47 protein-coding genes (2 of these 47 running past the window's edge) are annotated in these 57,671 nt (G+C 30.5%); 39 read left to right on the forward strand and 8 right to left on the reverse strand.

Annotated elements, in window-relative coordinates; all coding sequences use genetic code 11:
- A protein-coding gene (locus IM744_RS07480; protein WP_194507507.1) for a hypothetical protein crosses the window boundary here: on the reverse strand, window positions 1-240 show its 5' portion. It extends 753 nt beyond the left edge of the window; the window shows 240 of its 993 coding nt (coding positions 1-240); it begins with the start codon at window positions 238-240; the stop codon falls past the left edge of the window.
- Between the two features lie 244 nt (window positions 241-484).
- Between IM744_RS07480 and IM744_RS07485 the strand changes: the two genes are divergently transcribed.
- Together IM744_RS07485 and IM744_RS07490 are read left to right on the forward strand one after the other, a co-directional pair.
- Window positions 485-844 carry a lipocalin-like domain-containing protein gene (locus IM744_RS07485; protein WP_194507508.1) on the forward strand — a complete coding sequence of 120 codons (360 nt, stop codon included), beginning with the start codon at window positions 485-487 and terminating at the stop codon, window positions 842-844.
- 113 nt (window positions 845-957) lie between these two features.
- Window positions 958-1,257, forward strand: coding sequence for an HPF/RaiA family ribosome-associated protein (locus tag IM744_RS07490; RefSeq protein WP_194507509.1), 300 nt, complete (start codon window positions 958-960; stop codon window positions 1,255-1,257).
- Window positions 1,258-1,282: 25 nt separating this feature from the next.
- On the opposite strand, the gene rlmH is transcribed toward IM744_RS07490, so the two are convergent.
- The gene (rlmH, locus tag IM744_RS07495) at window positions 1,283-1,756 is read right to left on the reverse strand and encodes a 23S rRNA (pseudouridine(1915)-N(3))-methyltransferase RlmH (protein WP_194507510.1); all 474 of its coding nucleotides are present in this window, start codon (window positions 1,754-1,756) and stop codon (window positions 1,283-1,285) included.
- 90 nt (window positions 1,757-1,846) lie between these two features.
- Between rlmH and nadC the strand changes: the two genes are divergently transcribed.
- The 4 genes from nadC to IM744_RS07515 all read left to right on the forward strand — a co-directional run bounded on the left by nadC (window position 1,847) and on the right by IM744_RS07515 (window position 4,884).
- On the forward strand, window positions 1,847-2,704 hold the full coding sequence (gene nadC, locus IM744_RS07500; RefSeq protein WP_194507511.1) for a carboxylating nicotinate-nucleotide diphosphorylase: 858 nt from the start codon (window positions 1,847-1,849) through the stop codon (window positions 2,702-2,704).
- Window positions 2,704-3,654, forward strand: a complete 951-nt coding sequence (locus tag IM744_RS07505) for a YihY/virulence factor BrkB family protein (protein ID WP_194507512.1) — start codon at window positions 2,704-2,706, stop codon at window positions 3,652-3,654. Before nadC ends, IM744_RS07505 begins: the two co-directional genes overlap by 1 nt.
- A complete protein-coding gene (locus IM744_RS07510; protein ID WP_194507513.1) occupies window positions 3,647-4,069 on the forward strand; it encodes a DUF2147 domain-containing protein in 423 nt (140 codons plus the stop codon). Before IM744_RS07505 ends, IM744_RS07510 begins: the two co-directional genes overlap by 8 nt.
- Window positions 4,070-4,188: 119 nt before the next feature.
- A complete protein-coding gene (locus IM744_RS07515; protein WP_194507514.1) occupies window positions 4,189-4,884 on the forward strand; it encodes a hypothetical protein in 696 nt (231 codons plus the stop codon).
- On the opposite strand, the gene IM744_RS07520 is transcribed toward IM744_RS07515, so the two are convergent.
- A complete protein-coding gene (locus IM744_RS07520) occupies window positions 4,881-5,615 on the reverse strand; it encodes a LytR/AlgR family response regulator transcription factor (RefSeq protein ID WP_194507515.1) in 735 nt (244 codons plus the stop codon). The two genes, IM744_RS07515 and IM744_RS07520, sit on opposite strands and share 4 nt — an antisense overlap.
- A complete protein-coding gene (locus IM744_RS07525; protein WP_194507516.1) occupies window positions 5,616-7,367 on the reverse strand; it encodes a tetratricopeptide repeat-containing sensor histidine kinase in 1,752 nt (583 codons plus the stop codon).
- Between the two features lie 193 nt (window positions 7,368-7,560).
- Between IM744_RS07525 and IM744_RS07530 the strand changes: the two genes are divergently transcribed.
- The 6 genes from IM744_RS07530 to IM744_RS07555 all read left to right on the forward strand — a co-directional run bounded on the left by IM744_RS07530 (window position 7,561) and on the right by IM744_RS07555 (window position 13,607).
- Complete coding sequence (locus IM744_RS07530) at window positions 7,561-8,700, forward strand: T9SS type A sorting domain-containing protein (RefSeq protein WP_194507517.1); 1,140 nt, start codon at window positions 7,561-7,563, stop codon at window positions 8,698-8,700.
- An 88-nt stretch (window positions 8,701-8,788) separates the two neighbouring features.
- Window positions 8,789-9,235 carry a hypothetical protein gene (locus IM744_RS07535; protein ID WP_194507518.1) on the forward strand — a complete coding sequence of 149 codons (447 nt, stop codon included), beginning with the start codon at window positions 8,789-8,791 and terminating at the stop codon, window positions 9,233-9,235.
- A 12-nt stretch (window positions 9,236-9,247) separates the two neighbouring features.
- Window positions 9,248-10,129, forward strand: a complete 882-nt coding sequence (locus IM744_RS07540) for a tetratricopeptide repeat protein (RefSeq protein ID WP_194507519.1) — start codon at window positions 9,248-9,250, stop codon at window positions 10,127-10,129.
- 18 nt (window positions 10,130-10,147) lie between these two features.
- The gene (locus tag IM744_RS07545) at window positions 10,148-10,681 is read left to right on the forward strand and encodes a DUF6252 family protein (RefSeq protein ID WP_194507520.1); all 534 of its coding nucleotides are present in this window, start codon (window positions 10,148-10,150) and stop codon (window positions 10,679-10,681) included.
- Window positions 10,682-10,760: 79 nt separating this feature from the next.
- Entirely contained in the window at window positions 10,761-13,214 is a 2,454-nt protein-coding gene (gene priA, locus IM744_RS07550) for a replication restart helicase PriA (protein ID WP_194507521.1), read from the forward strand.
- An 84-nt stretch (window positions 13,215-13,298) separates the two neighbouring features.
- Window positions 13,299-13,607 carry a hypothetical protein gene (locus tag IM744_RS07555; RefSeq protein ID WP_194507522.1) on the forward strand — a complete coding sequence of 103 codons (309 nt, stop codon included), beginning with the start codon at window positions 13,299-13,301 and terminating at the stop codon, window positions 13,605-13,607.
- A 176-nt stretch (window positions 13,608-13,783) separates the two neighbouring features.
- On the opposite strand, the gene IM744_RS07560 is transcribed toward IM744_RS07555, so the two are convergent.
- Window positions 13,784-14,479, reverse strand: a complete 696-nt coding sequence (locus IM744_RS07560) for a LytR/AlgR family response regulator transcription factor (protein ID WP_091424288.1) — start codon at window positions 14,477-14,479, stop codon at window positions 13,784-13,786.
- 198 nt (window positions 14,480-14,677) lie between these two features.
- On the opposite strand from IM744_RS07560, the gene rpsF reads away from it, so the two are divergent.
- From rpsF to IM744_RS07585, 5 genes are all read left to right on the forward strand, one after another.
- Window positions 14,678-15,016: a 30S ribosomal protein S6 gene (rpsF, locus tag IM744_RS07565; RefSeq protein ID WP_194507523.1), complete on the forward strand. Its 339-nt coding sequence runs from the start codon at window positions 14,678-14,680 to the stop codon at window positions 15,014-15,016.
- 2 nt (window positions 15,017-15,018) lie between these two features.
- A complete protein-coding gene (gene rpsR, locus IM744_RS07570; RefSeq protein ID WP_028873640.1) occupies window positions 15,019-15,315 on the forward strand; it encodes a 30S ribosomal protein S18 in 297 nt (98 codons plus the stop codon).
- A gap of 13 nt (window positions 15,316-15,328) precedes the next feature.
- On the forward strand, window positions 15,329-15,778 hold the full coding sequence (gene rplI / locus IM744_RS07575; RefSeq protein WP_194507524.1) for a 50S ribosomal protein L9: 450 nt from the start codon (window positions 15,329-15,331) through the stop codon (window positions 15,776-15,778).
- A gap of 142 nt (window positions 15,779-15,920) precedes the next feature.
- The gene (locus IM744_RS07580; protein WP_194507525.1) at window positions 15,921-16,394 is read left to right on the forward strand and encodes a DUF6495 family protein; all 474 of its coding nucleotides are present in this window, start codon (window positions 15,921-15,923) and stop codon (window positions 16,392-16,394) included.
- Window positions 16,395-16,405: 11 nt separating this feature from the next.
- Complete coding sequence (locus IM744_RS07585; protein ID WP_194507526.1) at window positions 16,406-16,564, forward strand: hypothetical protein; 159 nt, start codon at window positions 16,406-16,408, stop codon at window positions 16,562-16,564.
- A gap of 47 nt (window positions 16,565-16,611) precedes the next feature.
- Here the strand turns inward: IM744_RS07585 and IM744_RS07590 are convergent, their stop codons facing one another.
- Both IM744_RS07590 and IM744_RS07595 read right to left on the reverse strand, forming a co-directional pair.
- Window positions 16,612-17,526 carry an AraC family transcriptional regulator gene (locus IM744_RS07590; protein ID WP_194507527.1) on the reverse strand — a complete coding sequence of 305 codons (915 nt, stop codon included), beginning with the start codon at window positions 17,524-17,526 and terminating at the stop codon, window positions 16,612-16,614.
- Window positions 17,519-18,757, reverse strand: coding sequence for an ABC transporter permease (locus tag IM744_RS07595; protein ID WP_194507528.1), 1,239 nt, complete (start codon window positions 18,755-18,757; stop codon window positions 17,519-17,521). Before IM744_RS07595 ends, IM744_RS07590 begins: the two co-directional genes overlap by 8 nt.
- 204 nt (window positions 18,758-18,961) lie before the next feature.
- On the opposite strand from IM744_RS07595, the gene hisS reads away from it, so the two are divergent.
- Window positions 18,962-20,599 (forward strand): histidine--tRNA ligase, encoded by a 1,638-nt coding sequence (gene hisS / locus IM744_RS07600; protein ID WP_194507529.1) that lies wholly within the window; start codon window positions 18,962-18,964, stop codon window positions 20,597-20,599.
- Window positions 20,600-20,703: 104 nt separating this feature from the next.
- On the opposite strand, the gene IM744_RS07605 is transcribed toward hisS, so the two are convergent.
- A complete protein-coding gene (locus tag IM744_RS07605; RefSeq protein ID WP_194507530.1) occupies window positions 20,704-24,030 on the reverse strand; it encodes a LamG-like jellyroll fold domain-containing protein in 3,327 nt (1,108 codons plus the stop codon).
- A gap of 547 nt (window positions 24,031-24,577) precedes the next feature.
- On the opposite strand from IM744_RS07605, the gene IM744_RS07610 reads away from it, so the two are divergent.
- The 21 genes from IM744_RS07610 to IM744_RS07710 form a co-directional block, all read left to right on the forward strand.
- Window positions 24,578-24,724, forward strand: a complete 147-nt coding sequence (locus IM744_RS07610) for a hypothetical protein (RefSeq protein ID WP_194507531.1) — start codon at window positions 24,578-24,580, stop codon at window positions 24,722-24,724.
- A gap of 1,076 nt (window positions 24,725-25,800) precedes the next feature.
- Window positions 25,801-27,378 carry a T9SS type A sorting domain-containing protein gene (locus IM744_RS07615; protein ID WP_194507532.1) on the forward strand — a complete coding sequence of 526 codons (1,578 nt, stop codon included), beginning with the start codon at window positions 25,801-25,803 and terminating at the stop codon, window positions 27,376-27,378.
- A gap of 448 nt (window positions 27,379-27,826) precedes the next feature.
- Complete coding sequence (locus IM744_RS07620; RefSeq protein WP_194507533.1) at window positions 27,827-29,173, forward strand: T9SS type A sorting domain-containing protein; 1,347 nt, start codon at window positions 27,827-27,829, stop codon at window positions 29,171-29,173.
- Window positions 29,174-29,594: 421 nt separating this feature from the next.
- Window positions 29,595-30,359 carry an NYN domain-containing protein gene (locus IM744_RS07625; protein ID WP_194507534.1) on the forward strand — a complete coding sequence of 255 codons (765 nt, stop codon included), beginning with the start codon at window positions 29,595-29,597 and terminating at the stop codon, window positions 30,357-30,359.
- A gap of 257 nt (window positions 30,360-30,616) precedes the next feature.
- A complete protein-coding gene (locus IM744_RS07630; protein ID WP_194507535.1) occupies window positions 30,617-31,336 on the forward strand; it encodes a LytR/AlgR family response regulator transcription factor in 720 nt (239 codons plus the stop codon).
- Window positions 31,337-31,549: 213 nt separating this feature from the next.
- Window positions 31,550-31,711, forward strand: coding sequence for a hypothetical protein (locus IM744_RS07635; protein WP_194507536.1), 162 nt, complete (start codon window positions 31,550-31,552; stop codon window positions 31,709-31,711).
- An 82-nt stretch (window positions 31,712-31,793) separates the two neighbouring features.
- Entirely contained in the window at window positions 31,794-33,830 is a 2,037-nt protein-coding gene (locus IM744_RS07640; RefSeq protein WP_194507537.1) for an ATP-binding protein, read from the forward strand.
- A gap of 6 nt (window positions 33,831-33,836) precedes the next feature.
- A complete protein-coding gene (locus IM744_RS07645; protein WP_194507538.1) occupies window positions 33,837-34,520 on the forward strand; it encodes a response regulator in 684 nt (227 codons plus the stop codon).
- A 685-nt stretch (window positions 34,521-35,205) separates the two neighbouring features.
- The gene (locus tag IM744_RS07650) at window positions 35,206-35,715 is read left to right on the forward strand and encodes a hypothetical protein (RefSeq protein WP_194507539.1); all 510 of its coding nucleotides are present in this window, start codon (window positions 35,206-35,208) and stop codon (window positions 35,713-35,715) included.
- Between the two features lie 456 nt (window positions 35,716-36,171).
- Window positions 36,172-39,240 (forward strand): type I restriction endonuclease subunit R, encoded by a 3,069-nt coding sequence (locus IM744_RS07655; RefSeq protein WP_194507540.1) that lies wholly within the window; start codon window positions 36,172-36,174, stop codon window positions 39,238-39,240.
- A gap of 8 nt (window positions 39,241-39,248) precedes the next feature.
- Entirely contained in the window at window positions 39,249-40,874 is a 1,626-nt protein-coding gene (locus IM744_RS07660) for an HsdM family class I SAM-dependent methyltransferase (RefSeq protein ID WP_194507541.1), read from the forward strand.
- On the forward strand, window positions 40,867-42,117 hold the full coding sequence (locus tag IM744_RS07665) for a restriction endonuclease subunit S (RefSeq protein ID WP_194507542.1): 1,251 nt from the start codon (window positions 40,867-40,869) through the stop codon (window positions 42,115-42,117). Before IM744_RS07660 ends, IM744_RS07665 begins: the two co-directional genes overlap by 8 nt.
- Before the next feature lie 2 nt (window positions 42,118-42,119).
- Entirely contained in the window at window positions 42,120-44,039 is a 1,920-nt protein-coding gene (locus IM744_RS07670; protein WP_194507543.1) for an AAA family ATPase, read from the forward strand.
- Window positions 44,040-45,044: a hypothetical protein gene (locus IM744_RS07675; RefSeq protein ID WP_194507544.1), complete on the forward strand. Its 1,005-nt coding sequence runs from the start codon at window positions 44,040-44,042 to the stop codon at window positions 45,042-45,044. It abuts the gene before it with no gap.
- A gap of 3 nt (window positions 45,045-45,047) precedes the next feature.
- Window positions 45,048-45,782, forward strand: coding sequence for an AbiV family abortive infection protein (locus IM744_RS07680; RefSeq protein WP_194507545.1), 735 nt, complete (start codon window positions 45,048-45,050; stop codon window positions 45,780-45,782).
- Between the two features lie 53 nt (window positions 45,783-45,835).
- Window positions 45,836-47,062, forward strand: a complete 1,227-nt coding sequence (locus tag IM744_RS07685; protein WP_194507546.1) for a PDDEXK-like family protein — start codon at window positions 45,836-45,838, stop codon at window positions 47,060-47,062.
- Between the two features lie 391 nt (window positions 47,063-47,453).
- A complete protein-coding gene (gene maoP, locus IM744_RS07690) occupies window positions 47,454-48,413 on the forward strand; it encodes a DUF413 domain-containing protein (RefSeq protein ID WP_194507547.1) in 960 nt (319 codons plus the stop codon).
- Window positions 48,413-49,267 carry an SPL family radical SAM protein gene (locus tag IM744_RS07695; RefSeq protein WP_206694474.1) on the forward strand — a complete coding sequence of 285 codons (855 nt, stop codon included), beginning with the start codon at window positions 48,413-48,415 and terminating at the stop codon, window positions 49,265-49,267. Before maoP ends, IM744_RS07695 begins: the two co-directional genes overlap by 1 nt.
- An 8-nt stretch (window positions 49,268-49,275) precedes the next feature.
- A complete protein-coding gene (locus tag IM744_RS07700; RefSeq protein WP_194507548.1) occupies window positions 49,276-51,726 on the forward strand; it encodes a UvrD-helicase domain-containing protein in 2,451 nt (816 codons plus the stop codon).
- Window positions 51,727-51,756: 30 nt separating this feature from the next.
- Window positions 51,757-55,005, forward strand: coding sequence for a hypothetical protein (locus IM744_RS07705; RefSeq protein ID WP_194507549.1), 3,249 nt, complete (start codon window positions 51,757-51,759; stop codon window positions 55,003-55,005).
- Between the two features lie 2 nt (window positions 55,006-55,007).
- On the forward strand, window positions 55,008-57,671 hold the 5' end (the start) of the coding sequence (locus IM744_RS07710; RefSeq protein ID WP_194507550.1) for a DEAD/DEAH box helicase. The gene runs 3,204 nt beyond the window's last position; 2,664 of the gene's 5,868 nt are visible here — the first part of the coding sequence; the start codon lies at window positions 55,008-55,010; its stop codon lies beyond the right edge, outside the window.

Consider the following 57,671-nt stretch of genomic DNA (forward strand, 5'->3'; position numbering starts at 1 on the left):
AACAATTTTTACGACTCTAGAAAGACTCCAGTCATCATAATTTTGATAATCGCTCTGTTTGTTTCCAAAAAAGCGAGCAAAATCCCAACCATTACCTTCATATTGGTTTTTTGCTGTTACTTTTAGTTCTTCTAAAATTCTAGTTTCTTCTTTTTTAGACTCTGTGTCTAAGATGGCCATAAATTCTCTGAACTTTTGATCATCCTTAATTTTTTGTTCAATACTTTTTGATTGTCCCATGATATTATTTGTTTTAAAATTATTATATTCAAAGGTCAATTTATTATGATATATAGGTTAACGTTTTATTACTGATTTTAATAGTAGAGTATTATTACCTAGCGGATTACGTGAAATTGACTAAAAAAATAAGATTGTATTATCTTCGAAAAAAAATAATTGTCAACACATAATTTTTATATAGAAAAAATATGGTCGATCTTACCATAATTAATACATAGAAACCATTTTAATAATTAAAATTATGAAAAAACTAAGTTTTACTATAATATTCGTTCTGCTAATAATGTCATGTAATGATGCAAAATATGCTGAAGACATCGTTGGTGAATGGGAATGTGTGAGTTGGATAGATGTGGCTTCCTCAAACGATAAATGTGCGAATAATGCCTATTTCAGTTTTAATAAAGATAAAACCTATACATCAAAAGTAAGCGCTCAAGAAACGAAAGGAACTTACAAGATTGCTGATGGTATTTTGTATTCTAAACCAGACGGTAAATTAGAAATTGCAGTAGAGATTAATAAGCTTACAACAGATACGTTATCATTTACAATGAGTCGCTCTGGTAATGCGGAAATTCTAACACTAGTGAAAAAGTGATGGTTATAAATTCCGAAGAAAAAATTACCAATACTTTATGAGTTTTGTGTAAATAATATGCTCTAATTTTTGTAACTTAGAGTATCGAAATTAACCTAAAAAACAGAACAATTATGACTGTAAATTTTCAATACGTAGATGTTGATAAAAGTGATTCTCTAAACACTTTTACTGAAGAAAAATTAGACAAACTTTTTAATAGATACGAATTTTTAATTAGTGCTACAGTAAGATTTAAACATGACACTAATAGCCATACAAAAGGAAAAATTTGTGATATAGAATTGAGTCTTCCTGGACCTCGAATTTTTGCAACCTCTGATGAAGCGCAATACGAAGTCGCTGTAAGAGAAACTATAAACGATTTAGAACGACAACTTAAAAAGCGAAAAGAAGTTTATAAAACACATTAAAATTTGTTTTTGAGTGAAAGCAGCTTCATCTATGATGGTAAGGTTCATTCCTTAAAATCGTATAGCCTCTGTACAGTTGCTCAATTACAAATAAGCGAATCATTTGATGGGAAAATGTCATTTTAGATAATGATATTTTCCCATTTGCTTTTTGGTAGACGTCTGGCGAGAATCCGTAAGGTCCACCAATCACAAAAACAAGGCGTTTAATTCCAGAATTCATATGCTTTTGAAGATAATTTGAAAATCCAACAGAATCAAATTGTTTTCCGTTTTCATCTAATAGAATTAATACATCTGTATTATTAAGCTTATTTAAAATGAGTTCACCTTCTTTTTGTTTTTGTTGATCTTCACTTAGGTTTTTGACTTTTTTTAAATCGGGAATAATCTCAAATTCAAATTTGATATAAAAGCCTAGTCGTTTTTGATAATCATCAATTAACGCTTGTAAATCTTTGTTGTCTGTTTTGCCTATGGCTAGGAGTTTGATTGTCATGTTTCAAAGTTATACTTTTTTAGAATTTGAGATTTAGAATTTGTATTTTTTTAAGATGCAATTGTTATTTTTACATTAAATATTTTAAATATGATCTCACAAGAACAATTCGATAAAGAAATAGAACTCATTATATCAAATGCAATTAGAGAAGACGTAGGTGATGGAGATCACAGTTCTCTAGCATGTATTCCTGCAACTGCACAAGGTAAAGGAAAGCTTCTCGTAAAAGATGAAGGCATTATTGCTGGTGTAGAGTTTGCAAAGCAAGTATTTGCTTATGTAGATAAAGACATGAAAGTAGAAACGCTTATCCAAGATGGGAGTCCTGTAAAATATGGCGATATTGTGTTTTATGTAGAAGGTGCATCACAGTCTATTTTAAAAGCAGAACGCTTGGTCTTAAATGCAATGCAACGTATGAGTGCTATTGCCACAAAGACAAAGCAGTTTGTTGATTTGCTTGAGGGTACAGGAACTAAAATTTTAGATACACGTAAAACAACTCCAGGAATTAGAGCTTTAGAAAAATGGGCAGTGAAAATTGGAGGAGGAGAGAACCATAGATTTGCATTGTATGATATGATTATGTTAAAAGATAATCATATTGATTTTGCAGGCGGAATCACAAAAGCCATCAACAAAACAAAACAATATTTAAAAGATACTAATCGTGATTTAAAGATTATTGTAGAAGCCAGAAACTTAGATGAAATCAAAGAAATTTTAAAAACAGAAGGTGTGTATCGTATTCTAATTGATAATTTTAATTATGAAGATACTAGAACTGCTGTTAAATTAATTGGAGATCAATGCTTGACAGAATCATCTGGAGGTATCAATGAGAAAACGATTAGAAAATATGCAGAGTGTGGTGTAGATTATATTTCATCTGGAGCTTTGACGCATTCAGTTTATAATATGGATTTGAGCCTTAAAGCTGTGTAATGTCAAAATCCTTAAAAGAGATATTAAGTAAAATACCTATCGTTAATAGCCTTGTTAGTTTACTCAGGAAAATTAAACTCCCAGGACTCGTAGGATTATCATTATATGATTTATTAGAGTTGTATGCTATTGGAATTTTTAAAGGTGCATTAACATCACGAGCAAGTGCAATAGCCTTTAGTTTTTTTACTGCAATATTTCCTTTTTTACTGTTTGTATTAATATTGATGCCTTATATTCATATAGACGGTTTTCAAGAACAGTTTCAAGAATTTTTAACTTCGGCTTTGCCACCACAAACCTCAGATTTTTTCTTTGCCAATATTTTTGAAAATATTGAAAATACAGAGCGTGGCGGATTATTATCCTCTGTGTTCATAATCTCTATTTTGTTAATGGCAAATGGTGTAAGTTCAGTGTTTTCAGGGTTTGAGAATTCATACCATCAAGAGCTTACTAGAAACATATTTAAACAATATTTATATGCTTTAGGTGTCGCTTTGATTCTCGCGATATTAGTGATTTTAACGGTTGCGTTTTTTGGATATTTTCAATTATATATCATTCAGCCTTTATATGAGCAATTCGAAACCTTAAATTATGCTGCTCAAGAAAATGATTTATTTTGGGTCGTATTTATAAAATACCTCTTTTTTGTACTTATGGTTTATCTGGCTACAGCTATTTTGTATTACTTCGGAACAAAAGAAGGAAAAGCTTCAAGTTTTTTCTCCATTGGAGCATTGTTTACAACCTTACTTATAGTTCTAACTTCTTATTTCTTCGGAATTTATATCGAAAACTTCTCTCAATACAATAAACTCTACGGTTCTATTGGAGCCTTATTAATTTTACTATTATACTTATGGCTTAATTCTAATATTTTATTGTTGGGTTATGAACTAAATGCCACAATTAGACGTTTAAAAAGAAATGATGACGATGAATAAATACCTTATAATTATAACACTTTTAATCTCTCAGAGTATAGTGTCTCAGACGATCTTCGGAAAATGGAAAACCGTAGATGATGAGACTGGAGAAGAAAAATCGATAGTAGAAATCTACCAAGAGGAAGGGAAAGTCTACGGAAAAATTATTGAAATCTTTGATCCTGTGAAGCGAGATTTGCCATGTGAATTCTGTGAAGGTGAAGATTACAATAAACCTGTTTTAGGTTTAAATATCATTAAAGACATGGAGAAATCTGGGGATGTCTATAAAAAAGGTACTGTTGTAAATCCCGAAGATGGTAAAGTCTATGATTGCAGAATAAAACTCGATGATGATAATCCTAACAGACTTCAATTACGTGGTTATATCGCTTTTTTCTATCGTACACAATATTGGATAAGAGCTAATTAAGTGTGTTTACAATGACCTATGACAATCTCATAATTATTACACTCATCATTGCCGGTTGTTGGTTTTTATACTTGCTATTGTCTTATACGCCTAAATCAGAAAAGGAACAAGAAGAGCGAATGAAACAAAGTCTCGCTGATGAATTTATTATAGATCCAGAGACTGGAGTAAAACTTACATTAGAACAGGCAGAATCTGGGATTTGGTTATCCCACGACAATCAATTTAGAGAAATTACAGAGGAAGAGATTAATAAATTACCATATGAAGACGAACAAATTGTTGTAAGAGCATTAAATCATTTAAGATCAAATACGAATTATTTAAAACTTGATTACTTTGAGAATGAAGATTTTGATATTTTAGAAAGTGCCATTACCTTATCTCATTATGATGATTGGACATTCTCTAATTTATATAGTTTTGAATACGGTTTTATCTTTTCTCCAGCTCCAGAAACTAATGTGTCGCATATACTCACGCAGCCACAATTGATGTTATGGCTAAAAATCGATACGATCAAAGGACACTACTATTTTAGAGAGAAAACTAAGGCAGAAGCCTTTTTTGATAAGTTTAGAAATGATGACGAATTAAAGTTTGATAATTATGAATGTTTTACTTTTAAAAAGTCCTATCAAATACTCCAAGTTAAAAGAATAATCGATATTCTCGTAACATTTAAAGGTCTCGAAATTGAGTTGAAAGATGATAATCTATTCATAAAATCGCTTAGACTTATTAATAAAGATGATGTTATTAAATTTGAAACCATATTGTCGAGATTAAATAGTATAATCAAACCATTCCACTAATCAAATCGCCTCAAAAACTCATCTTTTTTCCTAACGGAAATAGGAACTTGTGCATTATTTGTCATCACCACATAACTCTGTTTTCCTTTATAATATTTTTTAACGTGCTTGAGGTTAATTAAATGTGATTTATGCGTTTTAAAAAAGATAGTGTCGTCCAGTAAATCTTCATAGAATTTAATAGGTTTAGAAACTACCGTTTTTTTGTCTTTTGTAAATATATGAGTGATACTCGTATCTGCTTCTAAATGAATAATGTCTTCTACTTTAAGCGTTTCAAAACCTGTTAATGACGGAATTGTAATTATTTTATTCTGCTCAGGTTTTAAATTATTAAATAAATTCTGAATTTGATTTTTAATAGAACCTTGAGATAATTCGCTTTTTAATCGCGTAATAGAATCACTAAAATCATCGCTGTCAATTGGTTTTAACAAGTAATCAAAAGCACTAAACTTAAAAGCTTTAATCGCAAAATTATCAAATGCAGTAGTAAAAATAACTTTGAAATTGACATCATTAATTTCTCTTAAAAAATCAAAGCCTGTTTTTTTATGAATTTTAATATCTAAAAACACCAAATCTGGTTGCAGTTTTGGGACAACATCAAGTGCTTCTTCAACAGTATTACAAGTCGCAACGACATGAAATGTGTTTGGATGTCTCGCAATTAAATCTAGTAATCGTGTGATGCAATGTTGCTCATCATCTACAAGTATTGTTTTTATCATCTAGTATGCGAGTTGGATTGGAAGAGAAACTTCAATACGAGTACCTTGTGATTTATCAATAATTTTCACGTCGCCTTTGGTGTTTTTTCTTTTATTAATAATATCAATTCTACTTTTTGTAATAGTCATTCCCATGGGTTTTCTGTTTTCCGAAGATATAACAGCATCTGTTTTTTCTCGTCCAACACCATTATCGTCAACACTACAAATAATCATATCATTAAGCTCTTTAAAAGCGATTACAATCTGTCCTTTGTGATTAGATTGTGATAATCCATGAATAATACTATTCTCAAGAAAAGGTTGAAGAATCATTGGCGGAATCATGATATTCTCTGGGTCTAAAGCGTCATCAATTTCAATGGTATAGTCAAATTTGTTTTCAAATCGTTTACGCTCAATATCTAAATAGGTTTTTAAGAGAGAAATGTCTTCAGATAAAAGAATATCGCTTTTTTCAGAATTTTCTAAAGTCAAACGCATCAATTTTGCAAACTTTCCTAAATAATCGCTTGCAGATTGTGTGTCGTTTTTCAGAATATAATCACCAATAGAATTCAAGGAGTTAAATATAAAATGCGGATTCATTTGCGAGCGTAAAGCTTTAAGTTCAGTGTCAGACACCTTGGCGTTAAACTCTGCTTCTTTAGTTTTTGCAACTGCATCTTGCTTTCTTCGGTATAACACAAAACCAATTAATGACGCTAATATAAGTCCGCTGCCTCCAAGAATAGAGGTGTTTTTAATAGATTTTTGACGTTCAATTTCTACTTGAGCAATGGCACGATCTTTATCTGCTTCGTATTGAATTTCTTTTCTTGAGATTTCTAGTTTTCGATCTGCATTAATGACACTGTCTTTTAATACTACATGTTCTTTAAACGCTTTTAGGGCTTTTTCATAGTTGCCTTTTCGCTCATAGACATTAGCTAAAGTGGCAAGTGCTGTGTTTTTTGTTGCCATATTGTTAAGCGCTTCGTTGAGTTGTAAAGCGTTAGTTGCGTAATGTTCTGCTTTATCAATAGCGTTGTTAGCTAAATAAACTTCTGCAGCATTAACGTATGCAGAGACTTTCAAGACTTCAAGTTTGTGTTCTTCAACAAGATTTAAACTTTCGTTTGTGTTAGCCAATCCATCTTCTAAATAACCAGCATTAGTTTGTACAAGTCCTAGGTTACTTTTAATATTAGCAATGTGCAAAACGCTATTGTCTTTTTTTGCTTCTAAAATGGCTTCTTTGTAGTAATATATTGATGAATCTAACTTTTGCTGATGTCCATAAATATTACCAATATTAAAAAAAGTATTGGTTCTGTATTGCGGATAATCCAGTAGTGTTTTAAAGGTTTTTAGCGCTTTGTCATATTCTTGCTGTTCGTAATTTATAAGTCCGATATTAGTGAGAACTCCAACCGCATATTTTTTAAGTTTTGGGTTCTTCTCAATAATCGCATAAGCATCCTGATAATGATCTAAAGCTGTTAGTGGGTCAGAATTAAAATAGTGTTCAATAATCCCAATACTATTATATGCGAGAGCCATTCCTTTATCATAGTTGAGTTTTTTAGAGACGTCTAAAGTTTTAAGGTTGTAATCCATCCAAGTAGAATCTGTAGGAGTTAAAAACATCTTTCTAGCAACGAATTTTGTTCTTAAATCTACATAGGTGGTGTCTTCACTTTTATAGTTATTAATGACGTTTTCAAGAGAATCAATGATCTTGTTTTGAGAAAAACAATATAGTGATATCATGAAAAAAATGGTTGGTAGTAATTTTTTCATAAAAGTGGTAATAAATAATAGCTGCTTAAAAGTAGCAAATAAATGTCATAAATAAGCTACAAAAGTCACGTTAATACGCTTAAAGTCAACGTTAATAAGTTTGTTATGGGTTTTTGTGTAAAAAAGAAGGTTATTTAATCATCTTAAATATAAATGCTGTGTCATGAATTCTAAAATCTACTTTGTATTTTTTTTGTTTGCAGGTATTTTGAGTGCCCAACAACAAGCACCTCCAGTTCCTGAGACTTGGGAAACAGATGTTTGGTTTGATAATGATTGGATGCATATTTCAACTGTAGATTATACATTTAATTCAGAATGTTTGCCAATATATGTATTGCTACAAACTTTAGATTTTTCTACTAATATGTTTGTCAATAGCGCACAACTAAATATTAGTTATAACGCAAATTCTCAAATAACAACAAGCACTAATGAGCTTTGGAATACAGATCTTCAAATTTGGGAGAATGGTCAGCGTTCAGATTTTTCATACACAGGAAATAACCTAACCTTAGTTGAAATCTATATCTGGGAAAATAATGATTGGCAAATCAACGAGACCATTCAAAATACGTATAACAGCAATGATTTATTAATAGAAGCCCTTTATCAAGAAAGGAATGTAAACTCAAGTATATTGGTAAATAGAGAGAAAAATGATTATACGTATACGACGTTTCCTCAAATAGATACCATTGTAAATAGCACTTGGGACGATACTAATTCTATTTGGATAACCAATTCTCGAGTCACTTTTGTTTATGATTCTAGCAATTTGGTGGATTCTAAAATTTCCGAAGATTGGGAGAACAACCAATGGATTAATAATGATATCGAAGAGTTTACTTATGATGGCAATGATTTTTTAATAGAATCTTTAAGTTCTGACTGGAGTACAACGATATCAACTTACGAGCAAACAGATAGAGAATTCTATACTAATAACAGTCAAGGTTACCCAGTAGAAGTTATTGATCAAACGTATTTCTTCGGAAATTGGCTCAACACAACAAGAGATCGAAGAATCTATCCAAATTGTGCTACGCTCAATGTTAACGACGATTTAGCTGAAGAATTTTCCATATATCCCAATCCAGTTCTAAATCAACTGACTATCAAAACACCTTCAGAATTTAATGGAACGATAGAAATCATTGACATCAACGGAAAGCGAGTTTACAATCAAAATTGGTCGAGCAATTTGATCACAATTGATGTTTCTATGTTGAATTCTGGAGTTTATATTTTGAAGATTTTAGATGATAATACTCTAATAATAAAGAGAATTATAAAACAATAAATTTCAACAATCACAACTCATGAAAGCAACATTCAATTATTAGGTCTATAACGTGATCTGATTTTATATAACTATTAATCCATTCCTCATGAAAGCAATACATAGATTACAACAGCACATTTCCGTAGTAATAGTCGTTATATTTTTAATTCCGCTCTGTGGTTTTTCACAAAAGAAACGATTAAAACCACCAAAGCGAATATCAAAAATTGAAAGTGTAGATCAGTTTGTAAATAATTCATTTGAATTATATCATAAAGTATTTGTGTATGATAGTTTGACACGAGCTGGTGTTGAGGTACCTGCAGATATTGAGAACGAATTATTAGAGCGAGCAGAACAAGATATTGATAGCTTGTGGCAAGTGTTACCAACCGTAGCAGATGATATGTCAAGTGGAAATCATAATATTATGATTAAAGGTAAGGCAACAATAAATCTCAATAAATCTAAAAAAGCATTGAAATACTGTATGAAAACAGTGAAAATGTATTTTGCTGGCACTAAAGAAGAAGATGAAGACGATCAAAATTAAAACAGTTGTACGATGAATATCAAAAATACCTTAGTGATATTGAGTATTATTTTCTTCGGAAATGTAGCAACTAGTCAATCCCATAAGTCAGCATTTAGAGCAGATATATGTGACTGTCTCACACTAGAGAGTCAAAAACGAAAGCTCACAGAAAATGCTTATAAAGCATGCTTTATAGAAACTTTACCAAAATACGCAACTCAAATTGATGCGCAAATTGTAGAAGAAGATGTCAATAAAAAATATCTTTTAGGTCAAATTGCGCGAAGAGATTTGATTTTAACCATGCAATCTCAATTGGTCTACACTTGCAAAGCTTATTTTGAACATTTAGAAAGCGAGAAATTAAGCAAGAAACTTATTTTGAGAGAGCGAGCAAAAGAAAGCGATTTGGAAGCTCAAAACCAACTTGTGGCAATGTCTCCAAATACGTATTCCTATTTTAGTAGAGCGCAGTTACATTATAATTTGGGCAATTTTGATAAGGCAGAAGCAGATCTAAAAAGTTGTTATGAAGCCAATCCCAATAAAGAAAATATGATGTCTAGAAGGCACGAATTACTTTTAATGGCGTTGGTTCATGAGGAGAATAAAAATTATGCTCAAGCCATAGCATTATACGATCTAGCTTATTTTGGGGTTCAGGATTCTCCAGTTGCCATTTTGCGAGCTATTGCAGATAAAAATAATGGAGGAACCATTGCTAATATTCCAAAATTAGTTGATGGTAAAATTGGCTCAGCAGCTGTTAAAAAAGAGGGTAGAGGAGCACGTGAAACAACTAGAGGTAGAACAACAAGAACAGAGAATAAGAAAACAACGACTGAGAAAACACAGTCCAAAAAGAAATCTGATACATCATCCCTCAAGAAATTATTTAAAATAGATAATTGATTATAAGAAAAAAGTAAAATGAAAAAACTAATTATTCTTTTAGTCCTAACATCAATGTTTGCTTGTGGAAGCGATGATTCAATTTTGGATGATAATGATCCAAATGGATCTTATATAACCGCAAATGTGAACGGGACAAATTTCACAACTGTTAATATTCCTGATGCAACATCAGCGTATTTGGTCATCACAGATTTTAATTTCATAATTGGTCTCGCAGGAGCAGAATATAATGGAACAGAAAACCCAAGATCAATTGGTATCGTTTTTAGTGGACTAGATTTTGACTCAGTTGTTGTTGGTTATGAACTCACAGCAACCAATGAAAATGAAGTTGTTGCTGGATCATATTTTAGTGAAAGCACTGCAGGATTTGAAAATGGAGGAGAGTCTGATGGGAATGCTTATGTCAAAATAACAGCAATAGATAAAGTGAATCAAACGATTTCTGGAGAATTTAATTTTGTTGCAATAGATGATGATAATGATGATATCACTTACGCAGTTACCAATGGTATTTTTAATAATATAGAATATAGCATTCAGAATTAAACTAATTATAACCAACTAAAATGAAAACCATCTTATAATTTAAGATGGTTTTTTTATTTAAACCTATTACCTTTGAGCAATGGGTCACTTCATCAACGTCATATTACCAATTCCTCTAGAAAAAAGCTTCACCTATGCGATAACCAAGGCAGAAGCAGATTTTCTGCAACCAGGAATTCGTGTGTCTGTTCCCTTCGGAAAGTCTAAAATCTACACAGCTTTAGTCTTAGAAATTCACAATAACGCTCCTCAAGTTTATGAAGCTAAGGACATTCATCAAATATTAGATGAAACACCAATCGTAACCACACAACAATTACAGCATTGGCATTGGATGTCTAAGTATTACATGTGTACGCTTGGCGATGTGATGAGAGCAGCTTTACCGAGTCCTTTTATTTTAGAGAGCGAAACTGTAGTGAGTAAAAACGAAAGTGTAGTCATCAATGATGAGGATTTAAAAGATGATGAGTTTGTAATTTATGAAGCTTTACATCATCAATCGTCTTTGAAGATTCAGGATATGATGTCTATTTTGGATAAGAAAAATGTACTACCAGTAATCAAAAGATTATTGGAGAAAAATGTCATTTCTGTTCAAGAAGAAATTTACGAAAAGTACAAACCAAAATTAATTAGATACGTTAAAATAGCATCAAAGTTTTCTTCGGAAAATGGCCTGAAAGACTTAATAGAAGAATTAAGCAGAGCTCCAAAACAAAGAGACGTTATTATGACGTTGTTTTCAATTTCAGCACAAACAAAAAAACCTGTAAAAGTTTCAGATTTATCTGAAACCAGTGGAGCATCATCATCAATTATAAAAACTTTAATTGATAAAGGAATTCTTGAAGAATACCACATCCAAATGGATCGTGTTCAATATGATGGAGATGATAATGAAGACTCAAAAAGATTAAACGAGCATCAAGAAAAAGCTTTAGCTGAAATATCTAAAACTTTTGAAAGTCAAAATATAACCTTGCTTCATGGTGTGACGTCTTCTGGTAAAACAGAAATCTACGTCAAGCTTATTGAAGATCAATTAAAAGCAAAGAAGCAAGTCTTGTATTTGCTTCCAGAAATTGCGTTAACCACACAACTAGTAGAGCGTTTGCAAAATTATTTTGGAGAGCAAGTCGCGGTTTTTCATAGTAAATATTCGGCTCATGAGCGTGTTGAGGTTTGGAATAATGTGCTGAACAATTTGCCTAAAGCGCAAGTGGTTTTAGGAGCGCGTTCTTCGGTATTGTTACCATTTAAAAACCTCGGATTAATTATCGTTGATGAAGAACATGAATCGTCATACAAACAGTTTGATCCTGCTCCAAGATATCATGCACGAGATACAGCTATTGTGTTGGCTAATATTTTCCGAAGTAAAACCCTTTTAGGATCTGCAACACCAAGTTTAGAAAGTTATTATAATGCGCAACAAGGTAAATATGGTTTGGTAGAACTCAACCATCGTTATAATGATGTAATGATGCCAGATATTGAGTTAATTGATATAAAAGACAAGCAAAAGCGAAAACGCATGCAAGGTCATTTTAGTGACCGCTTAATTGAGGAAATAAAAGAAACGTTGGAGCAAGGGTTTCAAGTGATCCTATTTCAGAATAGAAGAGGTTTTTCTCCAATTATAGAATGTAATTCTTGTGGTCATGCTCCTCAATGTCCTAATTGTGATGTGAGTTTAACTTATCATCAATATAGAGGTCAGTTGCGTTGTCATTATTGTGGTTATAATTCGGTCATGCCAAAAACTTGTGACGCTTGTGGTAGTGTAGAACTCGACAGCAAAGGTTTTGGGACAGAGCAAGTAGAGCAGGAGGCAAAGTTATTGTTTCCAGATCATAAAGTAGGTCGTATGGATTTAGATACCACACGAGGAAAATATGGTTATGAGAAAATTATTACTGCTTTAGAGCAAGGAGAAATTGATATTTTGGTTGGTACGCAAATGCTAACCAAAGGTTTAGATTTTAGAAACGTAAAGCTCGTTGGGATTATGAATGCAGATAATATGCTCAACTTTCCAGACTTTAGAGCACACGAACGCAGTTATCAATTGATGACTCAAGTTTCTGGTAGAGCAGGACGTACTAAAGAGCGTGGTAAGGTTTTGATTCAAACTTACAATCCGTATCATAAAATATTGCAGCAAGTGTCTACAAACAGTTATTTTGAAATGTTTGAGGAACAACTTTCAGAACGACATGCGTTTAAATATCCACCAGTATTTAGAATGATAAAAATTACTTTGAAACATAAGGAATATCAAAAAGTTGATGTAGGAGCAGACTGGTATGCAAAATCATTGCGAACCGTTTTTGGGCAATATGTGTTGGGACCAGAGTTTCCGCCAGTGGCAAGAATTCGAAATCAGTATTTGAAACATATTTTGGTTAAAATTCCGCAGAAACAATCATTAGGTAGAACCAAAGAAGCAATTATGAAAATTAATACTAGCTTTTTGAGTGTGAAAGATTTTAGACCTATTCGTGTGATTTTGAATGTGGATAATTATTAGTGAGATAGAAATTTGATATAAATTTCGTAATCGAACTAATCCCTTTGAAAAACGGGATCTCATTACAATAGTAAAAATATAAAAATGAAATACGCGATAAAATCAATTCTATTTGCTCTATTTGGAATTGGATTTGTTATATATCTCAATTTTGAACTTGCAGAATTATATGAACTAGAACTATACAATGATTTAAAAACTGAAAATGAACTTGCTCCAAATATTTTTATTATTGGAAAACTAAATAAAGTCATTACACTTTTGATTGCAGTAATTGCAATGGCTTTAGGAGTAAAATCTGTACAACTTAAAAATAGGATTGGACTCGTTGGAATACTACTTTCAGCAATCTTAATGGTTTTGACTTTTATTCCGATTTGGCAATATATATAGTGTTTTTAACGTCTGCTATGAACATAGATTTTGTGAATTAGAAGACGAATTTTCTCCACAGCCCATTTCCGAAGAACCTAAAAACAACAAAATCCCACAAGATGGTGGGATTTTGGAGTTAAATGTTTGTTGGTTAATTAGTGCAAATAATATTGAAAAGTAATTTTATTTCATTCTTAAATATTATTTAATGCATCTACAAGTTGAGTTTTCTTATTTCTACTCAATGGTATTTCATAAGCGCCAACTTCTACGTTTTTACTATTAAATCTATCAACCTTATCCAGGTTTACGATATATGATTTGTGAATTCTTAAAAATTTACCTTCTGGTAATTCTTGTTCAAAAGCTTTCATAGTAGATAAAACGACTAAGCTGTTTTCTTCGGTCACTAATTTTACGTAATCACCAAGGGCTTCAATCCATTTTATATCTTTTATGTAAACTTTACGTTTTTTCAAGTTACTTTTGACAAAAATATGCTCGCCATCAGTTTCATTGAAATCTAGCTTTAATTTATGTTGCTCTAATGCTTTTTCTACAGATTGGTTAAATCGCTCTCTAGTTATAGGTTTTTGTAGATAATCGGTTGCATCATAGTTAAAAGCTTTAAATGCGTATTCAGTTTTACCTGTAACGAAAATAATTTGGGGTTTGTTGTTGAGTACGTCAAGCAGCTCGAAACCGTTAAGTACAGGCATCTCAATATCTAAGAAGATTAAATCTACTTTATGAGTATTGAGTCCGTTCTTGGTCTCTAATGCGCTACTGTATTCTGCTATAAGGTTAAGTGAGCTATGATTCTCAATTAACTTTACAATGGATAACCGTTGAATCGCAGAATCATCAACTACTACACAGTTTAAAGTCATAACATTATTATATTTTAGGTTAAGATATCGACAATAGTACGAAAAATTCGGTTAAAAACCAAAAAACATCGGTAAACTGTTTGTTTTAACAAAATTTTAAGATATCAAATAAGTCTAAAATTTTATGTATAAAAACGTTGTCAGACTTAGAAATAATGGTTATTTTTGCACTCATTTTAACACAAAAAATAGATTTTTATGAATCATTATGAAACTGTTTTCATCTTAAATCCCGTTTTATCTGACGATCAGATAAAGGAAACAGTACAGAAATACGAAGAATTTCTTGTTTCTAGAGGAGCGAAGATGGTAGCCAAAGAAAATTGGGGCTTAAAAAAATTAGCTTACCCAATTCAAAACAAAAAAAGTGGATTTTACCACTTATTCGAGTATACTGTAGATGGAGAACACATTACTCCATTAGAAGTAGAGTTTAGACGTGATGAGCGTTTTATGCGTTACTTAACAGTAGCTTTAGACAAGCATGCGATTGCTTGGGCAGAAAGAAGAAGAGTCAGAGATAAACAAAAAGCGTAATTATGTCTTCAATAGAACAACAAGCAAAAGGAAAAAAAGATGGAGAGATAAGATATCTTACTCCGTTAAATATTGATACAAGCAAAACGAAGAAATATTGTCGTTTTAAGAAATCTGGAATCAAGTATGTTGATTACAAAGATGCAGATTGGTTATTAGGTTTCGTAAACGAACAAGGTAAAATTTTACCAAGACGTTTAACTGGAACATCTTTAAAGTATCAAAGAAAAGTATCTGTAGCAGTAAAAAGAGCGCGTCACTTAGCGTTGATGCCTTACGTAGCAGATTTATTAAAATAAAATACCAATAACTATGGAACTTATATTAAAACAAGACGTTGATAATTTAGGATTTAAAGACGATATTGTATCTGTTAAGAACGGTTATGGTAGAAACTTTTTAATTCCTAATGGACATGCTGTAATGGCAACGTCATCTGCTAAGAAAGTATTAGCAGAAACATTGAAGCAAAGAGCTTATAAAGAGAAGACAATAATAGAAGCAGCCCAAAAAACTGCAGATGCCATCAAAGAATTAGAAATTAAGATTTCTTCTAAAGTTGGAACTGGAGATAAATTATTTGGATCTGTAAATAATATTGACTTAGCTAGCGAATTACAAAAAGCTGGACATGATATTGATAAGAAATTTATCACTATTGCTGGTGGATCTGTAAAACGTTTAGGTAAATACGATTCTGTTGTAAGATTACACAGAGCAGTATCAGTTGATTTACAATTTGAAGTTATAGCACAAGCTTAATTCTCAAATACATCATATTTAAAGCCTCAACTTTTTAGTTGAGGCTTTTTTATAAAATTTAATGACTTCTTATTTAAAAATATAGATTTCTGATGAACCCGTTTACGGTAACCATTTGTCCATTTGAAAATAATAACACCAAATGAAATATTCAAGACTTACAAAAGAGCAGTTTGAAGAATTACACCAAGAATTCATCAACTTTTTAGCAACTCAAACCATCACAGCAGAGGAGTGGAAGGATCTAAAAGCTAATAAACCTGAAGTTGCAGAACAAGAATTAGACGTATTTAGTGATTTAATATGGCAAGGTGTGTTGTCTAAAGTGAATTATTTAGAACATATCTCTCCACAACAAATGCATTTATTTCATTGTGCAGAAAAGCAGATGCGATTAATAGCGCTTAAAATTAAAAATACAGAGATAGATATTACTACTAAAGAAGGTTATGCTTGGTTTCAAAGCAATTTAATGTCTGATGATGTTGAAATGTTTACAGCTGTAAAAGAATATTCTGATGATAAAGGAAAAGATAAATTTAAATTGATCCAGGAAGGTGCTAATATCACTAAAGGCGATTTGTACAATTATTTTGAGAACTTAGTAGGAAAATAAAATTTAAGACGATGAACAAAATACGTATAATTGGATTTGTATTATTTATAGCAGGAGTTATTTTGATGTTAACTCTTGAAAACGACATGACCGATTTTATTTCTGGCCTTTTAATAGGAGCAGGAATTGGTTTGTTAGTAACTGGACGACTAAAAAGCTCTTCTAAATAGGTTAAAGCTCTTCTGTTGTTAGAGATTTAGAGTCTAAGTGACTATTTCTAAGTTATTGGAACATACAAGTCTGCAATACATTTTTTCTCAGGATGTGTGTTGAAATCATTATGGTAGATTTCAAAAGGTGGTTCATTTCGCATTTTGTAACCATTCGTGTTCATCCACATGAAAAGCTCAGTCCAAACACGCTCAAACTCTCCCATATTAATTTCGTGATGCGCAATAATATGTTTCCCTTTGTTGATCGTTACTAAAGATAGATCTCCATCAGGTTTCAAAGGTTCATCAATTAATAAACAAGCTTGCATTCTTACTTTATCTGGTGCAGTAATTTTAAAACTATCATAATAAATGGTTGCCATTTTAAAGTCTGGCTTGCGAAGTAAACCTTTTGGACCAGCCCATTCTAAAACATTCTGAAATGTAGATGATAAATTTTGCACACCAATACAAGATGTGCCAACAGTATGAATTTCGTCTATAAGTTTAACTTCAATATGTGATTGCATGTGTCTTGTATTTTGATTGCTGTCACAAACATACGCTTCAAAATGGGTTGATGCTTGTCCAATCTTGCTTTTCGTTTGACGAATCTTGCTATATGTTCCTTTGCTTTTTCTTCGGAAATCACTCGGACTCAAACCATAAAAGTTCTTAAAAGCTCTTGTAAATGATGAGTTACTTGTAAATCCAAACTGCAATGATAATTCTGAAATAGTAACGTCTTTCTTCCGAAGTAAAACAGCAGATGCTTTTTCTACACGTTTTCTAACAATGTATTGATTGAGTGTTTCATTAGTGAACGCTCTAAAAATACGATGGAAATGAAATGGCGAATAGTGCGCAATTTTTGAAACGTCATCTAACGATAAATCACTTTCTAAATGTTGTTCAATATAGTTTAAGGCTTTGTTTATACTTTGGATGTGATGTTTGGAGAGTTTCTGAATTTTACTCATGTCTCAAAGACTCCACAGGATCCAGTTTCGCAGCTTTAATAGCAGGATAAGAACCAGAAACAACAGCAACAATAAATGTAATAATACTGGCAGCAATCATAGCGCTCCAAGGGATCACAAAATTAAAATCTACAATAGCTGCAAATCCGTAACCTAAAAGAATCCCTAGAATAATACCAAGAATACCTCCAAACTGTCCAATAATAATGGTTTCAATAAAAAACTGAAACGCAATTGTTCCACTTTTAGCACCTAAGGCTTTACGTACACCAATTTCTCGTGTGCGTTCAGAAACCGAAACCAGCATCATATTAAATAACGCAATGGTAGAACCAAAAATGGTGATAATACTTATAAACCATGCAGCAGTTGATAGGTAACCTGTAATAGAACCAATTCTATTAATGAGGTCATCACTACTCTCAATACCAAAGTTGTTTTCTTCAATAGGATTCAAACCTCTAATATTTCTAAACAAAACGATGGCTTCATCTTGAGCACCTTCAAGCATGTCTTTTTTGTCTGTTTTTACACTCAAACTATAATTTATGTTTGCATTTGTATAAATCGTTCTTGCCTTTTGAAGTGGCATTAAGACTCTTAAATCTTGATTGTTACCAAACGTAGAACCTTTTTCTTTAAGCACACCAATCACTTTAAATTTTGCGCCTCTAATACTAATGGTTTGGTTTATTGGGTTCACATCTGCTAATAATGCTTTTTGTAAATCACTACCAATCACGCAAACACTATTGTTGTTTTTTACATCAAAATAATTTAATGCACGACCAGAAGCAACTTCCAATCCAGAATTTGGGATAAAATTCTCATTAACACCAAAAACCTGAACTTCAGGATCTGTTTTCTCATTTTCATATTTCACTTCTGCAGTTCGTGTACCTTGAAATGAAAGTGATGTGCTGGTAAACGGAAAATTATAATCTTCCTCAAAAGTTTTTACTTGTCTGTAGTTGATAACAGGATTTATCTTTTGATCATCATTAGAACGTCGTTGCGACGTAAAATCATAACGTTGTATATTAAAAGTATTTGCTCCCATTGAGGAAAAATCACTGGAAATCGTATTCTCTAGCGCAGAAACAGCACTTAAAATACCTACTAATGCAGTAATTCCTATAGCAATAATTAAAATGGTAAGTATGGTACGAAGCAATTGACTTCTAATAGAATCAAAGGCAATACGGATATTTTCTCTAACTAATGAAAACATAAAGATCTTTAATGTTGGTTGCGTTTTATAATAAGACTACAAAACAACTATAAAGTTACCATAAAATTCAATTATCTTCTGCTTGCCTATAAAAATTATAATATTTTTGTGAAGAATTAAGATTAACAATATGTCTATTTTATTTTCTTCGGAAATTTTATAAGACAGACTAAATAGAGATTCTCACTTTAGTGAGAAATGAATATGGCACAAAAACCAAGCATCCCAAAAGGAACAAGAGATTTTAATCCGCAAGAAGTCGCAAAGCGAAACTATATTTTTAATACAATAAGGTCGAAGTTTGAGATTTTCGGATTTCAACCTATAGAAACACCTAGTTTTGAAAACTCAGACACCTTGATGGGTAAATATGGAGAAGAAGGTGATCGCTTGATTTTTAAGATTTTGAATAGTGGAGATTATTTTAAAGATTTAAGAAAGAATGATGTAAAAACAGCTGTTCGTGTATCTAATTTTTTCGGAGTTTATGATAAAATTTTACGCTCAATAAATGAAGATATGAATTTCGAAGAAGTTCTTATTGAATCTATAAATGCTTATTTTGAAAAAGAGGATGAAGCTTTTAAAGACATACTAAAAAAGACTTTTACATTATTTGAAAAGGACTTTTTTAATTATGAAGAACTAAATTCTGTAGGAAAGGAAAGTGTTAAACAAGATGCATTCTTGGCTTTTTATAATGAATATTTAGAAACGTATTCCTTAAACTCGAATAAAATAACTTCTAGTATTTCAGAGAAAGCCTTGCGTTACGACTTAACAGTACCATTCGCAAGATACGTTGTACAACACCAAAACGAAATTGACTTTCCATTTAAACGTTATCAAATTCAACCCGTTTGGAGAGCAGATCGTCCACAAAAAGGTCGTTTTAGAGAATTTTTTCAATGTGATGCAGATGTTGTTGGGAGTGATTCTTTATGGCAAGAAGTAGAATTTATACAATTGTATGATGCAGTTTTTTCGGCTTTAAAACTAGATGGTGTTACCATAAAAATCAATAACCGTAAAATTCTTTCTGGTATTGCTGAAGTTATTGGAGCTCAAGATAAACTCATTGATTTTACGGTGGCTTTAGATAAGTTGGATAAAATAGGAGAGGAGAAGGTAAAAGACGAAATGCGTAGTAAAGGAATTTCCGAAGAGGGTATTGCAAAGCTTCAACCGTTGTTTACTTTAAAGGGTGATTTTGGAAATCAAATAGAAGAATTAAAAACGATTCTTAATACTTCCGAAGAAGGAAAAAAAGGAATTGAAGAATTAGAATTTATAAATAAAGGGATTGCAACTTTAGGTTTAAAAACTGCAACATTGCAATTGGATGTAACGCTTGCTCGCGGACTCAATTATTACACAGGTGCAATTTTTGAAGTTGCTGCTCCAGAAGGTGTAAAAATGGGATCTATTGGTGGAGGAGGTCGTTATGATGATTTGACTGGAATTTTCGGACTCAAAGACATGAGTGGAGTTGGGATTAGTTTTGGTCTTGACCGAATTGCATTGGTGCTTGAAGATTTAGGATTGTTTCCTGAAACGATCACCAATACGGTAAAAGTACTCTTCATTAATTTTGGAGAAGCCGAAGCTATGGCAAGCATGAAAGCGATTAAAGCTTTGAGAGAAGCTGGAGTAAGTGCAGAGTTGTTTCCTGATAATAAAAAAACAATCAAGCAGTTTAATTATGCAAATAAGCGTAACATTCCGTATGTGATTTTATTGGGTGAAACTGAAATGGCGAATCATACATTCACATTAAAGAATATGAATACTGGAGATCAGCAAGAGCTTTCTTTAGAACAGCTAATTGCTGAAGTGAAATAAAATTTCCGAAGAAAAAATAAAAACATTTAAAATTAAAAAGCCTCTTTCCAATTAAGGATTGAGGCTTTTTTTAGTTAAGATTTTGTTAGATTTGGGAATCTATTTTACTTGACTAGAACTTTCTTAGATAGCAAACCGCTTAAAGTATTTATCTTAAGAATGTAAGTTCCAGCGCTAAGGTTCTTAACTAAGTATTCAGAATAGTCTAATTCTGAAATGTCATTGATTTTTGTGATTTCTTGTCCGATGATGCTATACAACTCAATAGACTTCACATCAACAAAATTAGGGTTATATAAGGCAATGCTTTGGGTATTTAAATTATAGAAAACATCAATTGTATTTAGCTTTGTTTCATCAACGTTTAGTGCATTTATATAACTAAATGTTAACTCAAACCTATCTAAATAGGTGCCAGCTTGCAAGGTGAATTGAAAATCTCCTGCTCTAAGATTATGGTAGGTGTTATTTTCTAAATCATGAACAAAAACTCCAATGGTGTTTGGTACATTTTCTAATTCATCTATTCTGATCGTGTTAAGTCCGCTGCTATTAGATTTGATTCCTAAAGGATACACACTATCGGGATTTACTTCGTTACTTCCTTGAATTGTGTATTTCTCATCATCAATCATCCAAAACAAGTCATCCATTTGGTTATCGTAGATTTCTGCATCGTAAGCCCAATCAAAACCCGTAGTGGTTGCTTCGTCAATTGTTAGTAGTAATTGTCTGTGAATGACATTAGAAGAGTTGAATCCAATTCTAAATTTCATACGTTCATCTATAGCTTCATTATCATCATTAGCACTTGTTGAAGCGTCGTTAGTTCTTACAAATACAGAGCTGTCTGCACCTGTAGTTTTCTCCATTTTAAATTCTCGTTGACCATTATTAAAATTAATAGCACCTGAAGATTCACCTATAACAAAGAAACCTTGACTCACCGGAATGTATTTACCTGGAACTCTTGATGGAGCTCCACCTGTACCTATATTTGGGTCAGTTGATCCATGAGAAGGAGCAGCAACACCACCAGAAAAGTTGTAAGTAGCATAGCCACCTTGGTAATTTGATGCATTATGACTTCCGCCTCCCCAATGTTCCCAGTAATATAGAGTTCCGCTAATTAAAGGGCTTCCGTTAGTCGTTTCATTGTTTGGTCCATTATCTCTAATAAATGTATTTGCATTAATTGCAGAAGGGTATGGGTTACCAACCAGATAATCATGTCCAGCATTAAGTGTTAAGTTGATATCTCCATTATTTGGTTTTCCTAAGAATACATAATTTTGTTGATCTATAATTGTACCAGATCCAGGACCTTTCATCGTAAACCCTTCACCTGTAAAAATAGAACCGTTTTTTCTCACATGTTGCCATGCAGAGAAATCATAGTCGGGATGATTAGCAAATTTCCAAATCCAATAATCTGCAATGCTTATTGTTGAGCCATCTGCTCCATCATAGCCTGAGCTAATAAAGTTGACTGGGTTTTCGCCATCATACATCACATCTGTAACCGAGTATGAATTATTATTTGTTGTAAGATTCATTTTACCAACAGGTGAGGACCAATAATTGTAGGTATAGTTATCTGCACTGCCTTGTTGATCTTTTTCAAGCGAACCAGATGAAGATGGATCTAAATCACTACCTGTATTTTGTATAAGTTGCGATTGTCCTTCAAGGTCAATTTTACCATCAAGTTTTAAGTAATGAGATACTGTTAAGCTATTTCCTGCAGCAGTATCTGTATGGTTTCCATCTACAGTTAATTGGGCATCATCTCCAATATATAATCCTAGAACCTGTCTATTTCTACCTAAAACGGTTTCTGTATCAATGGTAACGTCATGATTAATTTTAACGATATTCCAATTGATTGGTGTTGTACCATCAACAATAGATAACGCATTTGGTAAGGTTTGTATCGTATGATTTTTCCATGTTGTTTCTTCTGTCCAATCACCATTTGTTTCAGTCTCATAAGGTAAAGGTGCAGTTTGATTATCTACAGTATCTAAGAATTTTAATTCACCTTGATGATCATTACCAGATGCATCTTCAGTATTTAAATAGGTGTATGTTGTCATTGGGTAATATCCAGCTAATAATTCCCAAGGAATTGCAGCAACATCATTTTTAGTAATAGTTGTTGGTAATTTTTTACCAGCTACAAATGAGATGTTTTCTTCAATTTCCTGATTCATTAAAAAACGTAACTGATGAGGCGTAAGCGCTGTTTCCCAAATCCTTACTTCATCTATATGTCCTTTAAAATGATTTTGAGGCGTGATATTACCTGCAGCAGCAATAAAAAATGATTCACTATTGTTTGTAGGAGGTGTTCTGTTGCCTGAAGCATCTTCAACTCCATCAATATATAATTTTACAGTTGTACCATCATAGATAGCAGCAACATGATGCCACTCGTTATCTGGAATTTCTGTGTTACCTGTTATAGTTTGTGTGTTACCGTTTTTCCAAGAGAGCTCTAAACGATTGTTGTTTAATATTTTAAAATCATAGCCTTGAGAGTAAGATTCATCTCTTTTAGAAATAATAGAACAGTTCGTGTTTTCTCTTTTTGTCCATGCTGAAATTGTAAAACCGGAAGCATTTAGATTTAAAGCATCTTCCATATCTATATAACTTTCTAGGCCATTAAAATAAATGGAACGTTCAAAGTTTTCTTCGTTAGCAAAAGCAAATGTGATGTACTCAGTTCCGTCAAAATCATAATCTGTTTGTAGATTACCGTTTTCATCAAGAGACATAGCTCTATAATTTGAAGTAGCATCAAATTTATCGGTTTTAGAAATAAACATGTAGTAATTTCCAAGAGGTGATGCATTTCTAATGGTGCTTTGAGGTATACTCACTTTTACTTTAGGTATATTACCACCAGTTTCTTTTACTTTCCAAACACGTTGCATGGCTGTAAAAGACACATTTGTTGTTAGAGAAGGAGAGATGCCAGCACTCAAATTTACATTAACTGTTGAAGACGTTAAGTTAATATCAGTGTTATTATGTCCCCAAACTAGAAATGCTCTATCATTAAAATTTGATGTATTACTCGATTGCTTTAATGTCGTGTTATCAAGAGTGTTTGTTAATTCTATAGATAAAAACCCGCTAATTGGTCCAATAGCATCAGTTACTATCTTTTGATTTTTAGATTGCTTTTGGTTAATTAGTAAAGCATCATCTCTACCAATACCATTGATATTATGATTGTAGTCGGAGTCTGAATTAGAGTCCCAAATAATTGTTCCTTGAGAATCTTTATAATCAAAAGTGTCATCTAAAATATTAGATATAGAAGTATCAAATATGGTATTAGTAATGGTCTCAACATTTTCTTGTGAAAATATAAGATGATTGACTACCAAGAGTAGTACAAATAAGTAGGTGATTTTTCTCATTAATTTGGGGTGTAATGATTTTATCAAATAGTTTGGGGTTGTAAATATATAAATTAATTTCAAAAAACACTATAAAGAGTAAATAAATTCCGATGAAATGCATTTTTTTTGAAATTTCATAATATATTTGTAGGAATTTATTTACTAAAAATAAATTATATTACTATTTTGTGATTGATATAAGAGATTTTAAAATTTCGAAGGGTGCATGTTTTGGTTGTTGATTAATTGAAAAACCGTAATCAACTTAAGCTATAAAGATTCAAGACAAAATTGATTATTTAAATCTGGGATTATTTATTTGAGGTAGATTAATGTTTAGGTAGAATTACAGCAGCTACAAATTTTGTTTGCAACAATATAATGGTTATTCAGTAATGAAGTGTATTAGGGGAAAATCATCAGCCAAATCACTCAAAGTTATCAAAGTTTTAGCTCATGGTTAAGGGGATGCTAAGTCTTTGATTTTAAGATTAATTTTAGCATTATGGCAACCTCCAATTGAGGACTATTTACGTATCTTTAATATCAATAAAAAATATGTGCTATGAAATCATTACATGAAATAAAAAACAGACTACAGCAATTTAGATTTGAGCAGTCGCAAAAGATCCAAAAGAATCATAATACGCAATCGAGAACGTTAATTTCTAAATCATTTTCTAAAGATGAAGATTTGTTTTTGTTTATATAAATGAGAACGTTTTAAGCTTTTAGAAAGATTACGAATGTCGTTGAGTGTTTAATTCTAATTTATTTTGAAAATGCATATTCCTTTTTTTTATTTAGAAGATTAAATAACAACTAGTTTCCCATGAATTAGATTGTATAATGATGAACATTAATGAACTAGTTGATCATTTTAGCATCATATGAAAGAACCGAGATGAACAAGGTATTACTTACAAAGGAATGTTAGAGTTAACTCTAGACGAGAACAACAGAATACACGCTAGTTAGCTTATAAATAATAATCAAGAGCAATTTGGCACAGATTTTTTAAAGATAATACCTTGGTGATAAGCTTTAATTATAAATGCGATAATACTCAAACTTACAAGGGTGTTGTTTTATACAAATGCATTACCAAAGATGTGTTGGGTGGCATTTGATCAGATAAATATGGAAATCTGCTGTAACTTGTTGAAGAACGCTGTTATAGAATAGGTTCGGGAAAAAGTGCAATGGTGAATTAAGGTTAGTTCAAAAATAAAAATTGCCACTTCAGTAAATAGTAATCCAATAGATTTTTAAAAAAAATATAAATGCCTTTATAAAAAGACTTTTAAACGGTCAAGTATTTTAAATAAATTTGATAATTAATCCTCATTGAAAGCCTTATTTAGGTTCAAATTACATATTTAAACGAAATAAGGTAAATTTTTGTAAGAAAATAAAGCAAATGATTAATTTAATATTGTAATATTTTTATTACAATATTAAGCTTCACATCATTTTTTATTCAGGCTTGTAGAAACTTAAATTCATCTAAACAATTTTTAAGTTTTTTTTAGTTCTCAAGTTGAATTTGTTCCTGGTTTTTATAGATTTTAAGAGATATTGCTATCTAAATAATTAGAAATTTATGTTCAATATTACAGTCTATTCAAGACTAGTTTCATGATGCAATCTTAACATGTGTTGCTGAATTTTCTTACAAATACAGCTGTTTTAACCCAGATAAAGTGACTGTCATTTATCGGTTTTATAAATTAAATCACTGATAGTTAATAATTAATGCGTTACTTGCAGTACCCAAATCTTAACAATATGAAAATTATTTATCCTACTTTGTTAGCGATGGTTTTTGGAATAACTACCAATGCCCAAGATCTAACAAAAACGATGCACGTTAGTGCAGGTACATCAGTGTATGTATCATCAGCGACCACTGTTTCTGCTGATCAAATCAATTTAAAATCAACGTCTGATAGCTTTTCCACATTATTTCTTGATGAGGATTTGGATCCTTCGCTCGTCGTTAATTACGATCGTTACGTAGATGTCATCGGTTCTTCTGGTCAAAATGGAGGTAACGATTTGATTTCTATGCCTATAAAAGAAGCTGGGATTGTTACTGTTAGTAACTTTTTAAGTTACACAGATGGTACAGACGCTAATTCTGTGGTCATTCCAAATGCACCTTCATTGCCAACGCTTTATGCTTTTGGACCTTACAGCAATACGACTCAAAATTATATCAATTATAATACAGCCAATGATGCTGATGTAGAACTTAAAAGAGGTGTTGGTTACAGAGCTGCAAGTTATACGGGACAAACTGTACGATTTACAGGTAAGGTATCTAGAGTAACAGAAACTGTAGATATTTCCACTAATACTAATTCATGGAATGCAGTAGGAAATCCTTATCCAACATATATTAATTCTCTTCAGTTTTTATCTCAAAACTCAGCTGTATTAGATCCAAATGCAACCGCAATTTACGGTTACAACAGTGGAACTAATGTAGTTGAAGGTGCTGGTTCTTTTGGAAATTTTACAGTTATTAACAACTTAACCAATAGCAGTGTAAATATTGCTCCTGGTCAAGGGTTTATCGTAGCAAACAATCCTAGTAATGCTACTGGTCAAATAAGTTTTACATCTGCCATGAGAACTATTGTAGGTACAGACGATTTTATTTTAGGTAGAGAATCCAGCCAAAATGAAATGTTACGATTAAAAGTTGAAAATAATTCAAAAGCGTATGCTACAGAAATTTATTTCAATGAAAATTCTACTCTAGGTTTAGATCCAGGATATGATGCAGCACTTTTTGATGGTGTCAGTAGCAATTTGGTTTTGTACTCTCAATTAGTAGATAATAATCTTGGACGTAATATGTCAATACAAAGTCTTGGTTTTATTAGCTTAAATGATATCGTTATCCCTTTAGGTTTAAAAGCTAATCAAGGACAGCAAGTTACATTTAGTATTGAAACAACAACATTGTCAGATGAGTATGATGTGTATTTAGAAGATAATCTTACAAACACATTTACGTTATTAAATACAAGTGATTATAGTTTTACACCCAATACTTCTATTGACGGTGCAGGACGTTTTTATCTTAGAATTGGATCACAAACACTCTCTATTAATGAATTAAATAAAGAAAACCTGCAAATCATCGCCAGTGAGCAAACGGTTTATATTAAAGGTTTACTTTTAGCAGATTCAAAGGTGTCAATTTATGACATTCAAGGACGTTTAATATCAACAACATCACTAAAACAAGGCTCAAATTCTAATACAATTGAAACAAATAACTTAAGTAGCGGAATCTACGTTGTGAAATTAAAAAATGAAGAGCAAGAGCGAACTACAAAAGTGATTCTTCAATAAAAAATCAATCAATTTTAAAATTGTATACTAATCACCATACAATTTGATTTTAGACTAAATTTTGTTCTAAACAATAAATTAAAGCCTTCGGTATCATACATCGAAGGCTTTTTATTTTTAATGAGTCTTCACAAATCTTTTATTTAGAGTTTTAATACTGTAATTACAAAAAGGAGCTTAAACATTAATTTTCTCTTGTAATTTTTCTTTCTACGGAAATATAAAACATTCTAAACTGTACAAGCTTCATTGCGCTCATAGCTAATAAAAAAAAAGCTAAAGTTTCAGTAGTTAAAATTTCCGAAGTATCATTTCTACAGAAATAAACACAACAATATTAAACGAATGTCTTAACTGAGGCTGAATTCAAAACTGTTAAAAACCATCAAATTGAAATTTTGCGAGTTTTATTTTATAACTTTAATTTTCAATCAAAACTCAAAAATTTATGAAAAAAATTACACTCGCAATTGCATTATTCTCTTTTGGTGTGCAAGCCCAGGATTTTCCACTTCCGTATTGTGAAATCGCAAATCCTGGAGACGTTACTGTAGAAGAAATTACCACTGTTAATTTTGCAGGAACAAATATTTTAAATGCAGATACAGCTGCTGTTTTAGTTGATGAAACTGCTACAGTTGTCGCTGTAACACAAGATGAAATCTATACGCTTGAAGTATCTGGAAACACAAAAGACATGAATGGAAATGCTTTTGACAATGATATTGTGGCATTTATAGATTGGAACCAGAACGACATTTTAGATGATACTGGCGAAATCTATGCTATAGGAACCATTACAGGATCTACAGGAAGCGATGGTATCTCAGTAACTCTAAATATTACTGTACCTCTAGACGCTGTTTTGGGTACAACACGAATTAGACTTACCAAAACATATCAAGATCCAGACTCTCCCGCAGTTGTGAACCCTTGTGCTATTGAGTTTAATCCTTTCGGTTATGGACCTTTTGCAGGTTATGGCCAAGCTTTAGACTTTACTTTAGAAGTAGAAGCTGTGCCAGTTTTTCCACTTCCGTATTGTGAAATCGCTAATCCTTTAGACGTTACTGTTGAAGAAATTACAACTGTTGATTTTGCTGGAACCAGTATTTCAAATACAGATGTAACATCTGTTTTAATAGATGAAACAGCAACTGTTGTAGCAGTAGCTCAAGATGAAACATATACGCTTGAAGTATCTGGAAACACAAAAGATATGAATGGAAATGCTTTTGACAATGATATTGTGGCATTTATAGATTGGAACCAAAACGACATTTTAGATGATACTGGCGAAATCTATGCTATAGGAACCATTACAGGATCTACAGGAAGCGATGGTATTTCTGTAACTCTAGATATTACTGTGCCTCTTGACGCTGTTTTGGGAACAACACGAATTAGACTTACCAAAACATATCAAGATCCAGACTCTCCAGCAGTTGTGAACCCATGTGCTATTGAGTTTAATCCTTTCGGTTATGGACCGTTTGCAGGCTATGGCCAAGCTCTAGACTTTACTTTAGAGGTGGGAGCAGCTTTAAGTGTAAATTCATTTGAGGTTAATGCCTTATCGGTATATCCAATACCAACAAAAGATGTTTTAAATGTTGAGTACAAATTAATATTAAGTGCAGTGAAAGTATATAATCTTATAGGGCAAGAAGTATATGCAAAAAACACCTCTTCATCTACTTTACAATTAGACTTATCAAGGCTTACTGCTGGAGCTTATATTGTAAAATTGATTACTGAAGAAGGAGAACATAATTTTAGAATTCTAAAACAATAAAAAAAGACTAAGATTAGTATTTGAAAAAGAGCAATGACAAGTCGTTGCTCTTTTTTTATTTTATTAAAGGTTTTTTAACGCTATAAAAGAACTTGACTAAATTAGATAAGAGGTGTTTTGATAATTAATAAAATCTGTTATTAATCTGAAATCGTTATAAACAGGAATGACAATTTTTCACTACATTTAAACTATAATTTAAAAGCAAAATCTTAAAAGGAAATATTATGGCAAAATCACAAGATTCAAAGAAAAACGTAAAAAAAGAGGCAACTTTATCTCCAAAAGAAAAGAAAGCTGCAAAACTGGCTAAAAAAGCAAGTCGTAAATAATAGCTCACCTATATTAAAACCACTTCATTTGAAGTGGTTTTTTGTATTAAAGAATTACCTTTATATGTAATTAAACAAGATATGAAAATATGGATATTAAATTAGCAGTGCTTATTGATGGCGATAACATACCGTCTGCTTATGTAAAAGAAATGATGGAGGAGATTGCTAAATATGGCAACCCAACTATAAAGCGTATTTATGGTGATTGGACTAAACCAAATTTGAACAAATGGAAAAATTTATTGTTGGAAAATGCTATTACACCTATTCAGCAATATGGTTATACTACTGGTAAAAATGCTACAGACTCGGCTATGATTATTGATGCTATGGATATTTTGTATTCTGAAAAAGTAGATGGTTTCTGTTTAGTGTCTAGTGATAGTGATTTTACTCGTTTGGCAACTCGTTTACGTGAAGCAGGAATGAAAGTGTATGGTATTGGCGAAAAGAAAACACCAAATCCATTTATTGTGGCTTGTGATAAATTTATTTATATAGAGATTCTTAAAAATCTAACAGAAGAAGAACCAACGTCAACAACTTCAGCAAAATCATCTGCGTCTAAAAATAATTATGATAATATAACACAAAAGGAGATTCGATTTATAGCATCTACAATAGATGATGTTGCAGATGATGATGGTTGGGCATTTTTGGGAGATGTTGGAAGCTTACTCCAAAAGAAGCAACCTAATTTTGATTCTAGAAATTATGGTTTTCAGAAATTAACACCTTTAATTAATTCTATTCCTGTTTTTGAAATTGAAAGACGTGAAGACGCAAGAGGTCGCATGAAACTTATTTATGTAAAGCTGAAGGAGGATAAGTCTAAAGCTAAAAAGAAGTGAGTTGAGGTAGTTATATTGTTACTTCTAAGTACAAGCAATCTTAAAAAAAAGTACAATTAAATAGATGATTTTAATGTATAAAAAAAGACCTATACATACTGTACAAGGTTTTCCTGTTTATATGGTTAAAATTAAAGTTATACTTAACATTATTATTACAAACATATTAAAAAGTAAGTTCTAACCTTATTATTAGTAATCCAAGCCCATACCAAGCTACATCTTTATATAATTAAATTGCTACAAAAAATAAAGAGGTGCATTGTTTGATAATTGAAAATGATAAGAATACAGTAAAAACCATAAAGACAGTTGGTAATGATTTTTCTGAAATTTCTTTTGATGAAATAAAAGAAGATCAAGAAATAGCTTTGAACGTAATTTTAAAAAGCAAACCTGAAATAGTATTTATAAATTTAGATTCTGCTAATATTAATTTTTTGGAATTTCTATTTGACATGATTCAATGTATAGAAGACAAGCCTTATTTTATTACACTTTCCGCTTCAAAAGAAAAAGCTTTTGATTCCTATAAATATGATTTTTCAGACTTTTTATTAAAACCATTGAGTGAGCTCTCCATAAGAAAGAGTATTTTGAAATATCAAAAGAAACATTCACAGAAACCAGTTGAAACTATTTGCTTAAAGTCTTATAAAGATTATCAATACTTAAATGTAGATGATATTCTTTATTTAAGGGCAGATAATAATACTACAGATTTCTACATGGCAGATGGAAGGATAATTGGAGCTTATAAAACATTAAAAGTATTTGAGAATTCATTACCTCAAACGTTCTTAAGAATTCATAAAAGCTATATAGTAAATGTCAATCGAATTTCTAGAATTCACTACGGAAAGTCAATATGTTTGATAAATAACGAGTATAAAATACCATTTACTAAAACATTTATTAAAAATATTGATATTATAAATGCCAATTTATCGAAGGATGCTTTGATTACCTTAAATTAATGTTTCTATGGAAAAGTAGTATTTCCCTCTCAGACGAATGGGTTTCACTAAAATCAAAATTTTTAAATCTGTTACATCTAAACGTCTCCTTACATTTGCTAATGAATATTCAAGCGTTCTAAAATACAACGCAAACTATTGTGCACAATTTTAATTTACTGGTCCGTGATTTACGGATTACAAACCTATTATTTAAACTTAAAATTTTGTATTATGAAAACCTTGAAATTTATTTTTTGCTTATTATTTGTATCAATACTTGTTAGCTCTTGTACAAACTTAGAATTGGATGAAGATTTAGAAACAATAGCTGCAGAGGATGTTCAAGCTACAGGAGGTGATGATGAAAATGTTAATGACGGTAGTAAAGATTAAGAATTCTTGAAATAAATAAAATAAGCCTTTAATAAAATTATTAGAGGCTTTTTTTTATAGCTTTGTTCTAAACACAAACCATTTGAAAATTAAATTTTTATATAATACTTGTCTTGCGTTAATAATTTTGAGTTTGGCACAATCTTGTTCCAATCCTAATAACAACAATACAACTTATACTTCAACATCAGCAAATGACAGTATTGCATTTTGGATTGAATCTGCAAAGAACAAATCGTTTAATATAGAAAAGAGAAAACAATTATTATCAAAATCTTACCAAAAAATAAAGCAATCAACAATTGATACTTCATTTTTAAAACATCTAAGTGCAATTGCGTATCAAAATTTCAAATTAGGTGACACTTTATTGTTCAAAACACAAAATGAAGAAATTTTAGAATTAGCGACCAAAATTAAAGATTCATTTACAATTGGTGATGTTCATTGGAATTATGCAAGCTTTTATAATAAAAAAGAAGTATATGATAGTGCCTATTTTCATTTTAATTCCGCATATAAATTTTTCAATGATAATGGAAATGTATATGAAGCAGCTAAAACCCAGTATGGTATGGCATTTGTTCGAGGTCGCTTTAGAGATTTTACAGGAAGTGAAGATTTAACTATAAAGGCTATAACTAAATTTAAAACTTTAAATGACTATGAATCTTTATACTCATGTTATAATCACTTAGCGCAATTACAAAATGATATATATGAGTTTGATCGAGCTCTTTTTTATTATAAGAAAGCAATAGAATACGGTAATAAGATTGATAATAATTATTCTTTTTACGCTTCTAATTTGAATAATATTGGAAATACATATTTAAAAAAAGGAGATTATGAGGAAGCTTTGGCTTATTTCGATGAGAAATTAAAACTAGATAGTATAAAACAATTAAATTCAAATAGTTATGCGATTACTTTAGATAATAAAGCTTATTGTAAGCTTCTTATGAGTGACACTTTAGGTGTTAAGGGGTTTTTGAAAAAATCATTACAGATTAGAGATAGTTTGAAAAATAAATCTGGCTTAGTAATAAGTAAAATTCATTTGTCAAAATACTACGAATTTGTTAAGGATACGTCTCAAGCAATAATATTTGCTCAGAATGCTTACAAATTATCAAAAGAAATAAAAAATAGTAGGGATTATATAGCATCATTAGAACTTTTAGAGAAATTAGATACTAAGAATACCGAAAAATATTTGAAACAGCACATAAGGTTTACTGATAGTCTACAAATTGCAGAACGCAAAATTCAAAATAAATTCACAAGGATTGATTTTGAAACTGATGAGTATATAGAAGAAAATGAACGTCTTTCTCAGCAAAAAATATGGATAATTGTCACAGGGTTTTCGCTTTTATCAATTTTAGGATTACTTCTTTTCTTAAAAGACCAAGCCTCAAAAAACGAGAAATTACGTCTCGAAAATGAACAACAAAAAGCCAATGAGCAGGTTTATTTATTAACTTTAAAGCAACAAGAGAAATTAGAGAAGGAAAAAATCAAAGAACGTAATAGAATTTCTGAGGAGCTCCACGACGGAATATTGGGTAAATTATTTGGAACTAGAGTTGGACTTGGGTTTTTAAATATTTCAGGAGATAATGATACTATTAAACAACATCACGCATTTTTAAATGAATTACAAATTATAGAAAAAGAAATAAGAGAAGTGTCTCATAAATTAAACGACAATCTAGATAGTACTCAGTTACATTTCACAACTATAATTCAGCAAATGCTTGATAAGAAAAGTAAGATTGGAGGTTTTGAATATGAATTACATCTAGATGAACATATTGATTGGTCAATAGTAAATGAGGTTATTAGAGTTAATCTTTATCGTATCTTACAAGAAGCAATTCAAAATATTATAAAACACGCTTCTGCCAAGTATGTAATCGTAGCTTTTAAATTTGAAAAAAAAGATTTAATAATGTTAATTCAAGATGATGGTATTGGATTCAATTGCAAACGAAAGTCAAAAGGAATTGGTATGAAAAACATGAAATCAAGAGCAGAAAAAATCAACGGAGAATTACATATAGAAACTACTTCTGATAAAGGTACCAAGATAGAAGTTCAAATTACTTTAATATAATTTTTTATGAATGATAAAAAATATTCAGTGTTGATAATAGATGATCATCCTTTGATCTCTGAAGCTTATAAAACTGCTTTTAATTTTTATGCAAATCAAAATGAAGAAATTACTTTCAGTATTAAAACAGCAGAAGATTGTGATAATGGATTTCGATTAATTAATGATTATGCGAAAAAAAATATAGATCTTCATATTGTTTTTTTGGATATTAAATTACCACCATCTGCGGATGGTAAAATTGTATCTGGTGAAGATTTGGGTTTAAAAATAAATAAATTACTTCCAAACACTAAGATTATAGTATCTACTACATTTAATGACAATTATAGAATCCATAGTATCTTCAAAAGCTTGAATCCTGATGGTTTTTTAATAAAAAATGATATAACACCTCAAGAGCTTATTGACACCATAAATACCGTCTTAAATGACCCTCCTTATTACAGTAAAACAGTTGTGAAACTATTGAGAAAACAAGTCGCAAATGATTTCATTTTAGATAATATTGACAGAAAAATATTATACGAATTATCATTAGGAACTCGCATGAAAGATTTGCCTAGTGTTTTACCTCTTTCTATAGCTGGAATAGAAAAAAGGAAACGTCATCTTCAAGAAATCTTTAATATAAAAGGAGGCGGAGATAAAGAACTCCTTTTAGTTGCAAAAGAAAAAGGCTTTATATGATGTGATTATGAATTTAAAATAATAAAAAGTAAGGAATATCCTTGCTTTTTTTTTGCTCTAAATTTTAGGTTTGGCAAAGGATTTGAGCGACTTAATAAAATAATAAATAACCGTAAAATTTTAAAATAATATTTGTAACGGTTTCATTTCTATTAATGCCTATTAGTTCTACAGTTTTCCGACATTCAACAGTTAGTTCATGAATTAATATTAAAAAATTAGAACACTTTATTTAGAGGAAATTCAGAATTGGAGAATGTAATATTTTACAATGTTAATTTAAACTATTGCGATTTTAATACTTTCAACTTAAGTAATACTTATGTAGTAGTAAGCTATCAAATTAAAGAAGGTTATTATTAAAATAAAGGGGTTTACCTTACTTATTCTAAGGGCTATGTTTTCATAAAAGCATAGTATAACACTAAATTTATTAATTAATAATTGTTGAGTATATATTCTAATAAAAATTTTAAAAATCACAAGTTAAAAAGCCTTGAATTTATTTTTGGTGGTATGTTACTAATAACGACATGTGATATTAAATTTTGTGATGTTTATGATAATGAGAGTAATAGAATAAATTTTTGATAAATATGATTAACTATTAAAACGGGTAGTTTACCTAATTCTATTTTCTGTGGTATGTCTCAAACTATAGATTTTTTCCAAAAAAAAAAGTAATATGATTTCTGAAAAGGATTATAAATATGGTATAATGATTTTAACTGAAACCTATAAGCAGGTTAAAAATGATAATAATGTGTTTTTATCAGCTGATTACTGGAATTTGGCTATTGCTTATAGATCTTTAGGTTTTGATAAAAGAATTGTTTTAGATTTTTTAGATAAAAGTAAAAATCAGAATATATACAAATTTTCATATTTTTTTATTTCTTTTGGAGGAGACACGAATGAATGGGAGGGTTATTTGTTAGATTCAGAGTACGATAGCTTATACAATGATTGTATGGAAGTCTTAATAAATAATCCAAAATTGATGGAAAACATTCACTTGTCAGATGCTAAAGCGGTTATTTCTTTTGGTCAGAAATTAGTTTCCGGAATTAATCAAATTTCAAATGATGATCCTAAATTTAGTAACCCATTAAATATTGATGATTTACTGCAAAGAAGACTTGATTTTTCCAATCAAAAAAAAAAGGACTACTTAATTAATAAACATAAGAAATAAAAAACCAATATTTAGTATTGCTTTTTATTGTTATAACACGAGCGAGATTTAATCCCCTGACCTCTGGGTTATGAATTTTAAAAAGCCAAATATCGATTTTTTAAAATACTGATTTTCAGTTAATTGAAAATCGCTGTGTTCTTAATCGTGTTCCAAATCGTGTTCAGTTTCGTGTTCACTTTTTGTTATTAAAATTGAAATTCAAATTACGTTAAATTTTTTGATTATATGATGTTTATTTTTAAATATTGTAATATCATATTAGTTATTATCAAACTACTTATTGTTTTGCAGTTTATATTATACTCTAAAAAAGTTGTTTTAAAACTCGAATATTTACGTTCAGAAAATACTTTCACTTTCCTTTTGAAACATGCACGCTTTTTCTATCTTTAAACTCTCCCTTTTTAATTAAATAGTTTAAGTTTTTATTAATTGTAAATTTAAAAATCACTTGTGATATTCAACGAAGACTCAAGAGTTAAAATCCCTTCTATATTACACTTAATTCAATTAGGTTATACATACCTTTCTTTGAAGGATAGCCAATGGGATGAAAACACCAATATTTTTACATCTATTTTTAAAGAACAACTTCAAAAAATAAATCCTAAGTTATCAGAAAAGGATATTCAAAAAGTATATGATGATATTTCTATTTCCTTAGAAAATGAAGATTTAGGACGTGCTTTTTATAATAAACTCATAGATCAATCAGGTGTTAAGCTGATCGATTTTGAAAATTTCGATAATAATACGTTTCATGTGGTTACAGAATTACCATATAAGAAAGACGATGAAACCTTTAGACCAGACATTATTCTGTTAATTAACGGAATGCCTTTGGTGTTTATTGAAGTTAAAAAACCGAATAATAGAGAAGGTATTTCCGCAGAGCACAATAGAATGCAACGCCGTTTTCAGAATAAGAAGTTCCGAAAATTCATCAACCTAACACAACTCATGGTGTTTTCTAATAACATGAAGTATAGTGAGGACGATACACAAATGCTAGAAGGTGCATTTTATAGTACTACAAATTATAGAAAACCAATATTCAATTATTTTAGAGAAGAAGAAACCTTCGATTTAAATACGATATTAAAACCTTTATCAGAAGAGGATGAAACCTTTGTTTTAAAAGACACCAATCTTTTAAGTATTAAAAATTCAAAGGAATATCAATCTAATAGAAAACCTACAACAGCAACCAATTCTATTTCGACATCTTTATTTCAACGCGATCGTTTAAAGTTTATTTTACGATATGCTTTTGCTTATGTTGAAGAAGAAAAAGGGTTAGAGAAACACATTATGCGTTATCCACAACTATTTGCTACCAAAGCGATAGAAAACAAGTTGGAAAACGGTATTAAAAAAGGAATTATTTGGCATACACAAGGTTCTGGTAAAACAGCATTGGCATTCTTTAACGTTAAGCATTTAACACATTACTTTCAGCAGAAAACTATCATACCTAAGTTTTACTTTATTGTAGACCGTTTAGATTTGTTGGTGCAAGCTGCAAAAGAATTTAATGCGCGTGGTTTAAAAGTACACACCATAGATAGTAGAGATGCTTTTAGTAGAGATATTAAATCAACCCAAGTTATTCATAACGATTCTGGAAAAGCAGAAATAACAGTTGTTAATATTCAAAAGTTTAAAGACGATCCCGATGTTATTAAAAACAACGATTACAATTTAAGTATACAGCGTGTTTTCTTTTTGGATGAAGTACACCGTAGTTATAATCCTAAAGGTAGTTTTTTAGCCAATTTAGAATTAGCTGATAAACATTCTATTAAAATAGGTTTAACAGGAACACCATTGTTAGGTTCAGAATATAATTCTAAAACCTTATTTGGTGATTATATTCATAAATACTACTATAATTTATCTATTAAAGATGGTTACACTTTACGATTAATCCGTGAAGAAATTGAAACCAATTATAAGCTTGTATTACAAGAAGCTTTAGAAAATATTAAAGTATTACAAGGTAATATTGATAAGAAAAAACTCTTTGCCGATCATCGTTTTGTAGAACCTATGCTAGACTATATTGTGAAAGATATGGAACAAGCTAGAATTTCTATGGGAGATAATAGTATTGGTGGTATGGTGGTTTGTGATTCGTCTGACCAAGCTAAAATGATGTATGACATTTTTCAAGACACTTACGCAGACAAATCAGCTTCTTTATTCAATCATGCAGCAGAAGAACCTGCAAGTTATGGCAAGAAGAAAAAGGAGGAAAGTAAAGTAAATACTGCACAAGTTATTTTGCATGATATTGGCACCAAGCAAGACCGAAGAGATTGGGTATCCGATTTTAAAGCAGGTAAACTCGATTTGCTATTTGTGTATAATATGTTACTTACTGGTTTTGATGCCAAACGTTTAAAGAAACTTTATATAGGTAGAAAAATAAAATCGCATAATTTATTACAAACACTAACACGTGTAAATAGAACGTATAAGGCGCACAAATATGGATTTGTAGTTGATTTTGCAGACATTCAAAAAGAGTTTGATAAAACCAATCAAGATTATTTTAACGAGTTGCAAAGTGAGCTGGGAGATGAAATGCAGCATTACTCAAATCTGTTTAAAAAGCCAGAGGAAATAAAACAGGAGATTGAAGAAATAAAAGATGTGCTTTTCAAATTCAATACTGAAAACGCGACTGTTTTTGGGGATCAAATTTCTGAAATTAATGATCGTACAGAAATACGTCAAATAGCAAAAGCCTTAAATAATTCTAAAGAGTTATATAATCTAATCCGTTTATCTGGTAATTTTGAATTACTCGAAAAATTAGACTTTAGAGCACTTTCTGTTTTAGCACGATTAACCAATGATAGACTAGCGTTAATAAATACCAGAATAGCATTAGAAAATAATGTAGATACCGAAAACATTTTAAACACTGCCTTAGAAGATGTTATTTTCGCTTTTACCAAAGTCAAGGAGGAAGAGATGGTATTGGCAGATGAACTTAAAAACACCTTAGGTAGAACACGTGAAATGTTAGCAGGAAATTTCGATCAGAAAGACCCAAGTTTTGTATCGCTTAAAGAAGAGTTAGAACGTTTGTTTAAGAAGAAAAATTTAAGCGAGGTTACCAAGGAAGAAATGGAAGCCAACATAAAAGCGTTAAATGCTATTTATGATAAAGCTAAAAAACTAGAACGCGAAAACCAGTTATTAAAAGCGAAATATGATTACGATGCTAAGTATGCACGCATCCATAAGCGTTTAATGGAAAAAGACCCCTTAACCGATAGTGAACGCAAATTGTTTAATGCTTTAAAAGGATTAAAATCAGCAGTAGATACTGAAATTCAGCAAAACTCTAAAATTTTAGAAAACGAGAGCTATGTAGAAAAAATGATGATGCGTTTAGTCGTTAGCCAATTTAAAAAAGAACAAAAAATAGATATTAATACTACCGATGTAAGGCGTATTAATAGTTTGATAGTAAAAGAATATATGAACGAATACAACGGATACGTTGCATAACATAAAATATGACAAGCACCACACAATTTGAAACCCAAACCAAAGCGCTCATAGACGACCTTAAAAGTGTCTGTGCCAATTACGGTTTAGGAAATGACGGAAACGAATTTAAAATAATAACCCAAGTCTTTCTATATAAATTCTTAAACGATAAATACGTTTACGAGTTAAAACAACTAGAACCAGATTTAGCCAAAGCAGATAATTTTGACGAAGCCTTAAAAAAGTATTCTGATGATGATTTAGAAATGCTAACCATGCAAATTAGTGAAAACACCGCACGTATTGCACCAAAAAACTTATTGTCGCGATTATTCGAGCAGCAAAACAAAGATCAATTTGCCGATATTTTTGATGAAACCTTAGTAAGCGTAGCCAAAGACAATATCGATATTTTCTCAGTACTCACACAAGGTGGCGAAAAAGTGGTACTATTCGAAAACCTAAGTAAATACGTAACCGATAATAAAGATGCCTTTTGTAAAGCTTTAGTAAATAAATTGGTTGGTTTTAGTTTTGAGCATATATTCACTCAGAAATTTGACTTTTTCGCAGCTATTTTCGAGTATTTAATAAAAGATTATAACACAAATAGTGGCGGTAAATACGCCGAGTATTTTACACCACATGCTGTAGCAAAAATTATGGCAGCTTGTTTGGTAACAGATACTAACGTAAACAATGCAACCTGTTACGACCCAAGTGCAGGATCTGGAACGCTGTTAATGAATATTGCCCACGCCATTGGCGAAGATAAGTGTACCATTTACTCGCAAGATATTTCGCAAAAATCATCGGCGTTACTACGTTTAAATTTAATTTTAAACAATCTGGTACATTCCATACAAAACATAATACAAGGCAATACCATTTTAAGTCCGTACCACAAACAAGATAACGGACAATTAGAACAGTTTGATTATATAGTTTCTAACCCACCATTTAAATTAGATTTTAGTGATTACAGCGCAGATTTAGATAGTAAAGCCAATAAGGAACGCTTTTTTGCAGGAATCCCAAATATTCCAAAAAGCAAGAAAGATTCCATGGCTATTTACTTGTTGTTTATACAGCACATTATGCACAGTTTAACCGCAAAAGGTAAAGCAGCTATTGTGGTGCCAACAGGTTTTATTACCGCACAATCTGGTATAGATAAAAAAATTAGGCAAAAACTAGTAGAAAGTAAAATGCTTGCTGGTGTAGTGTCTATGCCATCTAACATATTCGCCACCACAGGAACCAACGTAAGTATTCTGTTTTTAGATAAAACCAATACGAAGGATGTGGTGTTGGTAGATGCCTCTAATTTAGGAACCAAAGTAAAAGAAGGTAAAAACCAAAAAACCGTTTTAAGCGACGCTGAAGAACAACAAATAATAGATGTGTTTAATGCCAAAGAAGCTAAAGACGATTTTTCTGTAGTAGTTTCTTATGAAGACATTAAAGCCAAAAATTACAGCCTAAGTGCAGGACAATATTTTGAAGTTAAAATTGAATATATAGATATTACTGCGGAAGAATTTACAACTAAAATGAACGGTTTTGAAAGTAATTTAGAAAGCTTGTTTGCAGAATCAAAAAGTTTAGAAAAAGAAATTCAGAATAATTTGAAAGGCTTGAAGTATGAATAAATTGTTACTGAAAGATTGTTGTGGTTTTCAAGAAGGATATGTAAACCCTACCCAGAAAAATAGAGATTTTTTTGATGGACCTATTAAATGGCTACGCGCTTCAGATTTAAATGATGGAATTGTAAATGACACTGAAAAAACATTATCTCAATTAGGGTTTGATAGTGCAGGAAAAAGTTCGTTTCTATTTAAGCCTCATACCATTGCAATTAGTAAATCTGGTACCATAGGGAAATTAGGAATACTCAATGATTATATGTGTGGTAATCGCGCAGTTATTAATATAGATGTAAAAGATAGTATTGCTGATTTAAAATATGTGTTTTATACTTTAAAATATAAAAAGAATGAGATATTAGGAAAAGCAGGAGGGAGTATTCAAAAGAATTTATATATATCAGCCTTAGAAACTATTTCTTTAAATCATTTAGAGTTATCAACCCAAAAACAAATAGCCAAAGTCCTTTCCGATTTAGATGCCAAAATAGAAGTCAACAACAACATAAACCAAGAATTAGAAGCGATGGCAAAAACGCTTTACGATTATTGGTTTGTGCAATTCGATTTTCCAGATGCTAATGGTAAACCTTATAAATCGTCTGGTGGTAAAATGGTTTTTAATGAAGCTTTGAAACGTGAGATTCCTGAGGGTTGGGAGGTTGACAATTTATTAAGTATTGCTGATTTTCAAAATGGTTTGGCATGTCAAAAGTATAGACCAATAAATGAAGATTTTTTGAGAGTAATCAAGATTAAAGATATGAAAGAAGGTTTTTCAGAAAAAACTGAAAAAGTAAGACCTGATGTTCCTGACAAAATTAAAATTTTTAATGGAGATATATTATTCTCTTGGTCGGCTTCACTTGAAGTTATTCAATGGTCAGGAGGGAATGGAGCTTTAAATCAACACATTTTTAAAGTTACTTCTGAAAAATACCCTAAATCATATTACTACTTTGAGTTACTTAATTATTTGCAACATTTTAAAATGCAAGCTGAATTACGAAAAACCACTATGGGACACATTACCCAAGAGCATTTAAAACAAAGTAGAATTACTATTCCTTCAATAGATTTAATTAATAAGTTAGATGAAATTATAAACCCAATTTTAAATAAACAAGTAAAACTTAATGAAGAAAACCAAAAGCTCTCAGAGCTTAGGGATTGGTTATTACCTATGTTAATGAATGGGCAGGTTACAGTTGGTGAGGAGGGAGAAAAATATAAAACCAAAAAGTAATAATGGAGTTGTTAGCAATATATATAGATAATCATTTCTTACTACAAAAGTCTGAATATTTTAATTTTGGTGGAGCCTTTATTTTCGATTTTAAGCTAATTGATGATAAGTTAATTATTGATAAAAAAGAAAACCCAAAATTTATTAAGAATTTTTTTGAGGACAGAATTTCTAACATAAGTGCTATTGTTGGGAATAATGGTGTTGGCAAATCTTCTATAATGAGGGTACTTAATAGAGAATCAGATCATAACATCATTTCTATCTATGTTGATGGTGAAAATATAATTATCAAAGATCAAGCAGGAATTGAGTTTAATACTAATTTCGAATATGAAAATTATGGAAATGAACATGAATTATATCCTCTTTACTATTCCACACATATTGATTATAACTTAAAAAATATTCAAAGCCCAATTAGTCAATCTAATTTAATTCATGACAGTTTAGAAGATTATTATTACAATACTATTCTTCGGCAAGTATTCTTTTTAAATCAAAAAGGGCAATTCCTTGAAAAAAATTATAAAGATCTTCCTTTTTATGAAAACCTAATAATTAAGGTTAATCAGGTAGATAAATCAACATTTCTAAATTCAGATTTTTACAGAAATGCAACAATTGGCAAATCTATTACTAAGCAATTAGACATGCTTTGGAATCATTATGCAATATCTAATGAAGATTCAATTCATGGCAATTTCAATTTTCTAAACAATTTTGAAGTATTTATTCTTTCTTTATTGGTGTCTGATGATACATACATGCAAACCAATGATAACGGAGCCTCTATAGGTTTTGAAGAGGTTTTAAATCAAGATGATTTTCAGGCTAAATTAGAAATGTTTTTAAGTAAACGATTAGATAATATAGATGGTGCATTATATGAGACATTAAAAAGCTCTGTTGGAGTAAACTTCACTAATACAACAAAACTTATTGAAAAAATAAAGACTTATCCAATTATAAAAATAGCTGGAGGGTTTGAATTTGAAAAAATGAAAACTCATGCCATTCAAACAATAAAACGCTATACAGCAATTTGGGAACTTTATAATTTCATATCGTTGAATACAGAAGTATTCATTTTTGATAAGCCAAATGAAATAAACTTATCTGTTAAAAAAGATACTTCAGAAGATTTTTTAAAGACATTTTTCGAATTATATCAAAAAGCACATGAGTCTATTCAATATATACAGTTTGAATTTAGAATATTTAATATTTTTCCTCAAAAGAAACTTTCTACAGGAGAGCAATCCTTGTTGAATTTTTATAGTTCTATTTATTCGTTTGTTGGTAAAAGGGAACAGCATTTAAGACAACATAAGCAATATTTATTATTGCTAGATGAACCTGAGACAGGATATCATGCAACTTGGAAGAAAAAATTCATCAAATCTATTACTGAAATTCTACCGGAACTATTTAATGAATTAAGTCAAAATCCAACAATCCAAATTATTTTTACGACACACGATGCATTAACACTATCTGATATTCCGAATGACAATATTACTTATTTAAAAAAACTTGAAGATTCAAGTATCAAAGTTTTTAAGAGTGATGATATTGAAAAACCACAAAAGTCTTTTGGTGCTAACATTACAGATTTACTGGCTGATTCTTTTTTTGTTGATGATGGCTTAATGGGAGATTTTGCAAAAGAAAAAATTCAAAAGACAATAAGTTGGCTTAATTCATTTATTAATGACGAGAAAGTGAATCCTGAAGTTTCAGAGGATATCATAATGCATCATGAAAGCATAATTGAAATAATAGATGAACCTTTATTACATTATAAGCTCACAGAGATGTTTCAAACCGTTTTTACTAATAGAATAGATAAAGTAGACGCAGAAAAACAAATAAGAGATTTAGCTCACAAAGCAGGACTTAATTTAAAAGATTTAACTTAGATGATTTATTTAGGAGAGCAGCTAGATGCATTAAATAAATTTAAACCATTAGTTACTTGTTGGTTTAATATTAAGCGCTTGGGCAATGCTCGAAAAGGAGATGTAAATGGTTATCAGTGCGTTGATAAAAATTGTAGAATTTGCAATAGCAAAATAGAAAAGTTAAATAATACGGTAATTGATTATACAGATTATCTAAATTTTATTTGCCCATATCTAAATCGTATTATTGAGTGCAAACCAAATGAAATAATTTCCTTGCAGGATGAAATTAAAGATGAATGGTTAAAAATTGGTTTAGGCACCGAAGATCATTTAAAAGAAAAAAGCAAGCATGTCTTTACTGTAAAAGGATATAAAGAATGGTTTACTAACGGTAGTATAAATTATTCTCTCGCAGAATGGTTAGATAAACATACATGTGTTTATTGTAATCGACAATACATTTTTACAACTCGTAAAATAGGAGAAAAAAGAGGTGTAACTTGTCAGTTTGATCATTGGTTTGACAAAGGTTCTAGACCTTTATTTGCGCTTTCTTTCTATAATCTAATCCCTTCATGCTCAGTATGTAATTCTTCTGTAAAATCTAGAACTCACTTTAATACAGATGATTATTTACATCCATATATTGATAAAGATATTTCTTCAAGATTTAAATTCTCTTCTATTCCAAATACAGCAACTCAATACGGTATTACCTTTTTGAATGAAAACAAAATGGATGCTAAGACAAAAAAAACATTAGAAGGACTGGGAACTAAATTAGTTTATAGTAAACACAGTGAAAAGGAACTTCAAGATTTAATTGATTTAAGGATGAAGTATTCTGATAATTACTTAAAGAACTTATTAGAAAATACATTTAAGAATGAGTTGTATATGACAAAAGAAGAAAAATATAGATTAATTTTTGGAATAGAATTGTCAGAGGATAACATGCATAAACGTCCTTTTAGTAAATTTAAAAAAGACATTATAGATGAATTATTAAGGATTAAATAAGTAATGATTAGAACATTTCCCCACCTAAAAGCAAAAGAATCTATAGGGTTAGATGTACCAATTTATAGAAACGCCATACAATTAAAAAAAGATGCCCTATTAATTGCACAATCTAGAAAATCCTATAGCTCTGCAACTTCTTTATTGATTTTAAGTACAGAAGAAGTAATTAAGTCTATTTTGGTTAGACTGCATGCAGAAGGCTATAAAATATATAAAGCAAAAGAAGTTCATAAATTTTTTAGAGACCATAAAATTAGGCATCAGATTGCACAATTAATGGAAATGGGAGTTGGTTTATCAGAGGCTTTAATTAAATATGATGAACAGAAACCAACAACTTTTGCTAAAACAAGAGTTAATTGGTTTAACAAATTCATTAACGTCAGTCTAGATATAATAAAAGCATTAGAACCTTTATTGCATACTATTAATAAAACCGTAAAATTACAAGGGTTTGATAACTTAAAAAACAAAGGTCTTTATGTGGATTTTCAGGATGTTATACTCTCTCCACAAATTGAAATAACAGAACATATTTATAATGAAACTTTAGTTATTGCTAACCGTGTTTTTATGTTTAGTAAAGTCCTACGTATTTTACATCACCCTAAACTAGAAAACCATATGGATGCGAAAGAGTTAAAAAGAATTAAAGCTGTTTTAAAGAAACTTGTCGACGATCATATAGATGAAATTTCTTTTAAAAAGATGAATGAAAAAATGAAGGGCTTATAATTAAAGTTTAATAGGACAGAGGTATGGATTTTATAAGAAAAATAATAAAGTAAATGAATTATACAAACACATTATTGTCAGAAGTACAAACTATTGTTAACAGTTATTCTAGAATTAATAAAATGTCTGGGCAAAATTTTAATTTATTCACGTTGCTTAGAAAAGGAAGTGATGAAGTAAGATTGCACTCAAAATTTATTTCAGAACTATTAAATCCACAAGGTTCTCATCAACAAGGGACGTTGTTTTTAGATTGTTTTTTAACGAGATTGAGCATTACAGATTTTGAAACAAATAACGCCACTGCTAATATAGAGTACTACACAGGCGTTATTAATGATAACAAAGATTTAGGAGGTAATATTGATATTCTTATTCGCTCCATAAATAATAAAGTGATAAAAATTGAAAATAAAATTTATGCTAAAGAGCAAGAAAATCAATTATTAAGATATCATAATTTTCAAAAAGATGGACAATTAATTTTTTTAACATTAAGAGGGCACAAAAGTAGAGATCATGATACGCTGACAAATGCAAAAATAGATTACCAACAAATTTCTTATAAAAATGAAATTACAGAATGGTTGCAAGAATGTATTGAGAAATGTGCAACAGTACCAATAGTACGGGAAAGTATAGTGCAATATTTAAATTTGGTTAAAAAATTAACACATCAAAACATCAATAAAAAAATGAGTAAAGAGATTGTAGAAAAAATTACACAAAGTAAAGAGAGCTTTGAAGCATACTTAGCTATACGTAAAACAGAAAATGATAATGAGATGTATTTTGATGTAGCTAACTCACATTTAATCCCATTTTTTGAAGATTTTGCAGTTAAAAATAATTTAACAGTTAAAAATTTAGAAAAGAGTTTAATAGAAAAAAGAGAAAGATACAGTGGCTTCTTTTTTACAAATGATACATTAACAAAGTATGGTTTAAAACTATCTATTCAATTTGGTAACTCTTTAAATAGAGACATGTTTTATGGTCTTTCTTTCACTACAGAAAACCCAGAGGAGCATGCTGTTTGTGAAATTATAGCAAAAGAAGCTAAGCATGTTATGGATAAACCTAATCCAACTAATAGTTGGTGGCTCTGTAATACATTTTGGAAAGAATATAGAAATTGGGGAGAAATAGAAACCTTATACAATTTAGCATATGGTAATTTTCAGAATGAATTGTCTTCAAAATTGACAGCTATTTTAAACTTGGCTTTTTCTGTAATTGAGAATTATGAAAGCCAATTAGAATCAAAATCAAAAACATAAAAAGCATTGATAATGGTAATTGTCAAAGCAAATGAATGGCTAGGTAGCGGTTAGTGAGGTTGAGCAGGAGCCTGATAATTAACAAATATATTAGAGTGGGGGTTAAGAAGTCTATAGATGAGATTTCTTTTATAAGTGTAATGCTTGGTCTACCTCCATTAAAAGAACAAGCCGAAATCGTAAGTAGTGTAGAACATTTATTTACGAAAACCTAAAAACAAAAATAGATAGCTTATCGCAAGCTATTTTAGCCAAAGCTTTTAAAGGTGAATTGGTGGAGCAGTTGGATACGGATGGTAGTACAAAGGTTTTGTTGGTGGAAATTAAGAAACTAAAAGCGTCATTGCGAGGCACGAAGCAATCTGTAAAAAGGAAGAAATAAAAAGTTATTATGTTAGATATGTATAGGGAACCATTTAAACCAAGGGAAGCAATAGACTATGGTCTAGCTAATAAGGAATATGAAAAGGCAAAAAAACAATACAATTTATATTTAGCTAAAGGAAAATATATGCTAGACATACCATTAAATCATTTTAATGAATACGAGATTGCTGATATTCAAAAAAAAGGTTATTGGTATAATGCGCTTTCTACTGGTAGCCTTAAGCCAATTACTAAACAGCAAAAAAAATTTGTTAATGTAATGAATGGTAAAGTTGAGGTTATTGGTGGAACTGGTGCAAGTTGGATTAAATACTGCTTAGTTAAGAAAAATTGGCAGGAATTATATCACTTACTCAAAAAAATTAATGATGAAGAACGTGAAATTTTGGCTTCAATTTTAAAAACTGATTCAATAAAAGTAGATGATATTATTTCTAAATTATCATCATCAAGTCAAAATTTAAACGGTTTAATGGGGAGTATTACTTCATATAATAAAATCCTGAATAAAGTATCAAAGAAGCTAAAATTAAAAGAATATTTAGGTAGTGATAAGGATTTAGAAAGACAATTAACCCAACATCTTTTTAAAGAAGTATTGTCTAAAATGGATGATACAGAAAAAGAAAAATTAGAATTAAAGCTTAGAGAAGAAGCTAGATTAAATAATAAATTAATAGCGCCAGGCACAATTATTTTATCTCTATCCGCAGTTAATTTAACGGGATTTAGTGTGTATTTGATGGCAACAACAACCTTAGGAGCTTTAAGTAGTATTATTGGTGTTACACTACCTTTTGTATTTTACACTACACTTACTTCATCAATTGCCTTTATTACAGGCCCTGTAGGTTGGATTGGAGCGGGAGCTTATGCGTTATGGAAATATACAGATGCAGATTATAAAAAATTAATTCCAAGTGTAGTTTATATTCACTTATTAAGAGAAAAATACTCAGAATAATGGAGGAACAAATGAGTTTATTTGGTGAAGAAAATCCAAAGAAAAAAAGTTTAGGGAAAGCAAGTATAGAATATAAATCTGCTGGTTCAATTTTAACACCAGCGTCTGGCTTTATGGCAGAATATGATTATACACTTAATCCATATTCTGGCTGTTCTTTTGGTTGTACTTATTGTTATGCGGCATTCTTTTCTAGAAATAAGGAGAAAATGGATACATGGGGAGATTGGATTACGGTAAAAGAAAATGCCTTAGCGCTTTTAAAGAAGAAAAGGAAAAGACCGCTAATTGATAAAACTATCTATTTAAGTAGTGTTACAGACCCTTATCAACCAATAGAAAAAGAGTTAGAGTTAACCAGAAATATTTTAAAGGAGTTAGTCGAGTTTCATAACGTTAGACTAGTCATTCAAACTAGAAGTGCATTAGTTACTAGAGATATTGATTTGTTTAAACAATTTAAACATATTCAAGTAAATATGACTGTTACAACAGATAGTGAGAAGGTTAGAAAGGTATTTGAGCCCTATTGTCCAGGAAATAAACAACGTATTAAAGCAATCAAAGAAATTCATCAAGCAGGAATACAATCTTGTATTACAATGACACCGCTTTTGCCAGTAGATAACCCAGAGAATTTTGCGGAAGAATTACTAGAAACAGGAATAACACGTTTTATTATTCAACCATTTCATAAAGATAAAGGAAAGTTTGTAAGAGGTACAAGAGATGAAGCAGTGAAAATTCTAAATGAATTTAATTGGAGTGATATAGAATATCAACGTGTTCTGGCAATAATGCGAAAGAAAATACCAAATTTAGGAATAGGAAAAACAGGATTTGCACCAATATAATTTGATTTATGACTTTAGAAAATATTTATTTACATATAGCTTCAATTAAAAACACTCTAGATAATGCGATTAAAATTGCTGCAGAGAACTATTATGTAGTGCATAAGGATGATTCCAATTTTCTTTTTGATGTAAAAGAAACTAGTAGAGAATGTTATTTATTATCGAGAGGGGCTGATTTGTGTTATGATAGACCATCCATAGGTTTTACTTATTCTTTATGGTACCAAGGACGCAGAGTCAACTCTTTTTTAAAATATTTATCTCAAGCAATATTTGAGGCAAAGCAAGAAAAATCCATCACAATTTACGATTTAGGAGCAGGTACAGGAGCGATACAGTGGGCTTGTGCAGCAGTTGCTTCTGCATTTCATAAGTATGATGTTGAATGTCCAGTAATTAAAATAATAAATATTGATACAAGTCCATTTATGTTAGACTATAATAGGCTGTATCTTTGGCCTGCGTTAGTTTCTTTATTGCCCGATTTAAAAAACTCAATATTACCATCGTATTTTGTTAACTCTTGGAGTTCGGATGTTGACGATTTTAATAACAGTAATAATTGGATTACAGCTAGTTATTTGTTTGATCATACTGAAAATTCTGAAAACCTAAAAAAAGATTTCAAAAAACTTATTGAAAAAATAAAACCAACTAAAATACTTCTTACATCATCATTTAATAAAAAAGGATACACTCAAGATATCGCAAAAGAATTAGCTCAAAATAATTATACAAGTCAAGAAGTAAATAACGATCTTATATATAGTGGTGGTATGCCTGCTACAGTAGCTATAAGAAAATGGTTTAACAACAATTCTGGCTGTAATTTTAGCGGAACACCTTCATGGAATGAGAATTATATATATGGTGTAATATGCTCTTCAACATCACCAACATTTAATTTGTTTGCATTGGATACCACAAATGAGGTTAATCTTTATAACCCTCCATTAGTAGTTAGACGTGAAATTAAATTAAACCAAACTCAAAATAAAGCAGCACAAAATGATAACAAACCTACCATAATAGTCGGGCCTGCAGGTTGTGGAAAAAGTGTTGTTATAACCCAAAGAGTTTTAAATATTGTTGATGAGGCGATTAAAACAAATACGATAAGTAAAATTAATATTTTACTAACAACTTTTAATAAAGCACTTAAAGCGTATCTATTAAATTGGATAAAAGACCTTTTTGATAGTAGAAATATTACTTATACTGAAAATTATAAGTATGGATTAAAAACTCAAGGATCAGAATTTATCAATGTGTTTTTAATGCATTTTGATGTCTTACCTACTAGGCTTTGGAAGCCTTTATTTAAAGAAGAACAACCATTTAATGATAGTTTGCTTTTTGAAACAGGTTTATTAAAAAGAGCACAAGAAGCTATAAATAGTATTAAAGAAAGTGAAAATATATCTACAGCAGAATTTGATAATGTGTTAAACCCAGAATACGTATTAGAAGAATATAATAGAGTTATATATGGTCAAAACTATACAAAAATGGATGTCTATTTAACTTCAACAAGAAGTGGTCGTCCAGTTTTAGCTTATAATGGAGATAGAAGGAGATTACTTTTTAAAACTGTTCAGAAGTTTTTATTAATAATGGAAAATAATAATGAAAGCTCTATTATAACTAGAAGACATAAGTTTTTAAAAGAGATAAATAAAAATAAATTTAAAGGTTATTTTACGCACGTATTTGTCGATGAATTTCAAGATTGTACGCAATCTGATTATGAAATCTTTTATGGTTTATTGAAAGATCCAAATAACTTAATTATTGCTGGAGATTTTGCACAAGCAGTTCATTTGGGTAGAGTAGCTTCTATACCTAGGGTTGATGATGCTAAAGGTGAAAGAATGAGAAACAGAGTGACTCATAAACTAGATGGCTCTTATCGATTACCATATAGAATTAGTGAAGCTATTAAGCCTCTGTCAGAAGCGATTAATGAAGTTCAAGAAGGAGCAGATATTATTACACCTTATAAAGGAGCTCCGCCTGGAGCAAGACCAATTTTGGTTTATGCAGAAAACAATCAAGATTTAGCTAAAAAGATAATTAATATTACTAAAGCATTTAATTCTTTTGATGTAGTAGATTCAATACCTCCTTACAAAAATTTAATAACAATTTTAGAGAAGGATATTGCTACAACTAATGCTTTAAATAATATGAAATCAGGAGTTTGCCAAACAGATACTATTTTAAGGCTAAAAGGGTTGGAGAAAAAACTAATTGTTTGGTCTACAAATACAGAAATTACGCATACAGAGGAGATAAAAAATTTCGTATACACAATTTTCACTCGTACTTCTGGGCTATTAATTATAGGGATGTTTAAAGATATTAAAAAAGAATACAAAGAAATAATTACCTCATTAAGAAAAGATAGAGTTATGTTATGGGATGAAAGTAGTTTACAGTATTATAATGATTTGTAAACTATTATTTTAGGAAATAATAAATATAATTTGAGTTTAACAAGACAAGAAATAACACACATAACTTCTAACTACATAAAGTGGAACAATGCTTTCCTTAATTATTTTTTTAATAAAAATAACAAAGGAAAGGAAGTAATACTCTATGCTGATGAAGATTTAATTAACAAAATAGGAGAAGAAAATAACTTAGGTAATTATCAAGATTTTCTTAAAACTGTTTTAGTAAATAAAGAAGTTAAAGTTGCTATATATGATAAGGTAGCAGCATCTTTAGGTGTTAGAAGAAATGTTAGTGTAAATAAAGTCTTAAAAAATTCTATTACTGAGTTTTCAAAGGTTTTAAAAGATTTGGAATCTAGACATCATAAAGTTATTTATTTTAATTATATAATTTTATACATCACAATTTATGTTAGTAATAACAGTAATTCTTATTACGATCACCTAAATAGTGTAATTAGTAATTATTTAAAAGAAAAGAGGAGAATTACAAAGTTGAATTATTTAGATATTCTCTTTGATGGTCTAGAAAAATGGTCGCTTAAAAATAGTTTAGGTGTTTTTAGAGCCCGTAGAATAGGTGGATTGGCATATATTGGATTGCTAAATTACCAAGTAGTATTGAAGCCAGAAGAGCATCAAGAATTTGAAGAAATCTTATATGCACATGGAATTTATATAAACGATAATACAATTTATCCCGAATTAGTAAATAAGCTTTTACCGTATACGAGTCATTCTAAATTAAGAGAAAAATTAAAAGAAGGCATAAAAAAACCTGTATATGCAGAATGGTTCTTAAATAGAGCACTTCAGTTTGATCATAAAGCTTTTTCTAAATCAGAATTAGGTCAGTCAATAAACATTCAAAGAAAAGGAGCTTTAGTATTCAATATTAGTCCTACTTATAGTTTAGAATTGTTAACTGACACTCTATTAAATGAGATTGATGTACCTATAGAATTTAGTGTTATTAATTCAGGTCGTAATATTTATGGGTTTCATGAGGTGCCCATAAAAACAACTGGAGATCTAAAGTTTCAAGAGCAACGATTTATTACAAAAAATGAAACTCTAGAACTTAAAACGATACCTATACGAAGCGTAACTTTCTTTCAAAAAAATGGTGATAGCTACATACAAAGATTGTCGCCAGATGAAAATTATGACTGTATCGTAGTCGTTCAAAAAAATGAAAAATCTTGGGTAAACTGGTCTGAAAATTCTGAAAATATTGGTGATTGTCGACAAATTGAATCTGGTATTTTACCTTCTATTTTTGGAAATGAATTTTTGTTTTATGATGTAAAAAATATTAAAAAATCTTATTACGGAAATGCTGAAGAAATTTTTACCACATCAACACATAACGAAGGGTTTAAGATTAAAAAATTAGGTGGTTTAAAACTTAATAAGAATCTATACTTAGATATTGGATTACCATATTTTGAAGTTGTTTTAGAAGATTCACAAACAATAGAAAATCCAAAAGTGTATAGAAATGGTGCTGAAGACAAGGATATAGAGGTTTCGAAGGTTAATAATAAATACTATTTGCACATCAATGGTGAAACCACAATTGATGAAGCCTCACTTGTTGTTGTTAAATTTCAAATAGGTAACCAAGAAAAAACTTTTGATTTTTCAATTACAGGTACTAGTATAGAATTAACCTTTAATGATCACTTATATAAGTATGATAAATGGGGAGATGATACGCACGATAGTACAAGTTTTTTTCAAGGAAAAAAAATAATTGGTTCTGAGCAGATTCCTCTTAATACTAGTAAGCATCAATTAAGCGGATTACATTTTGAAAGGCAACTAGATCAACATTATCTAATATACCTATTAGTTGGTATTAGTGTAAATCGCAAGGAAAGATTTTTAAGGTACAAAGATGTTGTGAAAGCTATTAATGCAACATTGGTTTATTTAAAGAGTAAGGGAGTATTAATAACAGAAGATAAATATTCTAGATTTCAATTAATAAATAATTTAACAGCTTTAGGTTATCTAAACTATAGAGAAAATGAGAAGGAGGAAAAGGAATTTCAATTGATGCCTTTTGGAATTAGGAAAATTGAAAAAAGTTTTCATCGTAATTCTCAAGTTTACCAATTTACAGGTGTTTATTCACGTCTTTTATTAGATAGTTTAAAAGTGTTTTGTGAAGAGCATCAAGTAGAAATCAAGTTTAAATCTGTAAACACAAATAGTCGAAATTCATTGCAGAGTATTATGTTACCTGACATCATATATCTTGACTTAAAGAATAAAGTAGATCTTCTGAGATTATATATCAAGGAGGAATTTGAACAAGAACTTTTAATTGAAGATACATATCATACAGGAGATTCGTTACTCAACTTTATTGGTTCCTTAGGCGACTTTGAGGAAGAACATCTTACTCATTGCGTTCCTCTTAATAACCAAGAGTTATTTAGTAATCCAGAAGAGCAGTTTCCAAGAATTGTAGAAACTCAAGAGGATTACAGGCGTTATGGGAGTTATTACAGTAAAAAATTCTTAGAAAAAGAAAAAGGTGAATACTATAAAATAAATCATCCATATTGGACAAATCTATTTATTCAAAACAAAAAAATTGCACCAATAATTTTTACTAAGAGAACCTTTGGTCAAAACCAATACAACTATAGTAAAGAGGTTCTAATTCCGTCTAGGATATTTTTACCTGAAATAGTGTATTATGCTTTTTGCAATCTTAATCATGGTATACCAAATACTATAAAAATATTTTGGAAGAATGCACTTAAGGATTCTACGTTATCTAAACATACTTTTTTACATTTTGATCAGTATAATATATCTGATAAGCAAAACCGAAGAGCGAATATTGCTAGAATTTTGACTGGTAGTGACGACTTAAATAACAATCCTCAAATAAACTATTTATACGGTAATCATAATAAATACAAACTAAAATATGTAAAATGTTCCATTTTTAGTGATTTTAAAACTGCTATTTTGATTGAAGATAATAGAGATAATATCATTGGACTATATGTCTATAAGGTGTTATATTTAAATACAAGCTTAACTATTATATCTGATTCAGAGAGTGCAACTTTAATTATGAATGATTGCGAACCTCTAAAACTATCGAGAGTATCAAGAAATAATTTTAGCGAAAATGAGATGTTAAGTAAAGTATTAGAAGGCAAATTTGATCAGTTTGATTATAAAAACTCAACCAGAGTTTTTAAAGCTGAAGTAATTGAAGAAGAGAATATTGAAATAAGAGAATTAAGTTAATTATGAAAGAAACTATATATCAAAATCTACTCTCAAAGGATCCTATAGGAGCATTTAATAAAATTAAAGAGAATTACGTACGCTACTTTAAAACGATGTATCGTTTTTGTGATGAGGATCTCAATCAGAGAAAAGATAAAGAGTTACAGAGTAATAATAATTTATATAGAGACCCTTTATTAGAGATTTTACCAGAGTATAATACAACTGCTATAGGTGGCAAGAAAATAGGTGGTATAGAAGACATTGTGCCATTATTAGTTAAAGGGTTTGACAATGATAGTAATAATGCCAAACAATTTATTTCAAGTTTTATTAAATCTGGCTTAATGGGGTATCCACCTTATCAACATCAAACGGATATGTTGATTAAGGCATTTGTTAATAATAGAAATACAGTTATAAATTCAGGTACTGGTTCAGGTAAAACAGAGGCTTTTTTATTACCATTATTAGCATCATTATACAAAGAAGGGAAACAATGGGAAAAACCTTCTTACGAACATCAGGATTGGTTTAACATAACATCAGGAAATAATCAATACGAACCAGTACAAAGGGCTGGAGAGAATCGTACGTCTGCTATGAGAGCATTGGTTTTATATCCAATGAACGCTCTTGTAGAGGATCAAATGACGAGGCTACGTAAAGCTTTAGATTGTGATGAGGTTAGAGAGCACCTTGATAATGATAACGGATTAAAAGGAAATAGAATTTACTTTGGTCAGTACAATGGTAGTACTATTGTTTCAGGTGATTATAGAGGTCAAGCGAACAGATCAAAACGACAGGTTTGCTATAGTAAATTACAAGAAAAGCTTAGACAATCTGATAATATTGAGAGTTTTGTAGCAAGAAATGAAAAAGAAAAAGAAGATGTAAATTATATCGCTCCTAGACTTATTTCGGGATCTAGAACAGCGGAAATGGTAACGAGATGGGATATGCAAGAATATCCACCAGATATACTCATTACTAATTTCTCTATGCTTAGTATTATGCTAATGCGATCTATTGAAGCTAATGTTTTTGATAGTACAAGAACGTGGTTAAATGAAAGTAAAGAAAATGTATTTCATTTAATTGTTGATGAGCTTCACTTATTTAGAGGGACTTCTGGTACTGAAATAGCTTATTTAATAAAAATGTTTCTTGATGCTATCGGACTAAGACCAGTAATTAAAATTGATGGAAAATTTGTGCCAAATCCTCAACTTAGAATTTTAGCATCTAGTGCATCCTTAGGAGATGAAGATAGTACTCAGGACTATTTGGAACAGTTTTTTGGCGTTTATTTTGAGAGTTCTGATTCAAAAGCTTTTGAGATCCAAAAAGGAGATGATTATAATCCTAAGTTAGGATCTAAGTTTGATTTAGAAGTGTTTTCTAAAATAGATCAATCTTACTTTTTAAAACTAGAAAAGGATAAAGATGCCATTAGGAATGCAATAGCAAATAAACTAGGTTATAATGATTTAATACAATTTTTTGAAGAAAATTCAGAAAGCTTATACAAGCAATGGATAAACTGTTGCACAAATGAGAAAGGTAAAATAGTTCCTAAACAACTTGTTGATATTGGTAATTCTCTCTTCAATGGAAATATTGATGCATTGAGAGGATTTTTAATAATTAGAGGAGAAAAAGATATAAATGACAATAAGAAAGTTAGATTACCACGAATCCGTTTTCATCAATTTTATAAATATATTGAAGGTCTTTGGGCAGAATTATTACCTCAAAATGATGAAGATGAAACTCAGTATCCATTTGGGAAATTGTTGTATACTCCATTATCTGCAGTAAAAGGAAACGATGGAGCTATTCACAAAGTTCTAGAAACACTAAGATGCGAGAAATGTGCAGCAGCCTTTATTGGTGGGAATAAATTTCCAAGACCACGAAATAATAATATTAGACATTTGAATTTGTCATTAAATAGTCCTGATCTTAACAAAATACCAAATACCCAAGTAACACCTTTAGTTCAGAATAAATGGTATCAAGATTATGCCATATTTTGGCCAAGTAAAAAAAACAGCAGATTTGCTTTAGAAGATGATGAAGGGCAACGGGAGGATTTTAATCAAACAGATGTAAATGGAAATAGAGCATATAATAGAACTAATGTTCGAGGGAATTGGAGAAAATCTTTTTTAAACCCATATAGCGCAGAACTTTTTATTCAAGATAACAAACCTTCACCAGAATTTATAGAAGGTTATACTTTTGTTTTAATGTTAGATCGAGGGAATAATGATGAGCCTATTGATTTTATTCGAGATAATGATATAGAATTAATGCAAGCTCTTCCGCATGTTTGTCCTTCATGTAACGCAGATTATACAACTAGATTATATACAAAATCACCTATTAGAAGTTTTAGAACTGGTATTGCTCGTAGCAACCAAGTATTGAGCAAAGAATTAATATATCAACTAGAAGAAAAAGCGCCAAAGTTAGTTGGTTTTTCCGATAGCCGACAAGATGCGGCAAAACAAGCTTTTGGTATAGAAAAAGAACATTTTAGAGATATTGTTAGAATGTTGTTTTTAGAATGTGTTGAGGAGCTTAGTTTGCCAAATGCAGATGTATTGAAATTAATTAGTAGGACAACAGAATTAGGCGATAAGATATTTAGTGAAATGGATAGCTTTCTAAAATCA

Source organism: Psychroserpens luteus, from assembly GCF_015319355.1.
Taxonomy (GTDB): Bacteria; Bacteroidota; Bacteroidia; order Flavobacteriales; family Flavobacteriaceae; genus Psychroserpens; species Psychroserpens luteus.

What these genes read in the sequence shown, in the direction of transcription:
- IM744_RS07525 (WP_194507516.1), bottom strand. Translation starts at nt 7,367, where the DNA reads ATGATATCACTATATTGTTTTTCTCAAAACAAGATCATTGATTCTCTT.
- IM744_RS07700 (WP_194507548.1), top strand. Translation starts at nt 49,276, where the DNA reads ATGACTTTAGAAAATATTTATTTACATATAGCTTCAATTAAAAACACT.
- IM744_RS07545 (WP_194507520.1), top strand. Translation starts at nt 10,148, where the DNA reads ATGAAAAAACTAATTATTCTTTTAGTCCTAACATCAATGTTTGCTTGT.
- IM744_RS07615 (WP_194507532.1), top strand. Translation starts at nt 25,801, where the DNA reads ATGAAAATTATTTATCCTACTTTGTTAGCGATGGTTTTTGGAATAACT.
- hisS (WP_194507529.1), top strand. Translation starts at nt 18,962, where the DNA reads ATGGCACAAAAACCAAGCATCCCAAAAGGAACAAGAGATTTTAATCCG.
- rlmH (WP_194507510.1), bottom strand. Translation starts at nt 1,756, where the DNA reads ATGACAATCAAACTCCTAGCCATAGGCAAAACAGACAACAAAGATTTA.
- IM744_RS07660 (WP_194507541.1), top strand. Translation starts at nt 39,249, where the DNA reads ATGACAAGCACCACACAATTTGAAACCCAAACCAAAGCGCTCATAGAC.
- maoP (WP_194507547.1), top strand. Translation starts at nt 47,454, where the DNA reads ATGTTAGATATGTATAGGGAACCATTTAAACCAAGGGAAGCAATAGAC.
- IM744_RS07580 (WP_194507525.1), top strand. Translation starts at nt 15,921, where the DNA reads ATGAAATATTCAAGACTTACAAAAGAGCAGTTTGAAGAATTACACCAA.
- IM744_RS07505 (WP_194507512.1), top strand. Translation starts at nt 2,704, where the DNA reads ATGTCAAAATCCTTAAAAGAGATATTAAGTAAAATACCTATCGTTAAT.
- IM744_RS07605 (WP_194507530.1), bottom strand. Translation starts at nt 24,030, where the DNA reads ATGAGAAAAATCACCTACTTATTTGTACTACTCTTGGTAGTCAATCAT.
- IM744_RS07685 (WP_194507546.1), top strand. Translation starts at nt 45,836, where the DNA reads ATGAATTATACAAACACATTATTGTCAGAAGTACAAACTATTGTTAAC.
- IM744_RS07560 (WP_091424288.1), bottom strand. Translation starts at nt 14,479, where the DNA reads ATGACTTTAAACTGTGTAGTAGTTGATGATTCTGCGATTCAACGGTTA.
- IM744_RS07670 (WP_194507543.1), top strand. Translation starts at nt 42,120, where the DNA reads ATGGAGTTGTTAGCAATATATATAGATAATCATTTCTTACTACAAAAG.
- IM744_RS07680 (WP_194507545.1), top strand. Translation starts at nt 45,048, where the DNA reads ATGATTAGAACATTTCCCCACCTAAAAGCAAAAGAATCTATAGGGTTA.
- IM744_RS07485 (WP_194507508.1), top strand. Translation starts at nt 485, where the DNA reads ATGAAAAAACTAAGTTTTACTATAATATTCGTTCTGCTAATAATGTCA.
- IM744_RS07540 (WP_194507519.1), top strand. Translation starts at nt 9,248, where the DNA reads ATGAATATCAAAAATACCTTAGTGATATTGAGTATTATTTTCTTCGGA.
- IM744_RS07590 (WP_194507527.1), bottom strand. Translation starts at nt 17,526, where the DNA reads ATGAGTAAAATTCAGAAACTCTCCAAACATCACATCCAAAGTATAAAC.
- IM744_RS07555 (WP_194507522.1), top strand. Translation starts at nt 13,299, where the DNA reads ATGAAATACGCGATAAAATCAATTCTATTTGCTCTATTTGGAATTGGA.
- IM744_RS07625 (WP_194507534.1), top strand. Translation starts at nt 29,595, where the DNA reads ATGGATATTAAATTAGCAGTGCTTATTGATGGCGATAACATACCGTCT.
- IM744_RS07620 (WP_194507533.1), top strand. Translation starts at nt 27,827, where the DNA reads ATGAAAAAAATTACACTCGCAATTGCATTATTCTCTTTTGGTGTGCAA.
- IM744_RS07510 (WP_194507513.1), top strand. Translation starts at nt 3,647, where the DNA reads ATGAATAAATACCTTATAATTATAACACTTTTAATCTCTCAGAGTATA.
- IM744_RS07610 (WP_194507531.1), top strand. Translation starts at nt 24,578, where the DNA reads ATGAAATCATTACATGAAATAAAAAACAGACTACAGCAATTTAGATTT.
- priA (WP_194507521.1), top strand. Translation starts at nt 10,761, where the DNA reads ATGGGTCACTTCATCAACGTCATATTACCAATTCCTCTAGAAAAAAGC.
- IM744_RS07645 (WP_194507538.1), top strand. Translation starts at nt 33,837, where the DNA reads ATGAATGATAAAAAATATTCAGTGTTGATAATAGATGATCATCCTTTG.
- rpsR (WP_028873640.1), top strand. Translation starts at nt 15,019, where the DNA reads ATGTCTTCAATAGAACAACAAGCAAAAGGAAAAAAAGATGGAGAGATA.
- IM744_RS07490 (WP_194507509.1), top strand. Translation starts at nt 958, where the DNA reads ATGACTGTAAATTTTCAATACGTAGATGTTGATAAAAGTGATTCTCTA.
- IM744_RS07535 (WP_194507518.1), top strand. Translation starts at nt 8,789, where the DNA reads ATGAAAGCAATACATAGATTACAACAGCACATTTCCGTAGTAATAGTC.
- IM744_RS07675 (WP_194507544.1), top strand. Translation starts at nt 44,040, where the DNA reads ATGATTTATTTAGGAGAGCAGCTAGATGCATTAAATAAATTTAAACCA.
- IM744_RS07695 (WP_206694474.1), top strand. Translation starts at nt 48,413, where the DNA reads ATGGAGGAACAAATGAGTTTATTTGGTGAAGAAAATCCAAAGAAAAAA.
- IM744_RS07650 (WP_194507539.1), top strand. Translation starts at nt 35,206, where the DNA reads ATGATTTCTGAAAAGGATTATAAATATGGTATAATGATTTTAACTGAA.
- rpsF (WP_194507523.1), top strand. Translation starts at nt 14,678, where the DNA reads ATGAATCATTATGAAACTGTTTTCATCTTAAATCCCGTTTTATCTGAC.
- IM744_RS07520 (WP_194507515.1), bottom strand. Translation starts at nt 5,615, where the DNA reads ATGATAAAAACAATACTTGTAGATGATGAGCAACATTGCATCACACGA.
- IM744_RS07595 (WP_194507528.1), bottom strand. Translation starts at nt 18,757, where the DNA reads ATGTTTTCATTAGTTAGAGAAAATATCCGTATTGCCTTTGATTCTATT.
- nadC (WP_194507511.1), top strand. Translation starts at nt 1,847, where the DNA reads ATGATCTCACAAGAACAATTCGATAAAGAAATAGAACTCATTATATCA.
- rplI (WP_194507524.1), top strand. Translation starts at nt 15,329, where the DNA reads ATGGAACTTATATTAAAACAAGACGTTGATAATTTAGGATTTAAAGAC.
- IM744_RS07635 (WP_194507536.1), top strand. Translation starts at nt 31,550, where the DNA reads ATGAAAACCTTGAAATTTATTTTTTGCTTATTATTTGTATCAATACTT.
- IM744_RS07665 (WP_194507542.1), top strand. Translation starts at nt 40,867, where the DNA reads ATGAATAAATTGTTACTGAAAGATTGTTGTGGTTTTCAAGAAGGATAT.
- IM744_RS07530 (WP_194507517.1), top strand. Translation starts at nt 7,561, where the DNA reads ATGAATTCTAAAATCTACTTTGTATTTTTTTTGTTTGCAGGTATTTTG.
- IM744_RS07585 (WP_194507526.1), top strand. Translation starts at nt 16,406, where the DNA reads ATGAACAAAATACGTATAATTGGATTTGTATTATTTATAGCAGGAGTT.
- IM744_RS07515 (WP_194507514.1), top strand. Translation starts at nt 4,189, where the DNA reads ATGAAACAAAGTCTCGCTGATGAATTTATTATAGATCCAGAGACTGGA.